This window comes from Streptomyces sp. NPDC037421 (genome assembly GCF_055602105.1).
Map to the genome: position 1 here is coordinate 2437 of NZ_JBVJWV010000010.1, position 55432 is coordinate 57868.

Here is a 55432-nt window from a genome sequence, read left to right on the forward strand (position 1 = left end):
AAACTTTCCCAAAGTCCCCCTGCTTTCTACCAGAGGTGGTTCTTCCTCCCGCCTGCCCCCCCCCCCACCCCCTGCCGGGGGGGGGTCGGGCGTGGGTCACGCCGGTGAGGACGCAGCTGGGGAGGGTGGAGTCACAGGTGCGCACGTCACTGGCTCCGCCTCCCTCGCCGGTTCCGTCAACTGTTCCGCTGCTGCCTCCGCCCGTGGCGACTTTGACGTAGAGGGTGGTGGTACCCGACGGCACGTTGAAGGGCTGTTGGCGCCGGGGTTGAAGGTGACGGTCACGGGCGCCGCCTCGGCGGGCGCGGCCAAAGGCAGCACCACCAACGCCGCCGGCAGCGCCTCGGTGGCGAGCAGGAGCGCGCTGCGCCGGACCGGATGCCGAAGCTGTCCGGCGCCACGTCGTGGGAATACCGCATGGTGCATGGTCAGTCTCACGCTCGGGACTCCTCGACCGGGAATGCCGACTGGGTCGGACGTTGCGGTCCCTGCCCGTGACCGCCCCACGCTCAAGCCACAGCGGACCGGCGCCGGGCATCCGGACACACCGCCGCCCTGTGGCCCGGGCGGCCGCCCGTAGGATCGGCGGATGAGCAGGCGGCTTCCTTCCCCCTCCGTGTGCGTCGACGTACCCGACGGGCACGGCGTCATCGAAGTGACCGGCGACGAGGGCGGCAGCCTGCTCCTGTTCGCCGGCGACCCGGTGTTCCTCGAAGCCAACGACGGCTGCGGCAGCGTGGGCTGGCTGGCGGCCCGGGCGGGCGCGGGCGGTCCTGGGCTCGCCGAGGTCAAGTACCTCACCGAGTGGCTCAGCGCCCCCGGCCTCGTGCCCGATCCGCGTACCGGGCGGGCGGAGCCGCCGGATCCGGAGTGCCTGCGGCCGCTGCTGACGCTGCTCGCCCCCGGGCGGTACGTGATGAGGGCCGAGGTCGCCCCGCACCACCTGCGGGTGATCCACCCGCGCGCCCTCCAGGTCCAGCACTGGTACCCCGACGAGGACCTCGCGCTGGTGACCACCGACGCGTGGCCGCCCCGGGACCACAGGGCGGTGCGCGGCTACCGGGACCGCATCCGCGCCGGGGGCGACCTGCCGGCGCTGGTCGCGCTGTTCCCCACCGCCGACAGCTGGGTGGGCTACCTCCTCGACGGGCACCACAAGCTCGCCGCGTACGAGCAGGCGGGGGTCGCTCCGCTGATCATCAGGCTGACCCCCCAGGTGCCGTGCCCCTTCCGCCGCGACGACCTCGACCGCGCCCGGGCTGCGTTCTCCGACGGGGCGCCCCGGTATCAGGGCGACGCGCTGGGCAGGGTCTTCGCCTACATGCGGGCGGAGTCCGTCTGACGCGCCTGCTCTCTTGGAACGGACGTGCAATGCCGGGCTGTTGGCGCTCCCACGGAGCGCGTCGCGGCTGACGCCAAGGTTGTACGCCCCGGCTGCCGCTCCGACTTTTGTCCGCGGACAAAAGTCGGGGACTCCCCCGCCCTGTCCCCGATCAGGGGTGTGACCGGCGGAACTGGTTCTGATGCCGTAGCGCCCGTCGTCGGGAGAGGACGAGCCGGCGGTGTTGCCGGTCCACTTCTGTGACGACGACCCTGACCTCGTCCCCGACCTGGACGATCTCCTCCGGCGTCTCGGCGGGTGTCCAGGCGAGCTCCAGCAGGTGGATGAGTCCTTCGATGCCTTCGGCGACCTCCACGAAGGCGCCGAAGGGGACCAGCTTGGTGACCCGTCCCGACAGCGTCTGCCCGACCCTGGTGTCGTCGGCGAAGATCTGGAACGGGTCGGGCTGCGTGGCCCGCAAGGACAGCCGGGCTTCGCCGTTCCAGGTGTCGAACTGAAGGAACTGACACGTGACGCGCTGCCCCACCTGGACGATCTCCGTGGCCGCGTCGAAGCGTTGCCAGGCCAGCTCGGCGAACGAGATGAACCCGACGCCGGGGAAGACCGGGTGGGCGGGGCCGTCGTCCAGGGCCACGAACACACCGAAGGATTCGATGGAGGCGACGCTGCCTGACAGCCGTGCGCCGAGTTCGAGGGAGCTGAGGAACTCCCAGAGCCCCGGTGTCTCTGCGATGTCCATGGCCCGCCACCCTATGACCCGTACTGCGAGCCTTGACGGGCGGGGCACTCACCAGGGCATGAGCCGTCTCAGCCGTACACGGCGAGCCGCCGGGCTGCTCTCCCCCGCGTCCTGCGGGTGGACAGCGGCTTCCGGCTGCCCCGTCGCTCCCGGCCCGGTCGCGCGCTCGATGTGCTTCTTCAGCAACCGCACGGCCATGTCGTGGTCGTAGCCGAGGGCGATGTCCATGGGGGTCCGGCCATCGGATCCGGAGAGTTGTGGGTCCGCTCCGTACGCCAGGAGAACCGCGGTCGTCCGGACGGTCAGAGGGCGTCCGCTCTGCAGTGCGCTGTCCCCCTCCACATCGATGGCGTGGGCCAGCAGCGTCATGTCCCCGAAGAACTCGTCGGGATCCGCGCCGCCGTCCAGCAGCCGGGCCAGCGCCTCCACGTCTTCGAGCTCAACGGCCTGGTGAGCGGGGGTCCAGAGGTTCTCCATCAGGTCATTCAATCCCACTGCCCGGCGCTTGGCGTGCGGCGGAGCCGCCGGCGGCGCACCAGATTCCGCCCCGACTTTTGTCCGCGGACAAAAGTCGGGCGGTCAGTGCTCAGTCGGGCCTTGACCGGAACCGGACGGGGGGCTCGGTACGAACTGGCTCAGCCGGTACGTGGTCGGGTGGATCAGGCGCCCGCAGAAGGTGTCCATGCGTACGGCGGTCCAGTCGATCTCCGGGTCTGAGACTCGGAGTCGACGGATGTGCGCGCGAAACGCGGAGGCGTCCTGGGTCTCGAAGAGCACGTCCCATCGGCCCGCGCGGGGTGCGTAGCGAGCGGCGCTCCGCTCCCCCTCCTCCTGGTGCTGTCGTTTCCTCTTCCGCTGTCCCGGCATCGCCCCAGCATCGTCGGTTCCATGCCATCGGAGCAAGATCGCCGCTGGAAGCGGAATTGGCCGGTTCGCGCTCTGTTCGGTCCGGCCACCAGGTGGTGAGCTGGTGACGTGTCGGGGATCATCGCGGCCGCCATCGCCGTCATCGGGACTCTGCTCGGTGCTGTCATCGCGCACCGCTACCAGGAGAAGAGCACGGCCCGGGCCGCGGCTCGTGCCGAGCGCGAGCGGAGCCACCAGCGTCTCCTGGATGCGTGCGCCGACTTCGCCGCCCTGTCCGAGGACTACCGGCGGGCCCAGTACGACCGGTGGACCAGCCAGCGGGCGGCTCTCGACTCCGAGACGCTGCTCGCCGCGCGGGCGGAGTCGTACCGGCTCTACGTTGAGGTCCGCAGCAGTCTCTTCCGGCTCCGCCTCGTCGCCCATGGGGCGCAGGCGCAGCGGCTCGCCGAGCAGGCTGCGGAGATCCAGGTGAAGACTCGGGAGATCTTCTTCGCCTCTGACAGGAGTGACATGCTGGCCCGGGGCGAGGCTGTGGAGCACGCCTGCGAGGCCTTCGTGCTGCGGGCCCGGGAGGTGCTGGCGGCCGGTGAGTGACCCTGCCTGACGACTGCGGCCCGACCCGACTTTTGTCCGCGGACAAAAGTCACCCTCCGCGATAGAGGCAGGGGCCGGCCGGAGAGACGAGAAGGCCACCGCAGACACGCCCTGCCCGCAGGCCGCCCGTTCAGCCGCGGGCGGGTTCGACATCGAGCGTGATCCGCTTCTCAGAAGCCACCGGAACGGTGGCTAGAGTCCGCTGTCATGGACGCTAGAGATCTCGACCACCGTGCCCGGACCCTCTCCGGCATCATTCCTCCGCCCGTGGTCTCCCGGCTCCTTGAGCTCGGCTACGAAGCGGAGGTGGAAGTACAGGCGGGCCGCGCGGAGTGGTTCTGCGCGCTGGAGTGGGCGCGGCTGCTCGGCGGCCGGGGGCGGCAGGAGGAGGCGTTGGAGGTGCTCGCTCCGTACGTGGGCACGGGCTGGTGGCCGGCCGTCCGGGCCCAGGTGCGGCTGCTGGAGGACTGGGGGCGGGTGGAGGAGGCGATCGCGCGGGCCCGGCCGTACGCGAGGGGCGGGGGGTACAAGCTGGAGCTGCTCGCGCGCCTGCTCGCCCGGCACGGGCGCCTGGACGAAGCGGTGCCGCTCCTGACCGCCGGGATCGAGGACCCGGGCCTCGCCGCGGCACTCGTCGAACTCACCGAGGGGGCGGGCCTGGACGAGGAGATCGCCCCGCTGCTGGCCTCCCAGATTCCGGTCGGGCACCGCTGCGACGACCCGTGGTGCTGCCGGGGCCTCGATCCGGATACGGCCATCGGCCTGCTCGCCGCGGTCCGTGAGCGGCAGGGCCGAGTCGACGAGGCGATCGGCCTCCTGCACACCCGGCAGTTCACCTCCGTCAACAACCGGGACCAGCTGGCCGACCTGCTGGCGAGGCAGGACCGGATCGAGGAACTGCGCGCGTACGCGAGGTCGGAGCCCCACGGGCACGCCGCACGGCGCCTCGCCGAGCTGCTGGAGGAGCTCGGCGACGTCGAGGGCGCCATCGCCGTGTACCGGCAGCCTGTGCACCGGTCTCATGCGGCGCCGGACTTGGCCGAGCTCCTGGCCCGGCAGAACCGGGGCGACGAGGCGATCGAGGTGTTGCGTACCCTCGTGGACTCCCCCGGCGGTGCGGACGACTGGGTCGTCGACAGACTGTCCACCCTGTACGTCGACCAGGGCCGCCCCGCCGACGGCCTGGCTCACCTCGACACCCTGACGGCACGCCGGGGTGTCGACGCGGAGGAGGACTGGGCGTTCTTCAGACCGCGGCTGCGGCTCATGGCCGCCTGCGGCCGGCTCGACGAAGCGATCGGGCTGGCGCGTGCACGGCCCGAGGACGGAAGCCGGTACGCGGCAGCCTGGACCGTCTCCGAGCTGCTCGCCGAGTCCGGCCGCATCGAGGAGGCCGTCGTGGTCCTGGAACCCCACGGCGCCGACCACCGCGCCCGCCTGGCCGACCATCTCATCGTTCTCGGCCGGGTCGAGGAAGCCGTGGAACTCTTCCAGCGGCGCGAGCCCGAGCCGTTCGTACCGGTGTGGTCGGGCACCTTCGTGGCCGACCCACCGTTGTGACCTCATGACGACGGCCCGACTTTTGTCCGCGGACAAAAGTCGGGCCGTCGTCATGAGGGGGACCGGCGGTCAGCGGCTGCCGGTCGTCCTGCCGTTGCTGTCGATCAGGAGCATGGTCAGCTCCGCGCGCTGCCTCGGTGGCATGTTCTGGCGGATCGCCTCGAAGACCGCCTGGGGGTCGCCCCACGCGACCGGGACCGTCTCCGTGCTCTTCGCCTGGACCGGGATCGCCATCTCCGGTTCGGGCTCGGGCTCGGGCTCGGGCTCCGGTTCGGTCTCGGCGATGACGGGCTCCGGCGTGCCGTGCGCCTCCAGCGGCGGGGGAGTGGGGCTCACCGCGAGCGGAGCAGCGGCTTCCACCACGGCTGCCGACATCGGCTCAGAGGCCGATTCCGGGGCCGGCTCCGGGGCCCGACTTTTGTCCGCGGACAAAAGTCGGGGCTGCGGGTCGGTGTGCTCCGGGGCGGAGACGAGCGCGGGGCTCGGCTCGACGGGCACCGCCGGGACGGGCGACGGTACGGGTACCGGTACCGGGGCGGACTCACGGGCCTCGCGCAGAATCTCCCGCTGGACCGCCTTGGCCTGGGCCTCCTGCGCCTTGTTCTCCTGGAGCAGGTCCAGCAGGGAAGCCGCGTCCACGCCCGGCCGGTCCTTCGCCGCGCGCGCAAGGAGACGTCCGTCCCGCTCGGGCATGTCACCGGAGCTCAGCATGGTCTGGATCTCCTCCGGGAGTTCCAGGAGGACCAGCTGGTTGGTGATCCACGACGGCGACTTCCCCAGCCGCTCCGCCGCACGCGACTTCGCCCCGTGCTCCCGGCCCTGCTCCGCGCAGGTGTCGACGAGCTGCTGCACACCGCGGGCGCGCTCGATGACGTCGAAGTCCTCGCGTTCGAGGTTCTCCGCGAGGAGGTGGTCGATGAAGTCGGTACGGGAGGCCGCCAGGTCGTCGCGTACGACGAAGTCCAGCGACTCCAGCCCCACGTGCACGGCACTGCGGAAACGGCGCTCGCCGTTGATGAGGACGTACGCGGCCGCCCCGATCCGGGACGCGTGGTCCGGCCACAGGCCGAGGTAGGCCTCGCGTCCGACGACGACACAGGCCGAGAGCTGCGCCTGCCGCAGCTCCTCGCCGAAGCGGGTCTTCTCCTCGTCCGTACCGAAGTTGCGGCGCGGGTTGAGGGGGGTGGGGGAGACCTGGTCGAGGGGGACGCGGATCAGCTCGTACGCCGGTACGTCGCCCTGCGCGATGGCCTTGGCCCGCCCGCGCTCGCTCCGGCCACCGGCGCGGCGGGCATTGCTGAAGGCCGCGCCGGTGCCGAGGAGGTCGCTCTTGCTCATACCGCGATCCTCCGGGCGATCTCACGCATGGCCTCGGACTGCTCGCAGTCGGGTGCGTAGTGCAGCAGGGGCAGCTTGACGCGTACGGCCTCGCGCTGCTCCTTCAGGTCGGAGATGACGGTGATGACCGGCGGGTCCCCGAACTCCTTCCAGCTGTTGAGGGAGGAGGTGACGACGTAGCCCTTGCGGCTGTCGTAGAGGTTGACGACGAAACCGAGCTGCGCGATGTCGATGTCGAGGTCGTCGATGAGGTCTTCGAGCTGCTCGCTGAGCATGTCGTACGCGTCGGCGGAGGTGTCCTCGGCCTGGACGGGAACGACGATGCCGGAGGTCTTCGGCACCTCGCCCTCGCGGGTGCGGGAGTAGTAGAGGGCGGTGTCCATGGTGTAGCCGAGGCTGGGCGGGCAGTCGACGACGATGTAGTCGAACTCCTTCTCCAGCTCCTCCAGCGCCTTCTCCAGCGCCGTCTCCTTGGTGCGCACGTGGCGGGTGGTGGCCAGCCGGGCGTCCAGGAGGAAGGCGTCCTTGCAGGACGGCAGGAGGAAGAGGCGGCCGGCGAAGACGCCGTGCTCGATGGGCACGAGGAGGTCGCGGACGCGGCCCTCGATCTCCCCCAGCATGTGCTTGGCGAGGCTGGGCTCCTTGATGCCGAGCATCTCGGCACCGAGGTGGCGGGTGAGGTGTCCCTGGGGGTCGAAGTCGATGACGCAGACCCGCGCGCCCGTCTCGGCGAGGGCCTGGGAGAGGCCGTTGCTGATGGCGCTCTTGCCGACGCCGCCCTTCTGGTTGCAGACCACGATCCGGCGGGCGCCCTCGTTGGCCGGCCGGCGGCGGCCCATGGGGGAGGGGTGGGTGTCGAGCCAGAGGCGGATCGACTGGGCCACGCCCTGGTTGTACGGGATCTCCCGCGTGCGGCAGTCGTCCTTGAACTCCCCGTACAGGCCGGTGGGGAGGTAGGTGGAGAAGGAGGAGGAGCCGGAGGTGTCCACGGGGCTGGCGGCCGAAGCGTCGGCGCGCCAGGCGTGGATGCCCTCGGTGACGGCGTCCTGGATGTCCACGCCCAACTGGGCTGCGCGGACCTTGAGTTCCTGCCTCAGGGACGCCGGCAGCTTGGCAACTACCTTTTCCCTGACTTCCGGATCGTATGGGGCGGTCATGCGGGTACCTTACTAACCTTCTGGCGGGAAGGCGAAGAGGCACACCGAAATATGTTGCCCTGGTATGGGGCGGATTGCTGTAAAGATCACCGGTTACCTTGGCCCGGGAGCCCGTTGCCCGTGGCCGCCCGGCACCACCGGTGGCCGGGGAAGGGGCGGTCCGGGTGCCGGAGTCGGTGATCGGATCACCGGTGAACACGACCGTGGTTCCCGGTCGGACGGTGAGCGTCGTGTGCGCTCCTCGAAGTCGGGCGGGGAGAGCGCTTCGGTTGGCCCGGAAGGCCAACCGAAGCACCTACACACGCCCGGCCCGGCGGGCTCGCCGTCTTGTTCAGCCGTGCTCGGGCTCCACCGGGAGCCACAGCTCGGCATCGGCCTCGCTCTTGTCCGGCGACAGGCGGGTGCGCAGGATCTCAGGACCGGTGCGGCTGCGGTACGGGTTCGACGGGAACCACTCGGTGAAGACGTCCCGCCACAGCTCCTGGATCGCCTGCGGCGCCGGCCCGGAGGTGGTGAAGACCGCCCAAGCGCCGGCCGGGACGGCCAACGTGGTCGTGCCCTCGGGAGCGGCCACGGAGGTGATCACGCCGTAGTGGTAGTCGAGTTCGGTGCCCTCGGCACGGCTGGGGTCCAGGCCGTCGCAGACCGCGACGATGCCGTGCGGCTCCTGGTCCGACAGCCTCTCCAGGCGCTCCAGCGCCTCCGGGTCGATCCCGCGGACGAAGTCCATGATCGCCTGGTTCGGTCCCGCATGCACCAGTGGCACCCGGGTCTTGAGCCCTACGACGGTGAAGTCCGCCTTGTCCACAACGCGGTATCGCATGCTGCTGCTCCCTTCAACGATGAGGCGGAAGGCCATCCGGGACTGGGAGCTGAGCTCGGCACCGGTACGCCGGGCTTCGCCCGGTCCGATGCCGTGCATGGCACGGAACGCCCGCGCGAACGCCTCGCCGGAGCTGTAGCCGTAGCGCACCGCGATCTCCAGCAGAGTGTCACGCCCCGCGACTACTTCGGCGCCCGCGAGAGTGAGCCGACGGCGCCGGATGTACTCCGACAGCGGTATGCCCGCGAGCGCGGAGAACATCCGGCGCAGGTGGTACTCCGAGGTGGCCGCGATGCGTGCCAGCTCTTCCACCTCGACGTCCTGGTCGAGACGGCGCTCGATGTGCTCCATGGCCTGGTTCAGCCGCTCCAGCATTCCCGGTGTCCTTCCTCTTGACGACCACCACGCTAGGCAGCACCTGCCATGCCGGACCCGACATCCTGTGCCCGATCAAGTCGGGTACGCCCGTCGGTGGGCAGGCCCGCCCAAGCGCTTGGAGACCGGCTGAAGGGCGGTCACACTGCTCCGTCGAGGTGACGCTCAAGGCCCCGCGCGGACACCGCCGTCCACCAAAAAGCCCTGTACGCCCCGCTGGCGGCCCATGACCTCCGGGAAGGTCGCAGGACACCGGGGAAGTCGGGATCGGCCCTCAGAGGGGTCGTTCTGTCGGTCGATTTTTGTCCGTTGCGCCGGAAAACGAGGCGTGTCGCGGCATTGGTGTCCGTGCTCATCCGATCGAGGCGTCCACCGGTCAGACGACGACCTCCTGCCGCTCGGCCGCCTTCCGCGTCTTCACCCCGCCGACGATGAGCGCCAGGCCCAGGGCGACGACGCCGAGGTACGCGGTGGACGGAAGGTCGACGACCTTGTGCATCCAGCCCCACTCCGTGCCGAAGAAGGTCTGTGAAGCAAAGCTGACGAGCCCCTGGGCTCCTACGACGTAGCCGATGCTTTCGAGGGTGTATCCGATGGTTGTTCGCACGGATCAACCCTCTCGCGGCGATGCCGCGGGATCGTCCTCCGCAGGTTCGAAAACGCAGTAGGCCGAAGGATGCAGTCCGATGCAGTCTTTTGCGGTCCGACCAGGATCCGCCGGACACCCCAGCCGCGGTCCTCCGCCTACGCGGTCTCTGCGGTCTGGTCGGCCGTCGGCTGCGGGCCGTCGATCCCAGGGGCCAGCCCCTGGACCCCGCCAGCGCCTGGCCGCGCTGGACCGGCCGCAGCATGGGGGGCTCCTCGCCCCCCAGACCCCCTCGCCAGGCGCTCCGGCGCCCTGGACCCGCTCCCCCTCGCGCCCTGCCCCGGCTCCCTGACGGTCGCCGGTGCACCCCTCGGGCGCTGGGCGCCCTCACTGGGCACGAGGGCCGGGCGAACCGGGGCCGGTGCCGGACGTGGCCGGGGCGGGGGAGGCCCGGGCCGGTATGCCGACTGCGGGTACCAGGTGCTGAGGGTGTGTCGGCTGAGGCATCAGGGGGAGCGGGGAGCGATGCGCAGTCGAGGCGGACCCCGGATGAGGTGCATGAGGTGGATGAGGTACGGGGCCGGGTCATGGCCACAGACGTCGGTGTGGCCAGGTCATCCGGCAGGTTGCTCTTTAGTAAGAGGCGGCGGCGTTTGCGTGGCTCTGACCTGGGATTTTGTCCGAGGCTATGTGTCCCCCAGGACACGTTCGGGGTCGCCGAGTGTGTACCTGGCGAGCACATTCAGCGGAAAACTCAAGCACCGGTTGATTTTTGACGGGCGCTCACCGCCCTGACGGAACCGCAGGTCAGCGCGCCGAGTCGAGGAGCCCGGACCGCCTGCCGGCATTCGTGGCGTCTGCACGTACGTGCCGCCATCGCGACAACCCAAATCAAGCAGGCGTGTACTTCCGGCGCTCGCGGGCTCGGAAACTTCAGCCTCCGTGTACTTTTGGCGCCGCGTTCGAACAGGGCCGGGCCCGCAGGTCCCCTCCGGCGCGTCGCCGCGTCAAAAGACAAGCACACGTTGATTTTCTGGATACTCTCGGACCGCCTGAGTAACGAGGAGGTCCTGTGACATCTGATCCGCCCGCCCGTCGTCGGCGCGGGCCCCGGGCAGTACCCGCACCCACCTCAGCGGGGAACGAAGCCGAGTACGGAGACATCCTGGCGGTCCTGGGCCAGCAGCTCGGGGAGAAGGTCGCCGAGGTCGCCGCGACGGCCGACCCCGGAGGCCGCCGCCGGCTCAAGGGTGTGCACTTCGAGTACGCGGCCGACCCGAAGGCCGTCCACGACATGGCCGGAGGCTCCGGATACAGCCTGGCCAGCAACTGGTTCACCCAGCTGCTCGCACAGCTGGCCGTCGCGAACAGCATCACCAAGTCCCAGCTCTGCGTCTTCCTCTTCGTGGCCGGCGGGCAGGTGCCGGGGACCGGCGTCACCCCGTACACCCAGCAGGAGATCACCGACGGGCTGAACAGGATCGCCGCTCAGAAGGGCGGCAAGATGATCACGCGTTCCACGGTCAACCGCGCCGTGCAGGCACTGTGCGGCTACAACTGGGTGGAGAAGGCGGGCCGGGGGCGGATCCAGCTCAACGTGCGCCTGTGGTTCCACGGCAACAGCACCGCCCAGCACGTCGTACTCGCCGAGATCGCCGACCGGCACGAGCACGACGTCGAGGCGTTCCCCTACGCTGTGGGCCCGCAAGGTGCCCATCAGGAGGAACTCGACCTCGACTTCGGGGCAGCAGCCGACTACCGCGGAAGGAAACGTACGGGGTGATAGTGCTGCCAGGCCCGTCCTCCACCAGGGACCACCGCCACCGCTCACGAGGAAGGCTCTCCCATGGCTAACGTCATGTCTCCGATCGTCTCGGAGCGCATCTGGGCCCTGCCGTTGTCAGGGTCCGCCGTCAAGTTCCTGCAGTACCTGGTCTCCCGCAGCGACTTCGGGGGAGCACTGGCGGTCCGGCAGAAGGACATGGCGGCCGAGTACGGGGTCACGCCGCAGGCCGTCAGCGGGCTCATGGCTCCGCTGTGCGAGCTGAACATCGTGCTCAGGCCGCGCAGCGAGGAGCGCAACGGCAACTCCTACCGGCTCCACCCGCTGGCGGCGAAGTACGAGAGCCCCGAAAGCATGGAGGCGGCGTTCCGCGCCGCCCTCGTGCGCATCCAGTCGGGGGACCTGCCCAACCTGAAGCTGCCGACGTACCACCAGGCGCCGCCCACCCCTACGACGGGCCGCCCGAAGCTCCAAGTGGCCTGAGCCGCCACCACCTCGGCCGTCGCCGGGACAAGACGAGGGGCCCTCCACATGATGGAGGGCCCCTCGCGCCTGAGTAACTTGTGCCCCCACTATATCCGCCAGGCCCCTGCTTGGGACAGCCGAACGGAAACCGCATCGGTGCGGTGTCCACGCCTACGGGGCTATGCGGGCTCCAGCAGGGTCCGCTCCAGTTGTCGCCACGTCGGCCGGGGCTCGGTCATGGGGCGTACGACCGTGAGCAGCCGTCCGTCGAGGCAGGCGTCGAAGCGCCCCTCCGCCCGGACCCGGTGGTTCCTGAAGCCCACGGGTCTCAGGGCATGCTCCGGGAGCACACCGAGCAGGACCTCATGGGTGGCCGGCCCGAGCTGGTCGGCCAGCACCCAGCTGCCCCGTACGGGAACATCTGCGAGGGTCGCTCCGGGGCCGTTCTCCGGGGCGGACTCGTACAGCCTCCGGGCGAGTTCCCCGGCCCGCGAGTCCGGGGTGGCCCCGGCCTCGGCGATGGCCTGCTGTTGCGGCAGGCGCTGCATGCCGAGGAGGTCGACAGCATCCTCGGCATCCTCTGCCCCGTGCGGATCCTGACCCGGTTCCAGGATGTCGTGCTCTGGCTGGGGGAACACCGGCGGGGACTTGGGAAGCGGGAAGCTCCATTCCTCGGGCAGCTCCCCGGGCGCCGTCTCCTCTGATGACGTCGCCTCGCCCTCCTCCACCCATACGTCGCTGAAGTCCACGTCCAGACGGTCGTCCTCGGGCAGGAACACGTCGATGCCCACCCCCGCACGGCCGATGTGGGCCCAGGTCATGAAACATGCGTGACCACCGTGCGACTGTGCCCAGACGGCGAGCTCGCGCAACCGGTCCTTCTGGCCGGCGAGTGCCGTCCGGGGAAAGAGGGTGAGTGCACTGCGGTGCCTGCCCCTCGCCTCCCCGGCCACTGGACCACTGGGCAGGTGGAAGAGCAGGTCCGGGCGTACGCCGCCCGCGTTGTAGTGGCCGTGGAGTTCCTTGGGAAGGGCGTCGAAGCTGTGCAGCGGATTCGCTCCTTGCTGCCATCCGTAGAGCGCCTCGCTCGCCGCGGTCAGCATCCCCAGGCCGGAGCACTCGCTGACGAACCCTCGTATGTGGCGGGAGCTCGCTGTGAAGGCCTGATTGTCCAGGGTCAGGGGCCCTTGGCCGCCGGCCGTGCTGAGGTAGCTGGTCAGGAGGCGGACTTCGAGCTGTTTGGTCCGGTAGTCGAGGACCTTGCGCAGGTCACAGGCCAGCGCGTTGATGTGCAGGATCCGGGCCAGGCTCACGGGCAGCCGTCCCTGGTCCACGGGCCTCACACCGACGCGGGTCCCTCGATTCCGCAGACCGAACCGCCAGACCCTGGCCCGTACGGTGTTCATCCTCCTGCTCCCCTCCCCGGTGATCTGTCGTACTCCCGACGGTAGGGGATGGGTCTGACAAACGTTTCCGGAGCCGTTGAACGCGCTCGGCTGCCAGGGACTGAAGTACCGGAGCTGCCGAGCAGACTCCGGGAGAAGGCCAGTTGGACCCGGGCAGGTCGCCACGGTTCAGTCCCTGAGTCCCTCGGTCCCTCAGTCCCTGGGCATTTCCGCAGGTCAGAGCCTATCCACTTGCAAGGACAGGGACTGAAGGGACTCAGAATCCACTCTTCCAGCCTTTACGTGCGTGTGTGTATGCGCGGGCGTAAGCAGTACTGGTTCCATATTCACGTCATAACTAGAAAATTGAGTCCCTTCGGTCCCTGTTCAGTCCCTGCCGCTTGGGAGGCGAACCGGTTGACCTGCAGGTTTGTCAGTGACCGAAGCGACAGGGACCGAACAGGGACCGAAGGCCGTTCCGCCCCTGTTCCCGGGGAGCTGGGGATGAGGGGGGAGGGGGCCTCCGGACGCCCCTAGGGCTTCAGTCCCTGGGTCCAGAGTCGGTGATAACCGGCAATCCGGAGCAATCCGCCGCGCGGGCCTCCGGCCGACCCCGCGGCCGCCACACCCGTCCGGAGGGACTCAAGGGACTGAAAAATCAAAACAGTCGCAGCAGCCTGCGCTGCTTCGGCGTGTCGCTGCGCTAGGCTCCGGCATTGTGAAAGTTTGGTCCCTTCAGTCCCTGCCGGGACAGGGGTCAACGCCCGGACCAGCCCACACAGTCGAACCAAGCCATGCCGCACCGCCAAGGAAGACACACGTGCCAGCCCACAGCGCAACGCCGTCACCAGCGGCAGCCGTCGGCACGGGGCACGGCCTTGAAGTGGCGCTGTGGCTGGCGGCCAAGGGCATGCCCGTCCACCCCCTCGCCCCAGGGACCAAAACACCGGCCGGGAACTGCGCCGGCTGCCGGGAGCAGCACCACGCCCCCTCCGCCTGCCCCTGCACGGCCGAAGGACGGTGGTGCCACGGCTTCCACGCCGCCACCACGGACGCAGCCGTCATCAGGGACTGGTGGCGCCAGGAGCCGCGGTTCGGCGTCGCCGTCTCCTGCGGCCCGGCAGGCCTCGTCGTCATCGACGTCGACACCCACCCGGCCGAGCTGCCGGACCGCACGCGCCTGCTCCCCGGCATCCCCATCGACGACCGGGTCGACCTGACCGGGCTGAGCTCCGGCTACGACACCCTCGCCCTCCTGGCCGCCATCCGCCGTCGGCCCGATCCCGCCCAGGACAGCGGCACGCTGCGCGTACGCACCCCCAGCGGCGGCCTGCACATCTGGTACCGCGCCCCGCTGGGAAGCCCGGCCGTCCGCTCCTCCACCGGCACCAGCACCCGTACGGCCCTCGCCTGGCAGGTCGACGTCCGGGCCACCGGCGGCTACATCGTCGCGCCCGGTACGCGTACGGCCCACGGCACCTACGAAGCCCTTCCCGGCTCCCGCACCCCCGCGCCCCTGCCGCTGTGGCTGGGCGCCGAACTCGCCCGCACCGGCCACCACCCCGCCCTCCCGAAGCCGGAGGCGGAGGCGAAGACGAAGCGGCGTGCCAAGCCCGGGAGTACGCGGCCCACGCCCGGGGAGGACGACGCCCACCGCATCCTCGGCCCCCTCCTCGCCGAAGTCCGGGACTGCGCCCACGCGCCCTCGGGCACCGCGTTCAGCGAGAAGCTCAACCGGGCGGCCTTCACCGCCGGCGGCCTCGCGGCCGCGGGCCACATCACGCTGCCCGAATGCGCCGGCCTCCTCACCGAAGCCGCGGACGCGGCCCGCCCGGGCCAGCCGCGCCGCAACCAACTCGTCATCGACTCCGGGCTCCGCGCCGGCAGCCACCGCCCTATCCACCCCAAGGGACGTTCATGAGCAGCGCAGGAAGCACCGGCTTCGACGCGCACGCCGCCGCGGAGCAGCTCGCGGTCTTCGCGGCCGAGACGGCCGGGACGGCCGGGGCCACGGCCGGGACCGGGACCGGGGCTGCCGAGACCGCCCAGCTGCCCGCCCAGCAGGTCTCCACGCCCGCGACCACGCCGCACCGCCCCGATGACTTCGTACAGTCCGGCCTGCTCGTCAACCTCACCGACCGCGGCAACGCCAAGCTCTTCGCCCACCTCCACAACCACCGCTTCCGCCACGTCGAGGGCCTCGGCTGGTACGTGTGGGACGAGTACCGGTGGAAGCGCACCGGCGGCGAGAAGGCGGCGATCTGGGCCGCCGGTGACATGGCCGAGGAGATGCCGCTGCACGACCCGCGCGGCCACTTCACCGACCGCGAGCTGGCCCAGCACCGCAAGCGCGCCATGTCCACCTCCGGGGTCAAGGCCATGCTGTCCCAGGCCAAGGCCTCCCCGGAACTGGCCCTGGACCCCGACACCCTCGACGGCGACAAGTACGCCCTGTGCACCCCCGCCGGCGTCGTCGACCTGCGCACCGGCGAGCTCCGCAAGCCCGACCCGCTCAGGGACCTGCACTCACGCGCGACCTACCTCGCGCCCGAGGCCAGCCCCACCCCCCGCTTCGCGCGCTTCCTGACGGAGACCTTCGGCGACGACGACAAGGGCAAGGAGATGATCACCTTCGTCCATCTCCTGCTGGGCTACTCCATCACCGGCGACGTCGGCGGCCAGGTCCTGCCGTTCCTCTACGGCATCGGCGCCAACGGCAAGTCCGCCCTCATGGACATCGTCATCAAGATCCTCGGCGATTACGCGGACGTCGCGCCGCCCGGCTTCCTGATGGAACGCGGCAAGTTCAACGAGCACTCCACCGAGCTCACCGAACTCCACGGCCGTCGCCTGTTCGTGTGCAGCGAGCTCAAGCCCCACGACAAGTTCGACGAGGCCCGCGTCAAACTCCTCACCGGCGGCGACCGCCTCAAGGCCCGCCGCATGCGCCAGGACTACTTCAGCTTCGAGCCCACCCACAAGCTCTGGCTGCTCGGCAACCACCGTCCCGAGGTCGGCACCGGCGGCCACGCCTTCTGGCGCCGCATCCGCCTCATCCCGTTCGACAAGGTCGTCCCCGACCACCGCAAGATCGACAACCTCGCGGAGGAACTCGTCAACCACGAGGGTCCCGGCATCCTCCACTGGATGATCCAGGGCGCGATGTCCTACCTCCGGACCAAGCCGTCCCTGACCGGCCCCACCGTCGTGCGCACCGCCACCCAGGCCTACGCCACCACCGAGGACCACATCGGCCGCTTCCTCGCCGAATGCTGCACCACCGGGGACGGCGCCGACGAGCCGCGCGACTTCAAGGTGGAGCAGGGCGCCCTGTACCGCGCGTACAGCAACTGGTGCCAGGAGGGCGAAGGCCTGCGCCCCGCCACCACCCGCGCCTTCGCCACGCGCATCCGCGCCGAGGTCGGCATCTCCTCGCCCGGCGAGATGCTCCGTTCCAACGGCCAGAAGTTCTATCCCGGCCTCGCCCTGCTCGCCGACGAGGCAGGATGAGCCGGTACGCGGCGTACGTGAGCGCCCGGCGAACGGGGCAGCCCGGGGGTGAACCGCCCGGGCCTACTGTCCGCCACCGCATCCGGCCACCTACCATGGACACGCAACGAATGAGCCACCGACAGGACGCCGCCCCGCACACCGCCATAGCCCGTGCCCGGCGCCCGGTAGCGTGGTCAGTCCGGACCGCGCAGCAGGTACGTCAGACCGAGAAGGGACCAAGGCCATGAGCTCGCTACTTCAAGCAAGCGATCTCACCCACGAGGACAAGGTGGTGTGGCTGGAAGACCCCGCACAGCTCGACTACGTACGCCAGGCCCTCGACAAGACCCCGCGCCGGCGCGGCAAGCCCCGCTACTACCGCGACGGCCGCATGGTCGGCTTCGCCGAGCTCTGCGACAGCGCGGAAGCCGACCCCGACAGCGGGCTCCAGAAGCGCCGGGTGTTCTACCTGCTGCCGCACGACCGCGACGCGGAACCGGACGGCCTGTACCGGGCCGGCGCCCCCGGCGAGGCGGTGGACCCCCGCACGGTCGAGCCGCGGCACGTCGGCATGAAGACGGAGCGCTCCCAGCGCGGAGCCGCGGGCGCCGCCACGCGCACCGTCGCCTGACGCGGGCCCGCCCAGTCGTCCGACCGTACGTACGGATTTCGAAAACTCGGTCCCTTCGGTCCCTGGGCGGCCCCTGCCGGAGCTCTGACCTGCAAGGACCGCCAGGGACTGGAGGGTGAGCGACAGGGTCCCGACGCTGGGACGGCGGTCAGGGCCGCAGGGCGTAGCAGCGGAGCACGTCGACGTCGGCGACCCGTACGGAGGACCACCCCGCAGTGAGCGCCTCCGCCTCGGCGACGGTGATCGCGAGGCCCTTGAGCGGGTCCCCCTCCTCACGGCGGCCGGCGACTTCGGTGACGACCCAGAAGACACCGCCGGGCGCCAGGACGCGGCGTACGCGGTCGAGGAAGGCGCGCTTGTCGTCCACCCACCGGTAGACCAGACGGCAGGTCACGGCCGAGTACGCGGGCTCCGGCAGCCCCCCGAGGTCGTCGGCGCCGAAGTCCATCAGCCGCCACGCCGGCCCCGCCCCCGGGCCCGGTTCGGAGCCCTGGGCTGCGGCGAGGGCACTGGGGGCGCAGTCGATGCCGGTGACGCGGTAGCCGAGCCGGTGGTGAAGGTGGCGGGCGAGCCCACCGTCCCCGCACCCGATGTCGAGAGCGGGCCGCCCCCGACCGGAGCCGAGGCATTCCGTCAGGAAGTCGGCCTCCGGCCCCTCCAACGGCCTGTAGCGGCGGCCATCGGCCCACAAGGGTTCCCAGTAGGCGGCGGATGCGGTGGTGGTCACCGGGCTCCTCGGCAGAGACGGGTCGGGCTGCGCGAACTCCACGCCGATCGTTTCGTCCTCCGCCTGCCGCGCGCAACTGCGGGAGCAGCCGGCCGAACCCACGCGCCCGGCTCGCGTGCGGGCCCTGCGAACGGACTCCGGGTGCGGGCGTACTCCTTGGATGGGACACGGGCCTTCCGGACGAGCCCGCCACCACGGGTCTTCCTTCAGGCGTCGTCGCTGTAGAGGCGTCGGTCGAGGTCGGTGGCCCAGTCCAGCGCCCAGGCGCGGAGGACGGCCGTTTCGGGGGCGGTGAGGCCGTAGGCGGTGAACTCGTCGTCGTCGGTCCATTCCGCGCCGGCGAGGCGGTCGCGGAGGTCGGTGAGGCGGAACTCGTCGCGGCCGTGGCGTTCGCCGAGCCGTTCGAGTTCGCTGCGGGTGCGGTGCCGGGAGGCCGCGTGGACGTCGATGAGATCGCGCGCCGTGCCGCGGTCGGCCAGGGCCCGGACCTTGGTGCCGATGACGGAGTCGAGGGCGAGGACCGGCCCGTACTCGGTCCGGGCCGGCGGGGTCCAGAAGTGCTCCTTGAGGACGTCGACCTCGCAGCGCTCGCCGGTGGCGGGATCGGTGACCACGAGGCGGGCGGAGAGCGGGTCCACCCCGATGATCTCCACACGCCAGCCGCGTGCGGCCAGCCCGCGCTCCAGGCCGGCGGCGATGTCGGCCATGGGGGCGGGGTTCTCGGTGGCGACGTCGAGGTCCTGGCTGACGCGTTCGACCAGGCCGTGGGCCTGGACGGCGTACCCGCCGGCGAGGACGAGGGGGTACGGGGAGCCGATGTCGATCACGGCGTTCAGGAGCCGGCGGTGCAGACCGCTGAGCTTCACGCCGCCGCGGACCCGGACGCCGGTGCCAGCTCGGGGAAGGATTCCTCCCAGACCTGCCGGACGTGCCGGCTGACCAGCGTGCGCAGGACCGGCCACTGGGCGGCGAGCAGGTCGCGGTTGAGGAGCTTGACCAGGTCCTCGTGCTGTCCCTCGGCCAGGACCGTGCGGTACAGGCCCATCCGCAGGCGCGGCCGGTCCAGGTCGTAGGAGCGCAGCCCGGACCAGGCGACGTGCAGTGGCAGCTCGACCACGCCGTGCTCGGGCCCCGCGAGCTCATCGAGGGCGGCGGGCAGCCTGCCCGCGTACCGGGCGCGCAGCACCTCGGCCGCCGACGGGCCGGGGGTGGGGGAGTACGGCGTGACCATGCCCCTGATTATCCCGCGTCCCGCCCGCCCCCGGTACCGCAGACGCGTCATACCGCTCACTGGTGGGCTCGGCGACAAGCGGGAACCGGGTGCCGCCGACTTCCACTACGGCGAGATGATCACGATGACCACCGGCGTACGGCCCGGTCAATCCGGACGGGCCCCTACCGCGAGCGTCTGGCCTCTGACCGGTTCGAGGAGTCCCTGCGCTGAAGCGATTGTCACGGACCTGCTTGCCACTACCGTGTTCGAATGCCGATGCGAGGTGCCGGGGATGCAGGGTACGCCGAGGACGACTGGGCAGAGCTCTTCGTGGGGATCGAGGCCCTGGCCGCCCTGCCGTCGATGCGGCGGGCGTGGCTGCACGGGCTCAGCCACATCGCGCCGGCGGACATGCTGGTCCGGCTGTTGGGCGTGGTGAACGGCCTGGCAGCGACCCGGGAGTTGCCGGCCGAGGTCGTCGACGCCGCCATCGCACACCCCGATCGAAGGGTCCGCTTGCAACTCGCGGAGTTCCAGAGGGGCATGAGCATTGACCAGTGGGTGCGCCTGATCGCCGGCGAGCCCGGTGGCGCCATCCGCCGCCGCTTCCAAGCCCTGGCCGTCTGGCACGCCCCGAAGGTGACCGGGGCCGAGTTCCAACGCTGGGCCCGCGACCCGGATCCGCGGATCCGCCTCCAGTGCCTGTGGTTCCGGGGGCTTCCGGAGCAGCTCGCCGCAGCCCTGGCCGCCGACCCCGATCCGGAGGTGCGCGCGGAGGCCTGCGGATACGCCTGGCGGCATCTGGACGCGGGCCGCCGGTCCGAACTGGTCGACGACCCCTCGCCACAGGTCCGGGACGTCGCCCGTCGGCGGGCCGACTCCGACCGGCCGATGTCGCGGACGGACTTCGACGCCCTGACCACGACGGACCAGTGGCGCGTGGCAGGTTCCCAGCTGCTCGATCGGGACCTCGCCGAACACCTGGTCCGCCACCCGGACCGCGGACTGCGCGGCACGCTGGTCGGGAACGAGCGCCTGGACGCGGACCTGATCACCGTGCTGGCCCAGGACGACGACCCCCAGGTGCGCGTGGCCGTGGCCGTCCGACCCGACACCACCGAAGAGCTGCGCGCCGCGATCGGCGCCGGACTGCCCGCCTACGCCGCCCACTGGCGCGTGGACTGGGTCGAGGAGCTCCACGACGACCCCGGGGCGATGCGCCGCCTGGCTTCCTCCGCGAGCGTGGGCATCCGGCGCACCGTCGCGCGCGCCCGTCACCTGCCCGCCGACGTCCTGGAGCGCCTCGCCCACGACGGCGACCGCCAGGTGCGGTCCAACCTCGCCGGCTTCTGCGAGGACGCCCCCGCCGAGCTGCTGCTGGAGCTCGCGCTGCGGCGGCCGCAGCCCTTTCTCGCGCTCAGCCATCCGAACTTCCCCCGCCACACCCTCCTGCGCTTCGCCGACGATCCCGACCCCATGCGGCGCCGGCTGGCCCTCGACGCCCCGGACTCCAGCAGCGGCCTCGCCGAGCGTTTCGCCGACGACCCGCACGAGCCGGTGAGGGAACGCGCCGCAGCCGACCCCCGGCTCTCGCCCGCCACCGTCCTACGACTGCTCGACTCCACCCCCCGGACCCGCCAAGCAGCCATCAGGAACCCGCGACTCCCCATCCCCGCCCTCGTCCGCCTGCTCCGCGACGCGGACACCGCCGAGGCCGCGGCCGGCAACCCGGCGCTCCCGGCGACGGTCATGGGCCGGCTGATCGACCTGGCCTGCCACACGGAATGACCGGGACCAGGGGAATCTCCCCCGTGCGGGGGAGACAGGCCGGTCCCGGCGGCCGACGTGCCCCGAGGACGGTGCGGGCAGAGTTTTCCCAGGCGGGACGCGGTGGGCGTGCCGGACGAGCACCAGACCTCGGGGGAAGACATGACGACGGCAACGGCAACGGCTGCGACGGCGGTGGGGCGCGGTTGGCGGCACGCCTGGGCGGGCTACGCGGCGGCGGGGGCGGCGGTCGCCTACGCGGCTCCGCACTTCTGGTGGGGTGCCGGAATCGGCGCGACGTTCCCCGGGGACTTCGCCTCCGCGCCGCACGGCACCTGGGAGGCCGCCATCGGGTACTGGGTGATGGGCGCCGTGGCGGTGGCAGGCGCCGTCGTCGCGCTCGCCCTGGTCCGCCCCTGGGGACGCCGGCTCCCGCGCCGTACGCTCTGCGCCCTGTCCCTGACCGCCTCGGTCGGCATGACCCTGTGGGGCTTCACCTACTTCGCCATGCAGGGCCTGCTCGCCGCGGGCAGGGTCGTCTCCGCCCCCGCCTTCGCCGCCAAGGACGCCCACCCCCAGGCCGCCTGGGGCCTCTTCTGGTACGGGTTGTTCGTCCTGTGGGGGCTGATGCTCGGCCTGGCCGCCCGGAAGAGACTGCGCGGGGGCGAGGACCAGGACGTCGTGTCCGGGTGATCTCGCTCGCGGCAACCATGCCTCATGGGCCAGACTGCGACCCATGAGGTCCACAGACATACCGGCCGACACTCAGGGCACCGGAGTCGATGCCGACTCTTCCGTACAACGGCAGGCCCACCCGTGAGCCCCGACCTGCCCGAGTTCCGCTATCACCCCGACCCGGTCACCAGCGGCTCCGTCCGCGAGAGCACCGAGACCTGCGCATGCTGCAACCGCACCACGGGGTGGATCTACACCGCGACCTTCTACACGGCACAGGACGTCAGCGGGAGCTTCTGCCCCTGGTGCATCGCCGACGGCAGTGCCGCTGAGCGGTTCGAAGGTCAATTCACCGACTCGTACGGGCTCGACGGCGTCAGTATGGAGACCCTGGCGCAGGTCACCCACCGTACCCCCGGTTTCCACGCCTGGCAGGATCCGCGCTGGCTCGTCCACTGCAAGGACGCAGCCGCCTTCATCGGCGAGGTCGGCTACGCCGAACTGGCGGACCACCCCGAGGCACTCGACCAGCTCCGGTTCGACCTCCGGATGGGCGGCTGGCACGACGCGGCCCAGCTCGAGGGTTTCCTGACCCGTCTCGGGCAGGGGGCGAGCGCCATGCTCTTCCGCTGTACGGTCTGCGGTACCCATCTCGCCTACGCCGACGGTTCATAGCCACGGCACAGCTCGGCACGTCCCTCCGCTGCAAGGGATCCGTACGACCGGAGCCTACGCGCGCCGTACGCCCCCACGGAGAAGGAGACCCCCGTATGACCGGCACCTGGCTGCCGCCCGAGCAGTACGTCAAGACCGTCGCGAACGCCACCAGCTACGCGGCGCTCTACTTCACCGACACCGCGGGCCGCCCGGTCCAGCTCCGCGCCGCCGTCGACGCGGGCAACTGGCAGTGGCCGGGCGGCAACATGGACCACGGCGAGACACCGTGGGAGTGCGCCGTACGGGAGTGCTTCGAGGAGACGAGGATCTCCTTCGCGGGGCCGCAGAGGCTCCTGGCCGTGCACTTCATCACCCAGGGCGCGGACTGGCCGCTGAACAAGTTCGGCGTGGTCTTCGACGGCGGACACCTCACCGAGGACCAGATCAGCAGCATCACCCTCGACCCGACGGAGCACACCGAACTCCGCGTCCGCACCCTTGAGGAATGGGAGCGGACCATGCGCCCCGACAGCTTCGCCCGCCTCAAGGCGACCGACACCGCCCGCCGAACGGGCACCGTCGCGTATCTGGAGCGGTAGCCCGCCCCCACCGCCGCATGCCGGGGGGAGTCGGTCTTGGCGGGGTTAGAGTTCTCTCCTCAGGCTGTTGGTGTGGGAGGGGTGGGGGGCCGTGGCCGTGGAAGCCCGTGTGCGGACTCGTGTTTCGGCGTACGCCATCGCGGTGGAGGGCGAACGGCTGCTCCTGGCCCGCCTGTCGGACGCGTCACCGATCTTCACTCCGGGGTTGTGGCACCTGCCGGGCGGAGGCGTCGATCCGGGCGAGCAGCCCGTGGAGACGCTGGCCCGTGAGCTCCGGGAGGAGACGGGACTCGAACTCGCCGCCGCTCGGCTGCTCGACGCGCGGACGTACGCGGTCCAGCGGCGAGGCGTGAGCTGGAACCTCACCGCGTTGTTCTACGCCGTCGACCTCAAGGCCGGGGCGCCGACGGTGGTCGAGGCCGACGGTTCGACCGACGCGGTGCGCTGGATCCCCGTGGCGGGCCTGCGGGACCCCATGTTGTCGCCGGCAGCGGCCGACGCCCTTCGCATGCTCGGCCTTCAGCAGGGGGACGTGGACACCGGTCGCGGGCACCGCGACACGTGACCGACGGAGGGGGCGCGGACCGGATCCCATGACCGCGCCCCGACCCCCCCCGTCCCGCCATGTCCGTCCCGGGCGAGCCGTGATCCCGTCAGGCGAGGGCGCGGACCACCGACCACAGAAGGCGTTCGTTCTCCGGGGCCGCGCCGCCCGGGAAGGCGTGCCGGCGGCGGGTGTAGCCGTACGCGAACCCCTGGCGGGGGTCGGCGAGGCCGAGGGAACCCGCGGCCCCGCTGTGGCCGAAGGCACCCGCGCCGAGGGCGGGGAAGCTGGGGCCGTAGCTCTGGAAGCCGAGGCCGAACGCCTTGGCCGTGCCGCTGACGAGGTCCTGGCCCGCGGAGTGGATCCGGGAGAACTCGGCGGCCGTGTCCGGCTTCAGCAGGGGCCCCCGCCCGTCCAGACCGAAGGCGGCGGCCGCGTACAGGCCTGCCAGACCGCGTGCCGAGCCGAGCCCGCCCGCCGACGCCTGGCCCCCGGCGCGCACGGCACGCGAGTTGGGGAAGTCGTACAACTCGACGTTGCCGGGGGCGTGTACGTTGAAGGCGATCCCGCCCAGGCCGTACGGGCTCGCGGCGGCCGCCTCGATCTCGGCCGTCTGCTCCGGCGTCGGCAGCATCGGCAGCGTGCTCAGGAAACGCGGCTCCTCGGACTCCGGCAGACCCAGCCACAGATCGAGCCCGTACGGAGCGCGGACCCGCTCCTCGTACCAGGAGTGGAGCGTGCGCCCGGTGGCCCGGACCACCACCTCGCCGACCAGGGCGCCGATCACGAGGGCGTGGTAGCCGAAGAACCGCCCCGGCTGCCAGAACGGGCGCTGTCCCGCCAGGCGGGCCGCGATCGCCCGGTCGTCGGCCAGCTCCTCCGCGGTGAACCCGGCGTCCAGGCCGATCACCCCGGCCCGGTGGGCCAGCAACTCGCGCAGCGTGACCCCGCCCTTGCCCTCCGCGGCGAAGTCCGGCCAGTACGAGGCGACGGTCCGGTCCAGGTCCAGGAGGCCGTCCTGCACCAGCAGCGCCGCCACCAGGTAGGCCGCGCCCTTGGTGGACGAGAAGACACCGAGCAGGGACTCGGCGCCCACCCCCTCCGACCACAGGTCCACCACCCGCTCGCCACCCCGGTACACCACCAGCTGCGCGCCCGGCGCGTGCTCCTCGGCCGCGAGGAAGGCGTCGAACTCCTCCCGTACCCCTTCGAAACCGGCGACCACCGTGCCGTGGACTGCCATGAACCCCTCCCGGACCACCGTGTTGATCTTGTGGTCCGGGGAACCCGCCGCCCCACGCCGCTATTCCCCGGCTCCCCAAGGGTTGCCCCGGGGCCGCAGCCACGGGCAGGTGGGTACTGCCTCAGGATGTGGCTGTGGATGACAGGTGGGAGGCACGGCCCGACAGCGACCGGCCTCAGCGGACCCCGAACCCGTATCTGGGGGTGGGGCCGCTGTGTTTCGGCATGACCCCGACGAGGTATCGGCCGTACTCGCCGATGTGTTTCGTCTACTGAGGAGCTGCCCCGTAAGTGATCTCCGGGTTGACGGAGACGTCATCGACACCCCTTAGGGGGTGTCCGGCGGATCAGGGCCGGGCCCGGGACGCCGGACACCCCCTAGCCCCCGCAGCTCGCGAAGGCTTCGCCGGAGCCGCCGCCCCGGTCCATCGGCTTCCTCGGCGGGCGGGTCAGCAGGCCGCTCTCCTCGGTGAACCGGGGGAGCTGGGCGCGGAGTGCCGGGGCGCCGAACAGGGCGACGCTCAGCAGCAGATCGTCCGGTAGGCTCCCGGTCGCCCCGCGGACTCCCGCGTGGTCGCGGCGCAGCCGGGCGAGCAGTGCCGACCCGCGCAGGGTGCGGCGGGGCCACACCCACAACGCCACCGCGCCCGCGTCGGCGAGGAGGCCGAGCCCCACCCAACCCGCCGCGGCCCGCCCGCCGCACCCCGCCCACCGCCGCGCAGCAGCCCGGTCCGACGGGGGAGAGCCGCCGGTCCAGCGGTTCGGGACCGGGGCGGCTGCCCGGGCGTAGGCGCAGAACGGCGGCGATGAGCAGCAGCAGCCACGCGACTCCCGTCGGCACGGCGTTGACGACGAGCACGGAACCTCCCCCTCCCAGGGACATCAGCCTGCATCCGAACCGCGTCTTGCGCCAGGGTCACGCCGGAACCCGTGGCCGGTGGACCGCCCGGGTGGCGGCAGGCGGACGGTCCCTCAGATGGCGGTGGAGAGGGCCGTGTCGCGCCACCGGTCGAGTTCACGCCGTACCAGGTCCAGCTTCGCCTCGACGCGTTCGACCGCGTCCGCGCCCAGTTGCAGGCGCAGCGGCGGCTCGGCGGACTCGGTGACGTCGACGATGGCCCTGGCTCCCTTCGCCGGGTCGCCCGGCTGGAGGCCGTCGTTCGCGGCCAGTGCCTCGCGCACCGGTCCCGCGCCGACGGCGTAGTCGGCGATGGCCGCCGGTTCGACGCGGATGCTGGAGCTGCTGAGGAAGTCGGTGCGGAAGCCGCCCGGCTCGATGACCGTGACGTGGATGCCGAGCGGGGCGAGCTCGCCGTGCAGTGCCTCGGAGATGCCCTCCAGGGCGAACTTCGACGCGCCGTACAGGCCGACCGCCGGAGCCGTGGCGAAGCCTCCCACGGAGCCGATGTTCACGACGTGTCCCGACCGCTGGGCGCGCAACGTCGGCAGGGTCGCCCGCAGCGTGTTGAGCACGCCGAACACGTTGACGTCGAAGAGGTTCCGAGCGGCCTCGTCGGAGGTCTCCTCGATCGCGCCCACGAGACCGTACCCGGCGTTGTTGACCACGACGTCGATCCGGCCGAACTCCGCCAGTCCGGCCTCCACCGCGGCAACCAGCTGCTCCGGTTCGGTCACGTCCGCGTTCACCGCCAGCAGCCCGTCCGGCTTCTCCGGGTACGCCTTGAGCAGCGCCGACACGTCCCGCGCCGTGGCGATCACGCGGTGCCCCCGACCCAGCGCCTCACGGGTGATCTCCGCGCCGAGCCCGCGCGATGCCCCGGTGACAAACCAAACGCCCATGTTCTCCCACAATCCGATCGTCCGACTGGCTGATGGTTCGAGGCTAGAAGCTAGAGTCGGGTCTAGATCAACAACTCTGTGACGGGGGTCACTCGTGGACTTGGGCATCGGTGAGGTGGCGCGGCGCAGCGGGCTGAGCGTGCACGCGCTGCGGTTCTACGAGCGGGAGGGCCTGTTCGCCAACCCGGTGCGCCGCCTGTCCAACGGACGTCGCGTCTATCACGAGGAGGACGTGGAGTGGCTGGCGATCTGCACCAGGCTCCGCTCCTCCGGCATGCCGCTGGCGATGATCCGGCAGTACGTCGAACTGGCCCGGCAGGGCCCCGGCAACGAACACGCCCGGCTGGAGCTGCTGCGCCGGCACGAGAGCTGCGTGGAGGCGCAGATCCGGGAGCTGCGGGAGACCCTGGACGTGATGCGGTACAAGGTGCGGATCTACGAGGACCACGTCGCCCGCGGTGAGGCCGACCGGCTCTGGAACCCGTCCCGCCCGGAAGCCGCCGGGGCCGGCGTCAGCCAGGAGCGCCGGCCGTCGGAGGGGCGGGGGTGAGCGGGTCGCCGTTCGGCTCGGTCTCGTTCGGGAAGCTCCACCACGGCTCTCCCTGCGGGGTGAGGCAGGGGGTCTTTCCGTCCGTTCCTCCGCCGTGGTCGAGCGCGTCGGCGACCGCGGTCAGGTAGACGGCCAGGGAGGGCCAGCCGTCGTCGAAGTGGCCGGCGTCGTCGTGTGGCGCACTGCCCAGGCGGCCCCGGCCGGGCCCTTCGCGCATGTCGATGACCTGGGAGTCGCCGTCGCTCTGCGCCCAGGGGATCCACTGCGGGTGCCACCAGGGCTCGTCGTCCTCGCCGTCCCCGTGGGGCTCCGTCAGATCGGGGTCGTCATCGGCGATCTCGACGCACATCCGCCAGTGGGCGAGCATCCCCGCGACGGACATGGGCGGCGGGCCGGGGAGCAGGTTGGCCCACTGGGTGATCCCGTCGTGGCAGGCCAGCGATTCCAGGAGGTCGGCGGGGAAGCGTACCCCCATCGCCTGCTGCGCGGCCTCGACTTCGGCGGGGTCGGCCGGCGGTGCGAGCAGTGCGTACGAGGCGGGGGCGTGCCGGCGCGTCCAGGCGTCGATCCTGGCCCAGGAGCGGGCCACGGGCTGCGGGGCGGGGAAGGTCAGCACCCTGAGCAGGAGCTTCAGGCCGCGGAGCCAGTGCAAGTACTCGTCGGTGTCGGCCCAGAGTTCGCGCAGCTCGGAAGGCTCGGCTTCGACGCGGTGCAGGGCGCGGACGGCGATCTCCCGCAGGCCGGCCGGGAGTCGGGGGAGGGGCAGGTCCGGCCCGTACGGGCTGGTGACGGGCCGCCCTCCGGGGCACTGGGCGGCGACGAGCGCCGCGGCCGCCACCGCTTCGACCGCCAGGTGCTGGTCGAGGGGGTCGTCGGCGTCGAGGACGCGGACGAGCGCGTCCCGCACGAGGCCGGGCCGCTCTGCCTCGGAGGCCTCGTCGAGGGAGCCGCAGAAGTCCGCCGCGGTGTCGCTGTCGAAGGGGCCGACGTCCCAGGTACCCATGGAGCTCCTTGAGGTGGGGTGCTCAGGGATGGTGCCAGACGGTACCGACAACACCGGGGCTGGGAGCAGACGTCGCGGGTGGCATGGCTCTCAACGACCGTTTCCCGTCAGAGGACGGGAACCTCGGGCCTGAAAGTTGGTCACGGCACGTATGGTTCCTACATGTAATTCGGCGATCGAACGTCCGATCCCGGGAGCATGCCGGTGCGGTTACCCCTCCCCGAGACTCTCCGGCGCCTGGTCGCGCTGATCGGAGAGCGGGCCTGTCAAGAGCGGAACTGCCGAGAGTGCAGGAACCGGCGGGCCGGACGGCACCGGAGGAGCGCACGGTCCGCCGTACCGGGGCCACCGCAAGGAAAGGATCCGCCGGCAGGCGGCCACTACAGAAAGCCTCACATGTCACACACAGCCAGCTCGGGTCGGTCCACCGCCATCGTGATCGGTGCCGGCGCCGCCGGGCTCCTCGCCGCCTCCGTCCTCGCCGAGTTCGCCGACGTCACGATCATCGAGCGCGATACGCTGCCCGCCGGCCCTGAGGACCGGAGAGGGGTGCCGCAGGCCCGCCACGCGCACCTCGTCTGGAGCGGCGGTGTCCAGGCCTTCGAGGAACTCCTCCCCGGTTTCGTCGACAGCGTCGTCGCCCAGGGCGGCCGGCTGGTCCACATCATGGGTGACATGGTCTCCCGGGCCCCGAACGAGGTCTGGTTCCGCCGCTTCGACAGCACCCACCACCGCAACCTCGTGTGCTCGCGCAACCTCCTCGACCACGTCCTGCGCGAGCGCGTCCTGGGCGACCGCCGCATCACCGTCCACGAGAACTCCGCCGCCGAGTGCCTCGAAGGCGGAGCGGGACGCGTTACGGGGGTCAGCGCGCGGATCGGCACCGCGACGCGGACCCTGTCCGCCGACCTGGTCGTCGACGCCTCCGGGCGCGGGTCACGTGCCCCGGCCTGGCTCGAGGCCCTCGGCCTGCCCCCCGTCACCGAGCGGCAGGTCGACGCGGGCGTCGCCTACGCCACCCGTGCCTTCCGGTCCCCCGGCACCGCCGGCGAGGGCTTCCCGCTGGTCAACGTACAGGCCAACCCGGCCAAGGCCCCCGGTCAGGGCGGCATCGTCCTCCCCGTCGAGGACGGCCGGTGGATCGTCACCCTCTCCGGCACCCGCGGCGGCGAACCCACGAAGGATCCCGACGCCTTCACCGGCTTCGCCCTGGGCCTGGGCGACCCCGTCATCGGCGAGCTCATCAAGGACGCCGAGCCCCTGGGCGAGGTGGTGACCACGCGCAGCACCGCCAACCGGCGCCGGTACTACGAGAAGATGAAGGACTGGCCCGACGGGTTCGTCGTCCTGGGCGACGCCGTCGCCGGCTACAACCCCGTGTACGGGCACGGCCTCACCGTGGCCGCGCAGTGCGCCCTCGCCCTCAGGGACGTGCTGGCCGCCGCTTCCACCGGCCTCACCGCCCCCGGCACGGCCCGCCGCGTGCAACGCGCGGCAGCCCGGCCCGTCTCCGGCGCGTGGGACCTGGCCGTGGGCCAGGACGCCGGCTACCCCGGCGCCAGCGCCACACCGCCCAAGGCCGTCGAACGGTTCCTCACCCGGTTCGTCGACCGCGCGGTCGAGACCGCCGCCCGCAGCCCCCGGGCGCTCGGAGCCCTGCTGGACGTCATGAGCCTGGAGAAGCCCGCCACACGGCTGTTCTCCCGCGACATGCTGGTGCCCATGCTCTTCGGCGCGAAGGAACCGCACTTGCAGGGGCCTCCGCTGAGCGATGCCGACCGGAAGGCCGCCGCCGTCCCCGGCCAGGACCCTTCCTGCCGCGTCGCGTGAGGGCCGGGCCACCGCGGAACACCCGGACAGGAGCCGCCGGCTCACTGCCACTGCTGTGGCAGTTCGGCCGGAGATCTATGAGCACCTGCCACGACTGTGGCAGCATCGGCATCGCAGCTGCCGCACCAGCGGCTCTGCCTCCCCGGGCGGCGCCGGGGTGATTCGTCCTGCGCGGATTCGGGAGACCAGCCGGTGACAGCAGACTTCTCCGTACCTGCGGCGACCGCCTCGCAGTTGGCCGAGGCGGTGGAGCGGGTCGTCGACCTGGGGGCCAAGCTCGGCCGGAGCCGCGACGAGGTGCTGGTCCCGGAGGAACTGCACTTCGCCTCCGGGGTTCCCCTCGACGTCGTACGGGCGCTCCTCCAGGGGCGTTCGGCCGGCGAGCCGGACATCCACGAGCGGTTCCGGCAGCGGCTGGACCTCCTCCACGGCACGTGCCTCAAGGAGAACGGCCGGAAGTTCTCGCACGGCGAGATCGCCCGGCAGAGCGGCATCTCCCGGCAGCAGGTACAGGCACTGCTCGGCGGAGACCGCCGACCGACGATGGACCACTGCGCCAGGCTGGAGCGGTTCTTCGGGCGGCCGGCGGGCTTCCTCCAGTCGGAGGACACCGAGGCACTGAACTGTGCGCTGGCCGTCGTGGAGAAGTCGCTGCTCCAGCAGTACCAGGAGCACAGCGAGCGCGGCCTGACGAAGGCCCTGGCCGGCGCCGGGCGGCCGAGTCTGTACGAGCGGCACGGCGTCGACGGCATCGCCCTGCGCGCGGCCCTGCTGCCCGATCAAGGGCGCACCAGGCTGCTCGAGTGGCTCGACAACTACATGGACGAGCGTGCGGCCGAAGGGGAGCAGGGTCAGGCCGGCGACACGCGCTGAGGCGTGCTGCCGGCCGGCACGTGCCGGGCAGCTCGGAGGGCCCGCCCTTCGCCGGCCGCGGCGCGGAGTGTGTGAAGCGGTCGGCTGAGTGCGGGGGGCAGGGCAGACCGGTCGTGCGGAATCCGCCGGGGCGCGAACGCCCGCCCGGCGGACAAGGGCATTGGGGAGAAGCGTGTTCAAGCAGCGGGATGTCCGGCAGGCCGTCGGCGCCCTCGTGGAACAGAGGAACTTACAACACGTGGTCGCGTCGGTCCCACTGATCGCGAAGGTCGACTCGCCGTCCTCGATGGCTCCTCGGGAACCGGCGGGTGGGGCGAGATGAGCAACGTCTACTACTACCTTCCCGCCGCCCTCCTGCTCGTCTCCTTCGCGATGAGGGTGCCGGGCCTCGTACGCCACTGGCGCGACCCCCTGGTCCGCTCGGTGGGCGTCGTGATTCCCGTGGGCGCCGTGGTCTTCTTCTTCGCCGCACCGCTGACGGTCTCCCGGGTGAACCAGCTCACCGGCGTCGCCAACTTCTCCGCTCCGCTGGTCTTCGCGCTGGTCACGGCCGGAAGCGCCAGCGTGATCGTCCTGATGCTGACGTGGCGGGGAGGACCGGACGAAGAGCGCCGCAGGGCCACCCGCTGGTGCGCCGGCGTCTACGGGGCGGTCATCGCGGCGCTGCTCGCGCTGTTCGCCCTGGGAGACGCGCCCGACGAACGCCTGCGGGACTTCGACACGTACTACGCCACCGCGCCGTTCCTCCGGGAGATGATCGTCCTCTACGTCCTGGCGCACGCGGTGGCGACCGTCGTGCTGTCGGTCCTGTGCCGGCGCTGGGCACGCGAGGTCGTCGGCCTGCTGCGTGCCGGACTCGTCCTCATCGTCGCCGGAGGAGTCCTGAACCTGGGATACGCCGTGCTCAAGCTCCTCGCTGTCGGCGCCCGATGGGCAGGCCGCGACTGGGACGCCGTCAGTACGACCGTGGCTCCCTCCCTGGCCGCCCTGGCCTCTCTGCTCCAGTGCGTCGGGTTCGCCCTGCCCGCGGTCGGTCAGGGCCTGGTGGCGTGGTGGCGGCGGCGGTCGCGCTACAGGAGGCTCGGTCCGCTGTGGGAGATCATGCGCGCCGTGATTCCGCACGAGCTGGTGCGCATTCCCTGGTGGTCGTCACTGAGCAGGCGCCACCTGCGGCGGACCTGCGACATCCGGGACGGCCTGCGGCTCCTGGCCCCCTACCTCGAACTCGGCGCGGGGCCGGACGAGCGGGCGCTCGAAAGGGGCCCCGGCGCGCTGACGCCGGAAGCGGCGGGCCGCGCGGCGCTGGTCATCGCCGCGTTCGATTCCCTGCGCACCCAGCCCGGCGACGGTGACGGCAGCCTCAAGTCCCTGACCGAGAGCGACGACGGACTCGTACGGTTCTCCGACGCGGTACGGGCCGTGTCGCTGCTCGGCGGAGCCGTGCGGCAGCCGGTGCCCTCGGTCCCGCCTGGGATCCCCGCCTCCAGGGACGTTCCGCCGGCCCGCTCCGGCCGGGCCGAGTGACCCGCCGCCACGGCCCGCCAGGGGACGCGGGCCGGTGCGTCCCACCCCCGCCGGCGAAAGCGCCGCCTGCCGGCGGCTCGTAGAGACCGCAGAGACCGTAGAGAGCAGTCACATGCCCGAGCCGACCACCACCCGGATCCGCGCCGATGTCCGAACGGTACGCCGGCGCGCCGTCGTCATCGGCGGAGGCCTGGCCGGGATGCTTGCCGCCGCCGCCCTGCGCGGTGCGGTCGACGAAGTCCTCGTCGTCGAGAACGACCGGTTGCCGAACGGGCCGTTTCCCCGCAAGGGACTTCCCCAGGCACGCCACGCGCACATGCTCTGGAGCGGGGGAGCCCGCGCCGCCGAAGCCCTCCTGCCCGGGATCACCGACCGCTGGCTGGCCGCCGGAGCGAACCGCATCCCGGTCCCCACGGGCATGGTCGCGCTCAGCGGTCAGGGCTGGTTCAGGCGCTGGGACCGCGAGACCCACTTCGTGATCGGGTGCAGCCGCGATCTCCTGGACTCCGTCGTGCGCGACCTCGTCCTGTCGGGAGGGGGAGTGACCGTCCTTCAGCGCGTCCGGGCCGAGGGCCTGACCGGCAGCGCCTCCCGGGTCACCGGGGTAAGGGTCCGCGACGCGGACGGCCGCCACCGGACCCTGGAGGCCGACTTCGTCGTCGACGCGAGCGGGCGGGGCTCGCGGGCCCCCCGGTACCTGGCGGACCTGGGGGTGCGCCCCGCACCCGAGCGCTGCGTGGACCTGGGCCTGGTGTACGCGACCCGTGTCTTCCGCGCCCCGGCGGGAAGCGCCGGTTTCCCCATCGTCAGCGTGCACGCGGATCCCCGCGGCGGGTGCCCCGGGCAGAGCGCCAGCATCCTGCCGGTCGAGGACGGCCAGTGGATCGTCACGGAGACGGGTACCAGGGCGGGCGAGCCGGCCGGTGACGCCGAGGACTTCGAGGCCTTCGCCCGCAGGCTCCGTCATCCCGTCGTCGGGGAGATCATCTCTCGGCTGGAGCCCCTCACCGGCGTGACGGTCAGCAGGAGCACGCACAACACACGCCGGTACTTCGAACAGGTGCGGGACTGGCCCGAGCGGTTCGTCGTCCTGGGCGACGCCCTTGCCGCGTTCAACCCCGTGTACGGGCACGGCATGTCCGTCGCCGCGCAGTCGGCCGCCGTCCTCCGGGAGAAGGCCCGGGCCCGCGGCGTGGACGCCCCCCATCTCGCGCGACAGGTCCAGAGGGCCATGGCGAAGCGGGTCGACGCGGCCTGGGACCTGGCCACGGGACAGGACGTCTTCTACCCCGAAGTGCGGGGCGGCAGCCCGAACCGCAGGGACAGGATCCTGGCCCGCTACGTGGAGCGCCTGGTGCGGACGAGCTGCGGCAGCTTCGCCATGGTGAAGGACCTCACCGACGTCACCTCCCTCCAGACCCCGCTCGCCACGCTGGCCAGGCCGAGCGTCCTGCTGGGAGCCGTACGAGGCCCCCGCCGCCCGCCCCTGACCGGCCCGCCCCTCACGGCTCGCGAGCTCGCCCTCGTCCACGCCCCGGCGCCCTGGTCGTAGGCGAGGCCGCTACGCGTGGTGGGGAGGCAGACCGGACCGGCGGATCGGAGCACCCAGGACGTCATCGATCTCCGTTGACACGACATCGAGGAGACCCTGCCCGAACAGACACAGCGACTCCTCCCAGGGATGACCGAAGCTGCCGGTCAGGAAGTCCCCTGAAAGGTAGATGTAGTAGTCGCCGTCGGGAAACGGGCTCAGGGGCCACCGCGCCTGGTCGGAGCCGCGGACGAGATGGGGCGAGAACCGGAACGAAGTGTGTTGCCAGTCCAGCGCGAACAGCGTGCCCTGGGGAGGAACGCAGACCGTCAGTCCCTGCTTGACCACCTCAACGAGCCGGTCGAGACGCTCATGGCCAGGGTCGTCGTCCAAGGAGGCCAAGCTCCAGGTGACGGAGTCGAGGGGCTCCTTGATCGCCGGCCATGTGGTCGGGCTCATGCCGGGCCGAAAGGCGAACTCCGAGTAGAAGCGGTCCCATGCGTCGCGGTACTCCGCTTCCGAAAGCCGGACCACAGGTTCATTCATCACCCGCAGAGCCTACCGATCAGCCCCTCGGCCGACGAGCGAGCAGCCGTTCGGAACTCCGGGCGGAGAAGGGCCCGCACCGTGTCGACGAGGGCGGCCATGGCCAGTGCCGGGTCGAGCGCACGTCTGATCGCGGCGGCCCGGGCCGGCGGCGGCTTCTAGGATCTGCGGCATGGCAACACGACTTGTACAGATCAATATGAAGGCCCAGGACGACTCCGCGCTCGGCCGGTTCTGGGCGGAGGCACTCGGCTGGGGTGTCGACAGCGAGGGGCCCGGCGTGACCAACCTCGAACCGGTGGGATTCGCCTACCCCGACCCCGTGGCCGTCTGCATCGACATCATCGCCCGCCCGGAACCCAAAACGGTCAAGAACCGGGTGCACGTTGATCTGGCAACCACCTCGACCGCCCATCAGGCGGAGTTGGTCGAGCGTTTGAAGGAGCTCGGCGCGACGCTCGCCGACGTGGGTCAGGGCGACGTCCCCTGGACGGTCATGGCCGACCCGGAGGGCAACGAGTTCTGCGTCCTGGAGCCCCGCCCGGTCTACCGGGACACCGGGCCGATCGCCGCGGTGGTGGTCGACTGCACCGACCCGCGGGAGATGGCCCGGTTCTGGGGCGAGGCGATGGACTGGACGGTGCACGAGGTCACCGACGACCACGCGACCATGCGTTCCGCCAAGGGTGTCGGCCCCTACCTGGAGTTCCTCCGCACCCCGGACACCAAGACCGTGTGGAACCGCGTCCACCTCGACGTCTGCCCCTACCCCGGTGACGACCTGGCAGCGGAGGAAGCCCGGCTGCGCGCCCTGGGCGCCGCCGACCCCGGTATCGACCAGTCCGCCATCTCCTGGACGGTTCTGGCCGACCCGGAGGGCAACGAGTTCTGCCTCCTCTCCCCTCGCTGACCGCTGACCGCTGACCGCTGGCTGACCGCTGACCCGGCTCCGGCCGTTGCCGGGTCAGCGGTGCCCGCAAGACCCCGGCGCCCGCGGAGGCGCCGGGGGAGCCTTGAGGGCCCTGCACCGCCGCCGGGTTGGTGAGCCTGTTGCGGGTCGGCGACGGACAGTGTTGGCTTTGGATCATGACCGGCGACCGTGCCGGGCATGGTGACCAGGGGGGAATCACTTACATGCGTGCTCACCGAGTCCGTGGAACCGCGGCTGCGGTTGCCGTGTCCGGCGCGGCAATCGCCGGCATCGCGCTCGCGACCGGCATGGCCCAGGCCGACTCCACGACGCCGGCTCCGATATCGAGCCCCACGTGCGCGTCGCCGGTGCCGACGTACACGCCGAGTCCGACTGCGGTGCCGACGCACACGTCGGTTCCGACGTACAAGCCGAGTCCGACGCGGGTTCCGACGTACACGCCGAGTCCGACGCGGGTTCCGACGTACACGCCGAGTCCGACGTACACGCCGGCTCCCACGTACACGCCGAGTCCGACTGCGGTTCCGACGTACACGCCGAGTCCGACGTACACGCCGGCTCCCACGTACACGCCGAGTCCGACGGCGGTGCCGACGTACACGCCGGCTCCCACGTACAAGCCGACTCCGACGGCGGTGCCGACGTACACGCCGGCTCCCACGTACAAGCCGACTCCGACGGCGGTGCCGACGTACACGCCGGCTCCGACGCCGAGCCCCACGTGCACGCCCGCTCCGACCTCCACGCCGGCTCCGACGCCGAGCCCCACGTACACCCCGGCGCCGACCCGTGTGCCGGTTCCGACGGCGACCCCCACGGGTGTTCCGCCGACTTCCGCGTACCCGATGGTGAAGTAGAGCGGGGCCGAGGAGACCCCGGCCGAGCGGGCCCGGGGTCTTCCTCGCACGGAGGAGGTGTGCGGGGGCCCTCGGGACCGTGAGGTCGTGGTCCCAGGGCGGGTCCGCGGCAGGTCGCGCAAGCCCCTGATCGGGTGCGGCGCGGTGGCGACCACTCGAACGTGTGGGTTCAAGAGCGGGCAGGCAGGCGGCTACTGCCCCGCACGCCGAGTCCGTATTCGCGTTCGAGGGATTCGCCCTTCCGGGGCCGTTACGGGCGTAGAACCGGGGCGTTCTTGGAGCACCAGTGCCAACCGGCCGCCCAGATGGAGGACACCGTGCATCCCGAACCCGTTCCCGCCCCTTGCCGCCTCGGATTCGAACAGCGGCGGCGGACCTCCCCCGCCGCCCGCCCCGCCGAACCGCAGCGGTCCGGCGTCCGCGCGCACCGCTCCGTACGACCGGATACGAGGTGGGCGGCATGAGCGAGCCCACCGAAGCGGCAGCGGCCCGCACCGTGCCGGGGCCGCGCTCCGCCCCGCCGCCCGCGCCCCTGCCCCTGCCTCCGGCGGCGGTGCCCGCCGGGCCGGAGGCCGGCGACATGACCGACGGGCTGGAAGAGGCGTACTGGTCCGTCCACGACGGCGCCGCCGCGAGCGCCACCGTACGCCAGGTGCTCGTCCGCCTCCCCAGGATCACCGCCCTCATCGGCCGGCTCGCCTGGCAGGCGGACCGCCGGGCCACCCTCGTGGCCGTCGTCTGCCAGCTGGCCTCCGCGGCCATGACGGCCTTCGGCCTGATCGCCTCCGTCAGGGTCCTCCAGCACCTGTTCGCGGAGGGCCCGACCCCCGACCGGGTTCGCGCCGCCGTCCCCGAGATCGTCCTCGTGGCCGGCTTCCTCGCCGCCCGGGCCGTGCTGGAAGCAGCCGTGGCGGTGGCCCAGGCACGCGTCACACCCAAGATCCGCACCGCGCTGGAATGCGAGTTCCTCCGCCTCACCGCGCACGTGCGCCTCGAAGCGGTCGAGGACGCCGACTGGCACGACGAGGTCCACCGCGCCAACGACCGCGGGCTCTTCTACGCCCGCATGATCGTCGGGCAGGTCGTCTCCCTCGCCGCCGCGGCACTCGGACTCGTCGGCACCGCCGGCGTGCTCGGCGTCCTCCACCCGGTCCTCCTCCCGCTGCTGTTGCTGTCCGTCCTGCCGGTGGGCGTGGCCGCCGTGAACAGCGCGCGGGCCCGGTTCCGTTCCTTCAAGCGCTGGAACGCCCTGCAACGCCGCATCCGGGTCTTCTCGTGGCTGCTGCTCGACGTGGACGCGGCCGCGGAGCTGCGCTCCGACACCGCCCAGGGCGCCCTGCTCGACGAGCACCGCCGCCTGACCACCAAGATCGCCGAGGAGGACACCCGCCTCGGCGTGAGCTCAGCCCTGCTCAACCTCGCCGGGCGAGCGGTGGGCGGGACCGGCACCGGCATCACCTACGCGGCACTCGCGGCCATGCTGATCGCCGGCTGGCTGCCCCTGGCCGCGGGCGCCGGCGCCGTCCTGGCCATCCAGGCCGGGCAGTCCTCCCTCACGCGGCTCATCGAGGTCGCCCACCTCGTCTACGAGCACGCCCTCTGGGTCGACGACCTCCTCGCCGTCCAGGAACGCAGCCGCCGCCTCCTGCCCCGCACCTCCGACGTGCGGGCGCCGGACCAGGTGGAGGAAATCACCGTCCACGACGTCCACTTCACCTACCCGGGCAAGGACACACCGGCCCTGAACGGTGTCTCCTTCACCCTCCGCGCCGGGGAGACGGTGGCGTTCGTCGGCCTGAACGGGTCGGGGAAGTCGACGTGCGCCAAGCTCCTGGCCGGCCTGTACGAGGCCCAGCGGGGCAGCGTGAGCTGGGACGGCGTCGACGTACGCGAGATGGACGCCCAGTCGGTGCACCAGCGGGTCGCCTGCGTGCTGCAGGACCCCGTCCGGTTCCCCTTCAGCGCCCTGTCGAACATCACCGCCGGCGCCGGCACGCTCACCGAGGCCGACCCCCGGCGCGCCATGGCCGCCGTACGGGCCGCCGGCGCCGACGCGGTCATCGCCGCGCTGCCCGGCCAGTGGAAGGCGCTGCTGTCGAAGCGGTTCAAGGGCGGCCAGCAGCTCTCCGGCGGGCAGTGGGCGAAGATCGCCGTGGGCCGGGGGCTGTACCAGGAGGCGGTGCTGCTGCTCCTGGACGAGCCGACGGCGAGCATGGACCCCCCGTCCGAGCACGCCGTGTACGAGGCGGTGCTGCGCGGCCGGCTGCGCCAGGACCAGATCACGGTGCTGATCTCCCACCGGCTCGCCAGCGTCGTCGACTGCGACCGGATCCTCGTCTTCGACGGCGGCCGTATCGTCGAGTCCGGGTCCCACGACGAACTCATGGCCCTGGACGGCGACTACGCCGCCATGTTCACCCTGCAGGCCAGCGGCTACCGGTCCGGCTCGGCCGGCAGCCGCCGCACGGAAGCGGGGCGGTGACGAGCGGAGCCGTGCGGGCCCACGGCCGCCGACGTCGATGAGACCGGGGCCGGCCGCCCCCAGCGCCGCTGGCGGGCGGGCGGCCGGCCGGCCGGTGCGAGCGTACGAACGTGCCGCTGTCGGCGGCGGCTGGATACTCTGGCCAGTGCCCTACCGGGAGGACACCGTGATCACACGAGACTGGCCGCAGATGAGCCGCGAGGCCTTCGAAGCCATCGCGGAAGCCGCCGCGCAGCACGACGTCAAGCTCGAACTCATCAACGGAGAACTGGGAGTCAAGCCCGTGCCCGACGGCGACCACGGCGAGATCATCATGTGGCTGCTGGAGCACTGCATGCGGCAGCGCCCCGACCTGCGCCTGTACCCGGAACAGGGCCTGCGCGTCGAGACGTACGGGAACGGCAACGCCCGCCCGGACGGCGTCCTCGCCCCCAAGGGGTACTTCGCGGGCCGGGGGGAGTGGGCGGGCGCGGAGGGCGTCGTCATGGTCCTCGAAGTCACCTCCTACGACGCGAAGACCGACCAGCGGGACCGCCAGGACAAGCCGCGGGCGTACGCGGAGCAGGAGATCCCGGTCTACCTCCTCATCGACCGCGACAACGGCTCGCTGGTCCTGCACGCCGACCCGGTGAACGGCAGGTACCACACCCAGACGTTCTTCTTCGGCGACACGGTACGGATCCCGGAGCCGGTGAACATCACCCTGGACGACACCGACGTCCTCAAGAACCACGTCCGCTGACCCCACGCCGGAACGTCGGGAACACCGCCCCGCGCACGGTCGCCCCTCCGGTGTTCCCTAACCTCCTCCCATGAGCATCGGCGTACACATCCCGGAGTACCTGCAGGACTGCGAACCGGTCGCGAGTGAGGACCTCGCGCGAGACCCCGCGTTCTGGCTCGCCCATGTCCTGTTGACGATGGGCGATCCCGGCGATCCGTCCGAGCCGTACGGTGTGGACGCGTCGGCCTTCGACGCGATGGTGGATCGCCTCGGTGACCCCGAGCAGCCCTGGCCTGTCCTGCGGGTCTGCTTCGACGGTGGGCACATCGTCTATGCCGTCTACGCCAACTGGGAGGACGAGAACAGCGTCGACTTCTTCATCCGCCATCCCGGGTGGGGGCGCCTCGGCCATCTCGGCCAGTGCGGCGCCGACGAGGCCGGCCCCGGCCTGTCCTGGACGGAGCTCCTCGCTGTCGCCGCGAGCACGCAGGAAGGCGGCGAGGGCTTGACCGATCCGTCCGAGCGCCTTCTGCTCCTGCTGCCCATGCTCGGCGACGCCGACATGCCCGGCGATGCGCGTGACACCGTCGCCCGCGCGCTGTCCCACTGCGGGATCCGCGCGGAAGCCGCCGGCGGTCTGGCCGCGATCCTGCTGGGGGAACAAGACCCGGCCACCGGACCCCGGTGGGCCCCGACCGGCGACAACCCGATCGCCGTGTGCTCATCCCCGTACAGCCCCCGCCAGGTACCACTCGCCCTCGGGATCACACCCGGCCAGGCCCAGGCTCTGGCCACCGCCCTCAGCGGTCCGGCGCCCCGGTAAGGGGAGGCTCAGGCTCAGCACGTACGCGCTGTCCTGGGCTGCGGGGTGCGGACGATGCCTCGTGGGCGGCCTGCTCGCCGGTGGAGGCCCTTCGGTACCGCAGCCGTGTTCATGCCCGGTCCGGCGGTTGTTCCGCGTCGCCGAGGAGCCGGGTCGCGGCGGCTTCGAGTTCAGCGCGAACCACCCGCCGGCATTCCAGCGGTGCGCACACCTCGAAGGGAAGGCCGCGGATCTCGCCGGACAGGAGCACCTGGAGGTACTCGGGGCCGCCGGCTTCCTCACGGCCCAGCAGGATTTCGACGGTGAGCCGGGTCCCGTCAGCGATCCGCGGCGATCCGCTCTGAGGTTCACCGTCGACCAGTACGAACTCCTCCTCGTACCGGCCTTCGGGCGCGGAGGCCAGCAGCCACCGGGCGAACTCGGCGGCCCGTGGTGCGCCACCGAGCAGGGTCGTGCGTCCGATGAAGTACGCGCCGGAGCACCAGGTGCCGTCCGGATCCCTGCCGACCGCCAACCACAGGTCGTCGACGGGCGTGCCGGGGTAGTGGCTGCCGCGCCACCCGAACCGAAACCCGGCCTCCTCGTGCCTGCCGGACACCATCACCCCGCCCCCTCTCCCTCTCCCTCTCCCGAGCCGCGGTTGGCGGCTCGCCTCCGGACGCTCCGGCACCGTCTATTCGGCGGTGGCGGCGGTCCTCGCGTCGACCTCGGCGAAGAAGGCGTCGGCGATCGACCGGTTGCGCCCGGCGTCCGTGAGCGGCTCGCCGAGGATGCGGCCGGCGAGGTCAGTGGCCAGCCCGAGGACGTCCTCGCGAAGCTCGGCTTCGGCGATGACCCGGTCCGCCGCGAGCCGTACGGAAGAGGCCGCGACCAGTTCGTCGCGCGCCCGCTGCCCCTCCGCGCGTACCGCGGCGAGCAGCGCCGCACCCTCTTCGATGGCGGTCTGGCGGATCCGCGAAGCCTCATGACGGGCGGCGGTCAACTCGGCCTGGTACACGGCCAGAACGTGCCGCGCCTCCAGCTGCGTCTCCTCGGCCAGTCCCAACGCGCCCTCGGTGGCGGCCTCACGCGCCGCGAGCGTCTTCCCGATCCGTGGAAGCAGGACCTTCGCCACGATGGCGAAGACCGCCAGGAAACAGAGCAGGGCGAATATGAGGTCCAAGAGATTCGGCTTCAAAGGTCCCATGATCTGATCATATGTGTGCGCCTTGCTCCGCCTGGGTCGTGGCGTTGCCGGAGCCGCGCGTCGGCACCGGGACCCTGATCTCTTCGAATTCGCCGCAACGGGCCCCGCGTCGGGGTCCGCGGTCGTAGGCTTTATTCGCTGATCCACCCTCAGTCCCTCCGCGGCCCGCCGGGACCACCGAATTCGAGGCCCCGGAGCACCGGGTCCGCGACACAGGAGGGGACTCCCATGAGGGCAGGACAGCAGGCGTCGGCGACGGCGAAGGCCAGGAAACGGAAGGCGTGGCGGAGGATCATCGCCGCCCGTGTCCGCGAGTGGGCCGGACCGGTGTCGACGGTCTCGTACAACGCGTGGCGGACCGTCCGTGACGTGATCGGCGGGGGACTGTGACCCCGGCCCTGCTGCTAACCAGTCAGCAGGCCCGGGGCCACCGCCGATAGCGCTGAGACAGGGCCCTTGGTGCGGGAACACCGGGGGCCCTCCCCAGCCCTATCCCTCGACAGCACGTGAAAGTGACTGACGAGTGCTTCGACGGTACCGGAGGCCGGCACTTGATGTCAGAGCCTCAGCCGAAACCGGTCCACGGAAGTCCATTGCGGTCTTCGCCTGCTTCGTACTCGTCTGACCTGCGGCGACAGGGGCTGTTGGTCGGTGGCGTCGGGGAGGCTGGGGCACGGAGGGCGCCGACCGTGGGACGGCGCCCGCCGGCACCGTCTCCGAGTGGAACACCCGGCCGCAGGCCGACGCGCTCGCCTCACCCGAGGGACGATTCCGGCGGAGACGGGGCGCCGACATCCCGTCGGGGTTTGCAAAGCACCGGCCGCCGAGCCGCGTCCCCGCCTGGAGCGTGTAGTTGCTCGAATGGCCACAGCCCGATCCGGGCCCGTTCCTGAGCCGGATGGGGTCCTTCACGCTGGTGCCCCCGGGGCCGTTCACGACGTTGTTGTCGTAACACGCCATGGCGCCCGTGAGGATGCGTCGGATGTTCACAGTTCTCCCTGGTCTCGTTCCGGACCGTCGCCTCGTCGGCGACAGGACTGTGCTCGGATCCGCGGGGCCGCGGCGAGGGGCCGGGCGCCGCGCGGGGTGTGTCCAGATTGCTGCCGAGCCCGGGCGGCCGGCTTGTACGAAGGCGCACTCCTTCCCGAGAGTCGACCGAGGCGCACACCGGTACGAGTCCCAGGCGGAGGTTGGAACGTCCATGCAGCCGAGGATCAGGAGCGAGTGCGTGGAGCACCGCGCTTCCGGGCGATTACGGGCCCAGGTGGTGCTGTACCGGGGCCATCGTGTGGCCCGGCCAGGGCCCGCAGAGCAGGCTGCGCGCGTGCCACGGGCGGTTGTCCGCGAAGGAACTGGCCGCCGCCACGGGGTGCGGCAGCCGGCGGTTGCAGGTGCTCTTCCGCGACCTCGCCGGACTCACCCCCACCGTGCGCCCTCGCCGAGCGCGCCGCTTCCCGGGGCAGGGCTCCCGTCGACGGACGGCTGCTCGATGTCTTCGACCACCGAAGCCGCGCGGTCAGGACCAGATCGTTCGCCGATGCCGCTGACGGATCAGGGACGTTCCGCGGCTTCGACGAGGTCTGGCCTCCTCGCGGGTGCGCCACCCCGAAGCTCAGCCCCGTACGGCGCCGGTCAGCGGGGCCAGCACCTGCCATCCCATCGTCTCGTACAGGGCCCGGCCCTCCGGGGTCGCGACCAGCACCCCTTCCGTGGCGCCCCGGCCGGCGGAGATGTCGGCGAGCGCGTGCATCACCAGGCGTCCCAGACCGCGGCGTTGATGAGCGGGGTCGGTCTCCACCTGGTCGACGACGAAGGCGGGGCCGGCGAGGCCGGCCTGGCCTCGCGCGGCGAAGGCGCCGCCGGCGGTGCGGACCAGGACGCGGACGACGCCGCCCCGGGTCCAGGTGTCCAGGCGGTAGCCGTCGGCGATCTCCGGCGGAGCCCCGGGCGGGGTGGTGCGCGGCGGGGCGGACATCAGGAAGCCGGGTCCGCCGGCCAGGGACCAGCCGGGCCCGAGCCAGGGTTCGACCACCTCCGGCGGCACGGGGGCCTTCAGCCACACGCCCGGTGCGGCCGGGTTCTCGGTGATTTCACGGACGGCCGTCTCGTCGGCGGTCGGCAGCACGTGGCGCACGACATGCCCGGGGAGGCCGACGTCGATGGTGAAGCCCCAAGGCGTGGGCACGGGGTCGGCCGCGCCGCGCGACACGGTCCAGCCGTGGATCCACGCGTGTACGGCTCCGGCCGTGTCGTAGGCGTGCGGGAGGGCGGGAGGCGCGTAGGTGCCCATCAGGCACGTCCCCTTTCCGGGTGAGTGATCGTCCTGGCGCAGCACAGCCTGCCCTTATTGCGAGCTACTCGCAATAAGGAATCCTAGGCATCACTGCGGGAGAGCGTGCCTACGGTTCCCGCCCGCCGCGCCACCTCGACAGGCGAGCCCGCCGGTTGCAGCACGGGCGGACGCGCTGTCGCGTCAGGCCACCTCGATGCCGTCCAGTTCGGCGAAGTACTCGCCCTTGGACAGGCGGATCGTGTTCCATCCCTCCCTCAGGGCGACGGCGGTCCCCGTCGTCGCCCAGCTGTCCCAGCCGGTGTGCCGGTAGCGGACGGTGCCCGCGGCCGTGCCGTTGACCGTGAGGCCGTGCGTGGCCTCTGCCGGGGCCCCCGCGCCGTCCCGGGAGCCGTTGCCGAACCACACCGACAGCAGGTGCTCGCCCGACGAGGCGGCGAAGACCGTGAACTCCACGTGGCTGTCGGCATGGTCGATGCCTCCGACCGCCCTGCCGTCGGAGGCGGCCGCGGCGTCGCGGACGGCCGCGTGGTGCACGAGGGCGTTCTCCGCCTGGTAGAGGACCTTGCTGCCGCGCACGACGGGGTAGCCGTTCGCGAAGCCCAGGTCGGCCGCGTACATCACCCGCCGGCGCGGGTCGGCACGCCAGCCGTGGAAGACGATGCGGTCACGGCCGTCGGGGCCCGTCACCACGTCCTGCCCGCCGGGGCCGCGCACCGTGCCGGAGAGGGTCTCCGTCGTCATCAGCGGCTTGGCCGCCTTGGTGTACGGGCCGGTCAGGGTCTGCGCCACCGCGTAGCCGGTCCGGTAGTGGTCGCCGCTGTAGTCGTCGGCCGAGTAGAACAGCACGTACTGCCCCGCGCGCTTGACGAGGGTGGGGGCCTCCACCACGGCGCCTTCCCGGAGGGGGTCCTGCTTGATCAGCCTGACCGGGTCCCCGGTGGTACGGGTGCCGTCCCACGAGACGGGCTGAAGGTGCAGCCAGGTGTCCATGCCGCAGCAGTTGCCGTCGTTCTTCCACAGCAGGTAGCGCTGCCCGCCCTCGGTGTGGCTCGAGGGGTCGATCGCGCCGCCCTGCCCGGCCGGGCACACCAGAGGCCCGTCCCCGACCGGCCGGAACGGTCCGTCCGGCGACGATGACCGCGCGACGCCGATGCACTGCTTGTCGCTCGCCTGGTCACGGGCCGTGTAGTGCATGGTGAAGCCGTCGCCGTTGTCGTACACCTCAGGCGCCCACACCAGGTCGCGCCGGGGCTTCGCCCATGCGCCGAGCACGGGCAGGACGTCACCGCTGTCGGCCTTCCACCGCTTCAGGTCGTGGGAGGTGGCGTGCTGGATGTTCTTGCCGTCGCCGTTGGTGGCGTACGCGTGGTACGTACCGCCCGCCTTCATGATGTCCGGGTCGGCGAAGTCCCGGTCGAGTACAGGAGCGGCCACGGCCTGGCCCAGGGCCAGGGCGGCGGCGACCGCGCCGAGCGCGAGGCAGCGCACGACCCGGCGCTTGAGGTGATGAGGCGGCACGGGGCTCCGATCCCGCGCGTCCCCGCCCCGTACGGTCCGGTGTCACCGGCCGACGGCCGGCCGGTCGCGCGTCTTCGACGTCTGGGCAGTCAGAACTGACAAACGCGTCACCGCCCTCCGGGTTGCACACGGCCCGGGACGGACGGCTGTCGCCGGCCGGGCGGGGGTCACGCCGGTCCGTCGCCGGGGGCCGCGCGGGGCCTTGGCGAGCGGGGCCGGGGGCCTGCCTGCGGACCGTCCGCGAGCTCGCCCCCGCCCTCATCGACCTGCCGCGGGACCCTGGCGGGGCGGCAGACCCAGGAACTTCTGCGGAGCCAGCTCGAGGAACTTCGAGATCCCGGTGGCGAGACGGGCCGCCTCGGGCCCGTCGGGTTCGCCCGCCAGGCTGCGGAACGTCAGTTCCAGGGCCCGGTCACCGTGGCGCACCAGAAGGGTGGTGATCCGGGCCTGCTGCCCGGCCGGACCGGCGAGCATCGTGCGCATCAGGGCCTCGTCGCCGAACCTCTGCTCCACCTTGAGCGGCTCGCTCGGATCCCCGGCCGGGTCCACCACCTGGACGGTGATCTCCTCGTCGCCGATGTTCATCGTCCAGGCGGCGCACTGGGCGTACACCTGCCGCATGTCGGCCATCCAGGCCGCGGCCGCCCCCGCCACCCGCTCCGAGACCCCCTCGTCGACGACGATGGAGGAGTCGGCGTTCATGAACGAGGTCCTGACCTCCCTCGCGGCCTTGTCGCTGAACGCCCTGTTCAGCAGGGCCGTGAGTTCCGGGGTCGGAGCGGTCATCGGCGGCGGGTCTTCGTCGGACGAGGGCGATGCCAGCTCGGTGAAGTCGTCGAGGCCTGCGTCGGCCAGTTCCGCTGCCGTGACCAGCAGCCGCTCAAGGTCGTCACGCGTGTTCACAAGTTGCCTTTCGCCAATGGGTGTTGGTGCGCGGTGACGGCACCGTAGCCCGCTGCGACGCCTGGGCGATCACGGATCCGCGGAATGTTTGAAGTCGCGGTGGCGCCCGGCCCCGGCAGGTGACCCGGCCGGGGGCGGACGCCGCTGTCGTGCCGTCAGGAGACGGTGATGAACCGGGCGGTGCTCGGCACCCCCTGGGCGTCCAGGGCGAAGAGCATGTAGGTGCCCGGCAGGACCACGCCCTTGTCGGCCGGGATGGACACCGTGTACGTGCCGGTCCCCGCGGCCGTGGACACCAGCGGGACCCGCCGCTGGTCGTTGTCCGTGGAGTGGGTCGCGGCCGCGGCCCGCATCAGGACGAAGGAGGTCACCGGCCCCTCGGCGGCGACGGTGAGCGAGGCGCCGGCGGCGGTCCGGGGCGGCACGCCGCCGGTGATGACGGGACGCGGCTTGGGCGAGCCGTCCGCGTTGAGCAGGTACGGCGGTGTGAACACGGCCCCGTCGGCGTGGTTGGTGGCGCAGTCGCCGCACAGGCCGCCGCCGCCGGAGAAGATCCGCCCGTCGGGCAGCAGGTTCGCCACGCTGTGGTAGTTGCGCGGGACGGCCATGGTGGCGAGCGGGGCGAAGCTTCCGGTCGCCGGGTCCCACAGCTCGGGGGTCAGTACGGACGTGGCGTCGCTGAAGGGCACGGGGTACGCCTGCCCGCCGAACACGGCGACCTTGCCGTCGGGCAGGACGACGCTGTTGCCGAAGGCGCGGGCGTGGCCCATGTCGCCCGTGCGCGCGGCCTGGGCCTGGTCGCCGTCGATGCTCACGGTGTACGCGCGCCGGGTGGCGGGCGTCTTCTCGTACGCGGGCGAGCCGCCCAGGGTGAGCAGCTTGCCGATGTCGTACGCGACGGCGTTGCCGGTCATGGCGTCCTGGCTGTCGGCCCGGGTGCCGGCGGAGGTGATGCTCCCGTTCCCGCCGGTCGTGATCCAGTTCATCTGCTTGCTCGGGCCCAGCTGGAGCACCTTGCCGCCCGAGGTGGCGTGCAGCCACATGTGGTTGTCGGCGCGGTAGGCGCCGGCCGGGTCGGCCGTCAGCGCCTGGGCGGCGGGGACGCCGGGGAGCCTGCGCCAGGTGCGGGTGTCCGGGGACCAGACCTCTCCGGCCTTGTCGCCCGTGGCTCCGCTCCAGGATCCGCCGAGTACGAAGGCCTCACCGGTGGAGAGCAGGGTCATGGCCTGGTAGCCGCGGGCGATGTTCATGCTGGTGGTCGACGACCAGGCATCGGTGGCCGGGTCGTAGATGCTCGCCTTCTCCGCGTTGCTGCCGCCGGTGACCAGGACCCGGCCGTCGGCGAGCATCGCTATGCCCGGGCAGAACATGTCGTGGCCGGTGTTGTCGATGCGGCGCTGGGTGACCTTGCCCGTCTTCAGGTCCAGGATCGCCGTCTGGGTGTAGCCGTTGCTGCCGCCGAAGCGGTCGACCGCGTACGCCGACCAGGCCAGGAGTTTGTCGCCCGGCAGGACGGCGGTGGCCACCGGCACCAGGGGGAAGCCGGTGATCCGGTCCCAGGAGCCGTGGGCGGCCGGGTCGGCCGGTCCGCTCAGGCGTATCTCGGCGGCGGAGGTCCAGGGCCCGCGGTTGCCGGCCTCGCCGGTCACGGTCAGGCGTACGTAGCGGGCGTTCTCGGTGCGGGTGAAGGTGGCGGTCTTGACGGTGTCGTCGTCGCGCCAGGTGCCCGCGGAGACCGGTGCGCCGAAGGTGGTGCCGTCGGTGCTGGTGGTGATGGTGTAGGCGCCCGCGCGGCCGTTGGGGCCGTCGTTGCGGGGCTGGTAGACCAGGGCGGAGACGGCCGTCGTGCGGTGCATGTCGACGGTGATGCTGTGCGGCAGCGGGGCCGGGGTCCCGGACCACTTGCTGTGCCAGATGGTGGCGGCGTCGCCGTCGAGGACGTTGGCCGCGCGGGCGTTCTCCCCGGTGGCCTCCTCGTCGCTCGCCGTGGCCGTCCATCCGGTCCGGGGCAGGTCGACGGTGGCGGCCGGGGTTCCGGGGTCGCCGAGCAGGTTGAGTTCAGCGGCGGAGGTCCACGGGCCGCGGTTGCCGGCCTCGGTGAGGGCGGTGAGCCGGACGAACCGGGCGCCCTGCGGGGCGAATCCGAGGGTCTTGGCGCCCGCGTCGTCCGCGAGGGTGCCGGTGGCGACCGGGCTGCCCCAGTTCTGGCCGTCGGCGCTCACGCTGATGCTGTACTCGCCGACGCGCCCGTTGGCCCCGTTGGTGCGGGGCTGGTAGACGAGCGCCGAGACCACCGCCGTGCGGTGCATGTCGACGGTGATGGTGTGCGGCAGCGGGGCGGGGGTGCCCGTCCACTTGCTGTGCCAGATGGTGGCCGTGTCGCCGTCGAGGACGTTGGCCGCGCGGCCGTTCTCGCCGGCGGTCTCCTCGTCGCTCGCCGTGGCGGTCCATCCGGTCCGGTCGAGGACGGGTGCCGTCGGCTCCATGGCGTTCGCCGGGGCCACGCCGTGGTGCGGCGACTGCTTCGCCGTCTGCTGGTCGAGGGCCCCCGGCCCGCGGCCGCCGGGCCCCGTGCTCGCAACCCCCAGCCAGGGGGTGAGCCCGACGAGCAGCGAGCCGAGGGCGAAGGCGATGAGGAGGGGGGAACGGCGTAACGCTCGGGCGAGGGCGCTGATGCGACTGGGCTGCAATCGGACCTCCTGGGCGACTGGTGAGCCGTGAACCGTGAGCCGTGAACCGCTGAGGGCACCTCGAACATAGGTCAGGGCAGATCAACTCGACCGTCGAACAGGGGAGTTGGCGTGAACCCGCGCCGCAGCAGGCGGAGCCGCCTCCTCCGCCGGTCCCGGCGGCGGCGCGGCCCGCCACCTTCGAGTGGTGTCGCCCACACCCGGCATGCGGGGATTCCAAGGCGCGGCCGGTGGGGGCGCTTCGATCCCCAGGACGAAACGGGATGCCTGCTTGAGGCCTCAAGGAGAAACGTCTCAGTACGACTTGCCCGGCACGGAATTCAGGGAGCCGTTGTCGGAGGCGGGTGGCACCATCTGGGCCGGTGGTCCCATCAGCTACAGGGGGTAGGCATGGAGAGCACGACCACGTACGCATGGCCGCGCTGGGCGGAGGCGGCGGACGGCGAGGCGCTGGAGCGCTGGCTGGCCGGACACGGCTGGGAGGTCGACCCGATGGTGTTCATGGCCGGCGGACTGGGCCAGGCGGTCCAGGTCCGGCGGATCGGGTCCGGGCCGGACGGCGAGGCCGGGCTGCTGATCCTGCCGGGCGAGACGGTGGAGTTCGCCGGGGCCCGGATGCGGATCGCACGTCCCACCCCGGCGGATACCGCCGCCTGAGGCGTGTCCGCGAAGCCCCGCCCGCCCGGACGCCGCCGGGCGGGCGGGGCTCCCGTCAGCCCGCGACGCGGGCCATCCACGCCTCGACCTCGTCCGCCGAGCGCGGCAGACCCGCCGAGAGGTTCTCGCTGCCGTCGGCGGTCACCAGCAGGTCGTCCTCGATCCGGACCCCGATGCCGCGCCACTCCTCGGGCACCGTGAGGTCGTCCGGCTGGAAGTACAGGCCCGGCTCCACCGTGAGCACCATGCCCGGCTCCAGCACGCCGTCCACGTACTCCTCGTTACGGGCCTCCGCGCAGTCGTGGACGTCCAGTCCGAGCATGTGGCCGGTGCCGGCCATGGTGAAGCGGCGCTGCAGGCCGAGCTCGTGGGCGCGGTCCGCCGGGCCCTCGATGAAGCCCCACTCGACGAGCTTCTCCGCCAGGTACCGCTGGGCCGCCACGTGGAAGTCGCGGTACGCGGCCCCCGGCTTCACGGCGGCGATGCCCGCCTCCTGGGCCTCGTACACGGCGTCGTACACCTTGCGCTGCACGGGCGTGAACGTGCCGCTGATCGGCAGGGTGCGGGTGACGTCGGCGGTGTAGAGGGTGTGCGTCTCCACGCCGGCGTCGAGCAGGAGCAGGTCGCCGGGGCGTACCGGACCGTCGTTGTCGGTCCAGTGCATGATCGTGGCGTGCTCGCCCGCGGCGCAGATCGAGCCGTAGCCCACGGAGTTGCCCTCCAGCCGCGCCCGGCGGAAGAAGGTGCCCTCGATCCACCGCTCGGAGGACGCGACCGCCCGCGAGAGCTCGCCGACGCAGTCGGTGAAACCGCGCACGGTGGAGTCCACCGCCTTGCGCATCTCGCCGATCTCCCAGGCGTCCTTGACGAGGCGGAGCCCGCTCAGCGCCTCCTCCAGCTCGGCGTCGCGCCCGGCGTCGGTGGCGACCGCGGCCTCCAGCGCCGGATCGACGCCGCGGACGATGCGGGTGGGCACGCCGGGCGTGGCGGCCAGGTCCTGCGCCGCGGTGCGGACGTCGCGGCAGGACAGCCCGAGCACGCCCTCCGACTCGGAGAGGGAGCGGCGACGGCCCATCCACAGCTCGGCGGTGTAGCCCAGCCAGAACTCGTCGGTGTCCCGGCCGTCACGCGGCAGCTGGTAGCAGTACGCGTCGTGGCCGCCGTCCGGGCGCGGTTCGAGGACGAGCGCGCCGTCGCGGGCCTGGTCCCCTGTCATGTGGACGTAGCCGGAGTACGGGCGGAACGGGTAGGTGTCGTCGTTCGAGCGGGCCTTGAGGTTGCCGGACGGGATCACCAGCCGCTCGCCGGGGAAGCGCGCGGAGAGCGCGGCTCGGCGGCGGGCCGCGTACGGGGCCTGCTCGTCGAGCGGGAGGCCGTGCCGTTCGGAGTCCGCCCAGCCCGTCCTCATCAGAGCGGACAGTTCCTCGGAGACTCCCGAGTAGAGGCCGTTCTTGCGACCCTTCGCCACGTCGTTCTCCTTCTTCGTTCTTCCGGATGGGGTCCGCCTGCCCGGAGGCCGGCGGCTCCCGGACGGTACTGCGGGACGGCACGCGCAGGAGGGCCGGTCGTGCCAGTGGCACTGATCGGCCACTCCTGCCCCGTGGTCGTCGATAATGCGGTGCATGGCGAACGCGAAACTGGGCGAGGCCCTGCGGATGCTGGGGATCGGCCCCGCGGCGGGCCGCGTGTACCTGGCCCTCCTCGAACTGGCCCCCGCTCCGCTCGCCGAGATCGGGGAGGCGGCCGGGCTGGACGGCCCCGAGTTCGCCGCGGCGTACGGCGAGCTGGTGGACGCGGGGCTGGCCAGCGCCGCCGCGGAGGGTGCGGACGTGGTGGCGCCGGTGCCTCCCGCGGCGGGCCTGGAGATCCTCGCCCGGCACCGGGCGGCGGAGCTGGAGGGGTCGCGCATCGCCGTGGGCGGCGCGTTCGAAGCGTTCCGCCGCCAGCGGCTCGCGGCGTACAACGACAACCTGGTCGAGGTGGTGACCGGCGACGCCATCGGCCCGAGGATGCGCCAGGCCTGGACCAGCGCCCGCGCGCAGATCCGGCAGCTCGACTCGCCGCCCTACTTCCCGCTGGTGGGCGCCCTCGACGACGCGCTGGCGACCCTCGCCCGCGGCGTGACGCAGCGGGTCGTCTACTCGAAGGCGTCACTGGAGGTGCCCGGGCAGCTGGAGACGGCCATCGAGCCGTGCATCGAGGCAGGCGAGCAGGCCCGGGTGGCGCCGACGGTGCCGGTCAAGCTGGTGATCATCGACGAGGCGTACGCGCTGGTGTCCCTGTCGATCAGGGAGGCGGACGTGCACAACACGATGCTGGTGGTGCAGCCGTGCGGCCTGCTCTCCGCACTCCTCGCGCTCTTCGAGCAGACCTGGCAGCAAGCCCTCCCCTTCCACGGCCGCGCCACCCGCCCGGCCGGCCTGCCGCCGGCCGACCGCCGCCTGCTCCGCCTCCTCGCCGGCGGTGCGAGCGACGAGGTCATCGCCCGCGAACTGGGCATCAGCCGCCGCACCTTCTTCCGCCGGCTCCAGATCCTGATGGCCCGCCTGGGCGCCGAGAACCGCTTCCAGATGGCCCTCCAGGCACAGCGCAGCGGCTGGCTGTGAGGGTGTTCGCAGTAGAAGAGCGCGTGGTTCAGGCGTCCGGGCGCGCGGCACGGAAGGTGCGGCGGTATGCGTGGGGGGTGACGCCGATGGCGGCGTGAAGGTGCTGGCGCAGGGAGACGCCGGTGCCGAATCCGGCTCGGTCGGCGACCAGGTCGACGGGCCAGTCGGTGGACTCCAGCAGGTGCCGGGCCAGGTCGACGCGCTGGCGGATGAGCCACTGGCCGGGGCTGGTGCCGACCTCGTCGCGGAAGCGACGGGTGAAGGTACGCACGCTGACGCCTGCGTGGGCGGCCATGTCGGCCAGGGCGACGGGTTCTGCGAGGCGTTCCATGACCCATGCCCGGGTGGGCGCGGTACCGGAGGCGGCGGGGTCGGGGACGGGGCGCTGGATGTACTGGGCCTGCCCGCCGTCCCGCCAGGGCGGTACGACGCAGGAGCGGGCGACGTCGTTGGCGATGTCGCTGCCGTGGTCGCGGCGCACGATGTGCAGGCACAGGTCGATGCCGGCGGCGACACCGGCGGAGGTCAGGACGTCGCCGTCGTCGACGAAGAGGACGTCGGGGTCGATGCGCGCGGTGGTGAACATGCGCTGCAGGCGGTCGGCTTCGCGCCAGTGCGTGGTGGCGGGGCGGCCGTCGAGCAGTCCCGCGGCGGCCAGCACGTAGGCGCCGGTGCAGATCGCCACGAGCCTGGTTCCGGGGCGGACGGCGCCCAGGGCCCTGCTCAGGGTGCCGGGCAGGCGGCCCTCCTCGCGGATGGGGCCCAGGGCGTGGGAGGGCGGGATGACGACGGTGTCGACGGTGGCCAGCAGGGAGGCGTCGTGGGAGACGGTGAGCTGGTAGTCGGCCTCGGCGCGGACGGGGCGGCCGTCCAGGCTGCACGTGGCCACGGAGTAGAGCCGGCCGCCCGCGCCGTCGCGGGCGGCACCGAAGATCCGTGCGGGGATGCCGAGTTCGAAGGGGACGACGCCGTCCAGGGCCAGAACGCCAACGTGGTGCATGGCCCGATCCTTTCAGTCCTTGACCATCGGGCCACTACTGGGGGTCGGTCCGCCCGGACAGTCTGGAGACGCGCCCGGGACGACCGGCGCGGACCCACAACGGACGTACAGCTGAAACGAGCACTTCACCATGGACCAGGCCACCCCACCCACGACCATGCGCGCCGTCTCCCAGGACACCGCGGGACCCCCGGACGTCCTCGAGGTCGTCGAGGTGGAGCGCCCCGAGCCGGGCCGCGGCGAGATCCTGGTCCGGGTGCACGCGGCAGGCGTGAACCCGGCGGACTGGAAGACCCGCGAGCGGGGCGAGTTCGCCACCGGCGCCAGGCCGCCGTTCACGCTCGGCTACGACGTCGCCGGGGTGGTCGAAGCGGTCGGCGCGGGGGTGACGCTCTTCCGGGCGGGCGACGAGGTATTCGGGATGCCGCGCTTCCCGCACCCGGCGGGCGCCTACGCCGAGTACGTCACCGCCCCGGCCCGGCACTTCGCCCCACGCCCGGGCGGACTCACCCACATCCAGGCCGGCGCCCTGCCGCTGGCCTCGCTGACCGCCTGGCAGGCCCTGGTGGACACCGCGGACGTCCGGCCCGGCCAGCGTGTCCTGATCCACGCGGCCGCCGGAGGCGTCGGCCACCTGGCCGTGCAGATCGCCAAGGCCCGCGGCGCGTACGTCATCGGCACCGCCAGCGCCGCCAAGCACGAACTGCTCCGCTCGCTGGGCGCCGACGAGCTGATCGACCACCGCACCCAGGACTTCACCGAGACCGTCCGCGACGTCGATGTCGTCCTGGACGCCCTCGGCGGCCCCAACTGGGCCCGGTCCCTGCGAACGCTGCGGCCGGGAGGCACGCTGGTCTCGATCCTGCCGCCGGACGACACCTTTCCCGCCAAGGAGGCCGGGGAGGCCGGAGTGCGGGCGGTGTTCATGCTCGTCGAGCCCGACCATGCGGGACTGCGCGAGATCACCTCCCTGGTCGAGGCAGGCCGCCTGAACGTGATCGTCGACGAGGTCTTCCCCCTCGAAGAAGCCGCCCGGGCCCACACGCTGGGTGAGACCGGCCGCACCACCGGCAAGATCGTCCTTTCCGTCGCCCCCTGACCCGTCAGCGGTGCCTCATGGAAGACGGCGGCACGCCGAAGGCGCGGGCGAACGCGTAGGAGAAGGCCGCCGGTGAGGCGTATCCGAGCAGGGTCGCGACTTCGGTGACGGTCTTGTGGCGCAGGAGGGGGATCGAGGCGAGCAGCCTGGCCCGCGAGCGCCAGGCCGCGGGGCTCGTCCCCGTCAGGTGCCGGAAGCGCCGGGTGAACACGCGCTCGCTCATGGCCGCGGCGTGCGCCCATTCGGTGTTGCCCACCGCCACGTCGGGGTGGGCCAGGTAGGCGCGGCACAACGCGGAGAACGGCTGCTCGTGGGGGAGGGCGACGTGCAGGGGGACTTCCGAGAGCCCCGCCGTCTCCAGGAGGATCAGCGAGACCACCGCACTGTCCCGCGGGTCCGCGGCGTAGTCCGTGTCCAGTTCGGCCGCGGCGAGCAGCAGTTGCCGCAGCAGCGGCGGGACCTCCACGACCCGGCAGGCGGTGGGCCACCACGGTACGGCGGCCGGCTCGACGTAGAGGCTGGAGGTCTGGGTGTCCAGCATCCGCACCTGGTGCCGGGTCCGCGGCGGGATCAGCACCGCCCGCTCGCCCGGGACGGTCCACGCCCCGTCGTCGGTCTCGACGAGCATCGTGCCGGTCGCGGCGTACAGCAACTGCGCCCGGCGGTGCTCGTGCCAGGCGAGGAGGGTGTCCGGCGGGTAGTCGGTCGCGATCGGCAGCACCTCGGCGGGGAGGTGGTCGACGCGCGCCAGGGGCACGTTGCGCATGGCGGGAGCCTATGGCCGGAACTCGAAAGAAGTAGACCGTCAGTCGATCGTCGGCACACGGAGTCTCGACTGGACTGGACCCATGAGTGCTGTCGTTCTTGTCGTCATCGGGGTCCTGACCGGGCTGACCACGGTGCTGTTCGGTTTCGGAGGGGGCTTCGTCACCGTCCCCGTCATCATCTGGGTGGACGCCGCCGCGGGTCCGGCCGCGGCGACGGCCGCGGTGGCGACCTCGTCGCTGGTGATGGTCACGGGCGCGGTGGTGGCCACCGCGGCCACGCCCCGGCCGGTCCTGCGCCGCCTCCGGGGTACTGCCCCGCTGCTGCTCCTGCTCGGAGCCGGGGGGCTCGTCGGCGCGTCCGCCGCGAGCTTCGCGCCGGCCGCGCTGATCCACTGGGGGTTCGTGGCCTATCTGGCGGTCACCGTCGCCGACGTGCTCGCGCGCCCGGGGTTCCTGCGCCCGGAGAGCGCCGCCGCCGGGTACCGGACCTTCGCTGTACCCGCCGCGCTCGGGATGCCCATCGGCGCGGTCGCCTCGTTCCTCGGCGTCGGCGGGAGCGTCATGACCCTGCCCCTGCTGCGGCGTTCGGGACTCCCGATGGGCACCGCGGCGGCACTGGCCAACCCCCTCACCGCCGCCATCAGCGCCCCGGCGTGCGCGGTCTTCCTCACCACCGCC

52 protein-coding genes (1 of these 52 cut by a window edge) are annotated in these 55432 nt (G+C 72.0%); 27 read left to right on the forward strand and 25 right to left on the reverse strand.

Annotated features, from left to right (window positions below; all coding sequences use genetic code 11):
- Window positions 1-589: 589 nt before the first annotated feature.
- The gene (locus tag ACZ7IF_RS16710; RefSeq protein ID WP_470971532.1) at window positions 590-1342 is read left to right on the forward strand and encodes a hypothetical protein; all 753 of its coding nucleotides are present in this window, start codon (window positions 590-592) and stop codon (window positions 1340-1342) included.
- 151 nt (window positions 1343-1493) lie between these two features.
- Here ACZ7IF_RS16710 and ACZ7IF_RS16715 read toward each other — a convergent pair whose 3' ends face one another.
- Both ACZ7IF_RS16715 and ACZ7IF_RS16720 read right to left on the reverse strand, forming a co-directional pair.
- Entirely contained in the window at window positions 1494-2081 is a 588-nt protein-coding gene (locus tag ACZ7IF_RS16715; RefSeq protein ID WP_470971537.1) for a S1 RNA-binding domain-containing protein, read from the reverse strand.
- Window positions 2082-2129: 48 nt separating this feature from the next.
- Complete coding sequence (locus tag ACZ7IF_RS16720) at window positions 2130-2558, reverse strand: ankyrin repeat domain-containing protein (protein ID WP_470971542.1); 429 nt, start codon at window positions 2556-2558, stop codon at window positions 2130-2132.
- A 498-nt stretch (window positions 2559-3056) separates the two neighbouring features.
- On the opposite strand from ACZ7IF_RS16720, the gene ACZ7IF_RS16725 reads away from it, so the two are divergent.
- Both ACZ7IF_RS16725 and ACZ7IF_RS16730 read left to right on the forward strand, forming a co-directional pair.
- Entirely contained in the window at window positions 3057-3542 is a 486-nt protein-coding gene (locus ACZ7IF_RS16725) for a hypothetical protein (RefSeq protein ID WP_470971547.1), read from the forward strand.
- Between the two features lie 207 nt (window positions 3543-3749).
- The gene (locus ACZ7IF_RS16730; protein WP_470971552.1) at window positions 3750-5102 is read left to right on the forward strand and encodes a tetratricopeptide repeat protein; all 1353 of its coding nucleotides are present in this window, start codon (window positions 3750-3752) and stop codon (window positions 5100-5102) included.
- Between the two features lie 69 nt (window positions 5103-5171).
- On the opposite strand, the gene ACZ7IF_RS16735 is transcribed toward ACZ7IF_RS16730, so the two are convergent.
- The 4 genes from ACZ7IF_RS16735 to ACZ7IF_RS16750 form a co-directional block, all read right to left on the reverse strand.
- Window positions 5172-6440 (reverse strand): ParB/RepB/Spo0J family partition protein, encoded by a 1269-nt coding sequence (locus tag ACZ7IF_RS16735; protein ID WP_470971557.1) that lies wholly within the window; start codon window positions 6438-6440, stop codon window positions 5172-5174.
- Window positions 6437-7597, reverse strand: coding sequence for a ParA family protein (locus tag ACZ7IF_RS16740; RefSeq protein ID WP_470971563.1), 1161 nt, complete (start codon window positions 7595-7597; stop codon window positions 6437-6439). Before ACZ7IF_RS16740 ends, ACZ7IF_RS16735 begins: the two co-directional genes overlap by 4 nt.
- Window positions 7598-7928: 331 nt before the next feature.
- Entirely contained in the window at window positions 7929-8795 is an 867-nt protein-coding gene (locus tag ACZ7IF_RS16745) for an AraC family transcriptional regulator (RefSeq protein ID WP_470971566.1), read from the reverse strand.
- Between the two features lie 376 nt (window positions 8796-9171).
- The gene (locus tag ACZ7IF_RS16750) at window positions 9172-9402 is read right to left on the reverse strand and encodes a hypothetical protein (RefSeq protein WP_470971570.1); all 231 of its coding nucleotides are present in this window, start codon (window positions 9400-9402) and stop codon (window positions 9172-9174) included.
- A 1051-nt stretch (window positions 9403-10453) separates the two neighbouring features.
- On the opposite strand from ACZ7IF_RS16750, the gene ACZ7IF_RS16755 reads away from it, so the two are divergent.
- Together ACZ7IF_RS16755 and ACZ7IF_RS16760 are read left to right on the forward strand one after the other, a co-directional pair.
- Window positions 10454-11164 carry a hypothetical protein gene (locus tag ACZ7IF_RS16755; protein ID WP_470971573.1) on the forward strand — a complete coding sequence of 237 codons (711 nt, stop codon included), beginning with the start codon at window positions 10454-10456 and terminating at the stop codon, window positions 11162-11164.
- Between the two features lie 63 nt (window positions 11165-11227).
- On the forward strand, window positions 11228-11647 hold the full coding sequence (locus tag ACZ7IF_RS16760; protein ID WP_470971578.1) for a hypothetical protein: 420 nt from the start codon (window positions 11228-11230) through the stop codon (window positions 11645-11647).
- A gap of 161 nt (window positions 11648-11808) precedes the next feature.
- Here ACZ7IF_RS16760 and ACZ7IF_RS16765 read toward each other — a convergent pair whose 3' ends face one another.
- The gene (locus ACZ7IF_RS16765; RefSeq protein ID WP_470971582.1) at window positions 11809-13035 is read right to left on the reverse strand and encodes a hypothetical protein; all 1227 of its coding nucleotides are present in this window, start codon (window positions 13033-13035) and stop codon (window positions 11809-11811) included.
- A gap of 862 nt (window positions 13036-13897) precedes the next feature.
- Between ACZ7IF_RS16765 and ACZ7IF_RS16770 the strand changes: the two genes are divergently transcribed.
- The 3 genes from ACZ7IF_RS16770 to ACZ7IF_RS16780 all read left to right on the forward strand — a co-directional run bounded on the left by ACZ7IF_RS16770 (window position 13898) and on the right by ACZ7IF_RS16780 (window position 17137).
- Window positions 13898-14935: a bifunctional DNA primase/polymerase gene (locus ACZ7IF_RS16770; protein ID WP_470972139.1), complete on the forward strand. Its 1038-nt coding sequence runs from the start codon at window positions 13898-13900 to the stop codon at window positions 14933-14935.
- A complete protein-coding gene (locus tag ACZ7IF_RS16775; protein WP_470971586.1) occupies window positions 14932-16524 on the forward strand; it encodes a DNA primase family protein in 1593 nt (530 codons plus the stop codon). The genes ACZ7IF_RS16770 and ACZ7IF_RS16775 overlap by 4 nt, the downstream gene beginning before the upstream one ends.
- A gap of 226 nt (window positions 16525-16750) precedes the next feature.
- Window positions 16751-17137 (forward strand): DUF6009 family protein, encoded by a 387-nt coding sequence (locus ACZ7IF_RS16780; RefSeq protein WP_042804613.1) that lies wholly within the window; start codon window positions 16751-16753, stop codon window positions 17135-17137.
- Between the two features lie 148 nt (window positions 17138-17285).
- Here the strand turns inward: ACZ7IF_RS16780 and ACZ7IF_RS16785 are convergent, their stop codons facing one another.
- The 3 genes from ACZ7IF_RS16785 to ACZ7IF_RS16795 all read right to left on the reverse strand — a co-directional run bounded on the left by ACZ7IF_RS16785 (window position 17286) and on the right by ACZ7IF_RS16795 (window position 19095).
- A complete protein-coding gene (locus tag ACZ7IF_RS16785) occupies window positions 17286-17864 on the reverse strand; it encodes a class I SAM-dependent methyltransferase (RefSeq protein WP_470971594.1) in 579 nt (192 codons plus the stop codon).
- Between the two features lie 206 nt (window positions 17865-18070).
- On the reverse strand, window positions 18071-18730 hold the full coding sequence (locus ACZ7IF_RS16790) for a nucleotidyl transferase AbiEii/AbiGii toxin family protein (protein WP_470971598.1): 660 nt from the start codon (window positions 18728-18730) through the stop codon (window positions 18071-18073).
- Entirely contained in the window at window positions 18727-19095 is a 369-nt protein-coding gene (locus ACZ7IF_RS16795; RefSeq protein WP_470971605.1) for a hypothetical protein, read from the reverse strand. Before ACZ7IF_RS16795 ends, ACZ7IF_RS16790 begins: the two co-directional genes overlap by 4 nt.
- A 252-nt stretch (window positions 19096-19347) precedes the next feature.
- Here ACZ7IF_RS16795 and ACZ7IF_RS16800 point away from each other — a divergent pair, with 252 nt between their 5' ends.
- The 5 genes from ACZ7IF_RS16800 (at window position 19348) to ACZ7IF_RS16820 (ending at window position 23340) form a co-directional block, all read left to right on the forward strand.
- Window positions 19348-20865 carry a PE-PGRS family protein gene (locus ACZ7IF_RS16800; protein ID WP_470971610.1) on the forward strand — a complete coding sequence of 506 codons (1518 nt, stop codon included), beginning with the start codon at window positions 19348-19350 and terminating at the stop codon, window positions 20863-20865.
- Window positions 20866-21006: 141 nt separating this feature from the next.
- On the forward strand, window positions 21007-21537 hold the full coding sequence (locus ACZ7IF_RS16805) for a DUF3995 domain-containing protein (protein WP_470971615.1): 531 nt from the start codon (window positions 21007-21009) through the stop codon (window positions 21535-21537).
- Window positions 21538-21660: 123 nt separating this feature from the next.
- Window positions 21661-22194, forward strand: coding sequence for a CbrC family protein (locus tag ACZ7IF_RS16810; RefSeq protein WP_470971620.1), 534 nt, complete (start codon window positions 21661-21663; stop codon window positions 22192-22194).
- Between the two features lie 95 nt (window positions 22195-22289).
- A complete protein-coding gene (locus tag ACZ7IF_RS16815; RefSeq protein ID WP_470971624.1) occupies window positions 22290-22775 on the forward strand; it encodes an NUDIX domain-containing protein in 486 nt (161 codons plus the stop codon).
- Window positions 22776-22884: 109 nt separating this feature from the next.
- On the forward strand, window positions 22885-23340 hold the full coding sequence (locus tag ACZ7IF_RS16820; protein ID WP_470971631.1) for an NUDIX hydrolase: 456 nt from the start codon (window positions 22885-22887) through the stop codon (window positions 23338-23340).
- A gap of 88 nt (window positions 23341-23428) precedes the next feature.
- Here ACZ7IF_RS16820 and ACZ7IF_RS16825 read toward each other — a convergent pair whose 3' ends face one another.
- The 3 genes from ACZ7IF_RS16825 to ACZ7IF_RS16835 all read right to left on the reverse strand — a co-directional run bounded on the left by ACZ7IF_RS16825 (window position 23429) and on the right by ACZ7IF_RS16835 (window position 26361).
- Entirely contained in the window at window positions 23429-24562 is a 1134-nt protein-coding gene (locus ACZ7IF_RS16825; protein ID WP_470971637.1) for a serine hydrolase domain-containing protein, read from the reverse strand.
- Between the two features lie 377 nt (window positions 24563-24939).
- Entirely contained in the window at window positions 24940-25236 is a 297-nt protein-coding gene (locus ACZ7IF_RS16830; RefSeq protein ID WP_470971643.1) for a hypothetical protein, read from the reverse strand.
- Between the two features lie 297 nt (window positions 25237-25533).
- Entirely contained in the window at window positions 25534-26361 is an 828-nt protein-coding gene (locus ACZ7IF_RS16835; RefSeq protein WP_470971648.1) for an oxidoreductase, read from the reverse strand.
- A gap of 94 nt (window positions 26362-26455) precedes the next feature.
- Between ACZ7IF_RS16835 and ACZ7IF_RS16840 the strand changes: the two genes are divergently transcribed.
- On the forward strand, window positions 26456-26911 hold the full coding sequence (locus tag ACZ7IF_RS16840) for a MerR family transcriptional regulator (protein ID WP_470971653.1): 456 nt from the start codon (window positions 26456-26458) through the stop codon (window positions 26909-26911).
- Here the strand turns inward: ACZ7IF_RS16840 and ACZ7IF_RS16845 are convergent.
- Entirely contained in the window at window positions 26874-27914 is a 1041-nt protein-coding gene (locus ACZ7IF_RS16845; RefSeq protein WP_470971659.1) for a DUF4259 domain-containing protein, read from the reverse strand. The two genes, ACZ7IF_RS16840 and ACZ7IF_RS16845, sit on opposite strands and share 38 nt — an antisense overlap.
- A gap of 396 nt (window positions 27915-28310) precedes the next feature.
- On the opposite strand from ACZ7IF_RS16845, the gene ACZ7IF_RS16850 reads away from it, so the two are divergent.
- The 4 genes from ACZ7IF_RS16850 (at window position 28311) to ACZ7IF_RS16865 (ending at window position 33693) form a co-directional block, all read left to right on the forward strand.
- Window positions 28311-29744: an NAD(P)/FAD-dependent oxidoreductase gene (locus tag ACZ7IF_RS16850; protein WP_470971666.1), complete on the forward strand. Its 1434-nt coding sequence runs from the start codon at window positions 28311-28313 to the stop codon at window positions 29742-29744.
- A 192-nt stretch (window positions 29745-29936) separates the two neighbouring features.
- Window positions 29937-30617, forward strand: coding sequence for a helix-turn-helix transcriptional regulator (locus ACZ7IF_RS16855; protein ID WP_470971670.1), 681 nt, complete (start codon window positions 29937-29939; stop codon window positions 30615-30617).
- Between the two features lie 318 nt (window positions 30618-30935).
- Window positions 30936-32141 carry an MAB_1171c family putative transporter gene (locus ACZ7IF_RS16860; RefSeq protein WP_470971674.1) on the forward strand — a complete coding sequence of 402 codons (1206 nt, stop codon included), beginning with the start codon at window positions 30936-30938 and terminating at the stop codon, window positions 32139-32141.
- 112 nt (window positions 32142-32253) lie between these two features.
- Complete coding sequence (locus tag ACZ7IF_RS16865; RefSeq protein ID WP_470971677.1) at window positions 32254-33693, forward strand: FAD-dependent oxidoreductase; 1440 nt, start codon at window positions 32254-32256, stop codon at window positions 33691-33693.
- A 9-nt stretch (window positions 33694-33702) separates the two neighbouring features.
- Here ACZ7IF_RS16865 and ACZ7IF_RS16870 read toward each other — a convergent pair whose 3' ends face one another.
- The gene (locus ACZ7IF_RS16870) at window positions 33703-34218 is read right to left on the reverse strand and encodes a DUF2716 domain-containing protein (RefSeq protein WP_470972142.1); all 516 of its coding nucleotides are present in this window, start codon (window positions 34216-34218) and stop codon (window positions 33703-33705) included.
- A gap of 172 nt (window positions 34219-34390) precedes the next feature.
- Here ACZ7IF_RS16870 and ACZ7IF_RS16875 point away from each other — a divergent pair, with 172 nt between their 5' ends.
- Window positions 34391-35128, forward strand: coding sequence for a VOC family protein (locus ACZ7IF_RS16875; protein WP_470971680.1), 738 nt, complete (start codon window positions 34391-34393; stop codon window positions 35126-35128).
- 232 nt (window positions 35129-35360) lie between these two features.
- On the opposite strand, the gene ACZ7IF_RS16880 is transcribed toward ACZ7IF_RS16875, so the two are convergent.
- Complete coding sequence (locus ACZ7IF_RS16880) at window positions 35361-36056, reverse strand: hypothetical protein (protein ID WP_470971683.1); 696 nt, start codon at window positions 36054-36056, stop codon at window positions 35361-35363.
- Between the two features lie 410 nt (window positions 36057-36466).
- On the opposite strand from ACZ7IF_RS16880, the gene ACZ7IF_RS16885 reads away from it, so the two are divergent.
- The 3 genes from ACZ7IF_RS16885 (at window position 36467) to ACZ7IF_RS16895 (ending at window position 40035) form a co-directional block, all read left to right on the forward strand.
- Window positions 36467-38488: an ATP-binding cassette domain-containing protein gene (locus tag ACZ7IF_RS16885; RefSeq protein ID WP_470971687.1), complete on the forward strand. Its 2022-nt coding sequence runs from the start codon at window positions 36467-36469 to the stop codon at window positions 38486-38488.
- Window positions 38489-38654: 166 nt separating this feature from the next.
- Window positions 38655-39230, forward strand: a complete 576-nt coding sequence (locus ACZ7IF_RS16890; RefSeq protein WP_470971691.1) for a Uma2 family endonuclease — start codon at window positions 38655-38657, stop codon at window positions 39228-39230.
- A 70-nt stretch (window positions 39231-39300) separates the two neighbouring features.
- Complete coding sequence (locus ACZ7IF_RS16895) at window positions 39301-40035, forward strand: hypothetical protein (RefSeq protein ID WP_470971693.1); 735 nt, start codon at window positions 39301-39303, stop codon at window positions 40033-40035.
- A 109-nt stretch (window positions 40036-40144) separates the two neighbouring features.
- Here ACZ7IF_RS16895 and ACZ7IF_RS16900 read toward each other — a convergent pair whose 3' ends face one another.
- Both ACZ7IF_RS16900 and ACZ7IF_RS16905 read right to left on the reverse strand, forming a co-directional pair.
- Window positions 40145-40636 carry a hypothetical protein gene (locus ACZ7IF_RS16900; RefSeq protein ID WP_470971696.1) on the reverse strand — a complete coding sequence of 164 codons (492 nt, stop codon included), beginning with the start codon at window positions 40634-40636 and terminating at the stop codon, window positions 40145-40147.
- 72 nt (window positions 40637-40708) lie between these two features.
- Window positions 40709-41221: a F0F1 ATP synthase subunit B family protein gene (locus ACZ7IF_RS16905; RefSeq protein ID WP_470971698.1), complete on the reverse strand. Its 513-nt coding sequence runs from the start codon at window positions 41219-41221 to the stop codon at window positions 40709-40711.
- 228 nt (window positions 41222-41449) lie between these two features.
- Here ACZ7IF_RS16905 and ACZ7IF_RS16910 point away from each other — a divergent pair, with 228 nt between their 5' ends.
- Window positions 41450-41611, forward strand: coding sequence for a hypothetical protein (locus ACZ7IF_RS16910; protein ID WP_470971701.1), 162 nt, complete (start codon window positions 41450-41452; stop codon window positions 41609-41611).
- Between the two features lie 1222 nt (window positions 41612-42833).
- Here ACZ7IF_RS16910 and ACZ7IF_RS16915 read toward each other — a convergent pair.
- The 4 genes from ACZ7IF_RS16915 to ACZ7IF_RS16930 all read right to left on the reverse strand — a co-directional run bounded on the left by ACZ7IF_RS16915 (window position 42834) and on the right by ACZ7IF_RS16930 (window position 48625).
- On the reverse strand, window positions 42834-43511 hold the full coding sequence (locus ACZ7IF_RS16915) for a GNAT family N-acetyltransferase (RefSeq protein ID WP_470971705.1): 678 nt from the start codon (window positions 43509-43511) through the stop codon (window positions 42834-42836).
- A 183-nt stretch (window positions 43512-43694) separates the two neighbouring features.
- A complete protein-coding gene (locus ACZ7IF_RS16920) occupies window positions 43695-45032 on the reverse strand; it encodes a family 43 glycosylhydrolase (protein WP_470971709.1) in 1338 nt (445 codons plus the stop codon).
- Window positions 45033-45290: 258 nt separating this feature from the next.
- A complete protein-coding gene (locus ACZ7IF_RS16925) occupies window positions 45291-45935 on the reverse strand; it encodes a hypothetical protein (protein WP_470971713.1) in 645 nt (214 codons plus the stop codon).
- A 155-nt stretch (window positions 45936-46090) separates the two neighbouring features.
- Complete coding sequence (locus ACZ7IF_RS16930; RefSeq protein WP_470971716.1) at window positions 46091-48625, reverse strand: discoidin domain-containing protein; 2535 nt, start codon at window positions 48623-48625, stop codon at window positions 46091-46093.
- Window positions 48626-49015: 390 nt separating this feature from the next.
- Here ACZ7IF_RS16930 and ACZ7IF_RS16935 point away from each other — a divergent pair, with 390 nt between their 5' ends.
- Window positions 49016-49282, forward strand: a complete 267-nt coding sequence (locus tag ACZ7IF_RS16935) for a hypothetical protein (protein ID WP_470971719.1) — start codon at window positions 49016-49018, stop codon at window positions 49280-49282.
- Window positions 49283-49337: 55 nt separating this feature from the next.
- Here ACZ7IF_RS16935 and ACZ7IF_RS16940 read toward each other — a convergent pair whose 3' ends face one another.
- Window positions 49338-50750: an aminopeptidase P family protein gene (locus ACZ7IF_RS16940; protein ID WP_470971722.1), complete on the reverse strand. Its 1413-nt coding sequence runs from the start codon at window positions 50748-50750 to the stop codon at window positions 49338-49340.
- Between the two features lie 154 nt (window positions 50751-50904).
- Between ACZ7IF_RS16940 and ACZ7IF_RS16945 the strand changes: the two genes are divergently transcribed.
- On the forward strand, window positions 50905-51888 hold the full coding sequence (locus tag ACZ7IF_RS16945; RefSeq protein WP_470971724.1) for a LuxR family transcriptional regulator: 984 nt from the start codon (window positions 50905-50907) through the stop codon (window positions 51886-51888).
- A 28-nt stretch (window positions 51889-51916) separates the two neighbouring features.
- Here the strand turns inward: ACZ7IF_RS16945 and ACZ7IF_RS16950 are convergent, their stop codons facing one another.
- Window positions 51917-52888, reverse strand: a complete 972-nt coding sequence (locus tag ACZ7IF_RS16950) for a GlxA family transcriptional regulator (protein WP_470971728.1) — start codon at window positions 52886-52888, stop codon at window positions 51917-51919.
- A 130-nt stretch (window positions 52889-53018) separates the two neighbouring features.
- Here ACZ7IF_RS16950 and ACZ7IF_RS16955 point away from each other — a divergent pair, with 130 nt between their 5' ends.
- On the forward strand, window positions 53019-53987 hold the full coding sequence (locus ACZ7IF_RS16955) for an NADP-dependent oxidoreductase (protein WP_470971731.1): 969 nt from the start codon (window positions 53019-53021) through the stop codon (window positions 53985-53987).
- 4 nt (window positions 53988-53991) lie between these two features.
- Here the strand turns inward: ACZ7IF_RS16955 and ACZ7IF_RS16960 are convergent, their stop codons facing one another.
- Window positions 53992-54753 (reverse strand): AraC family transcriptional regulator, encoded by a 762-nt coding sequence (locus ACZ7IF_RS16960; RefSeq protein ID WP_470971734.1) that lies wholly within the window; start codon window positions 54751-54753, stop codon window positions 53992-53994.
- An 82-nt stretch (window positions 54754-54835) separates the two neighbouring features.
- Between ACZ7IF_RS16960 and ACZ7IF_RS16965 the strand changes: the two genes are divergently transcribed.
- Window positions 54836-55432 carry the 5' portion of a TSUP family transporter gene (locus tag ACZ7IF_RS16965; RefSeq protein WP_470971736.1) on the forward strand. 201 nt of this gene lie beyond the right edge of the window, so 597 of the gene's 798 nt are visible here — the first part of the coding sequence; the start codon lies at window positions 54836-54838; its stop codon lies beyond the right edge, outside the window.

Excerpts from the sequence above, each read along its gene's own strand:
- ACZ7IF_RS16710 (WP_470971532.1), top strand. The coding sequence starts at position 590 with ATGAGCAGGCGGCTTCCTTCCCCCTCCGTGTGCGTCGACGTACCCGAC.
- ACZ7IF_RS16715 (WP_470971537.1), bottom strand. The coding sequence starts at position 2,081 with ATGGACATCGCAGAGACACCGGGGCTCTGGGAGTTCCTCAGCTCCCTC.
- ACZ7IF_RS16720 (WP_470971542.1), bottom strand. The coding sequence starts at position 2,558 with ATGGAGAACCTCTGGACCCCCGCTCACCAGGCCGTTGAGCTCGAAGAC.
- ACZ7IF_RS16730 (WP_470971552.1), top strand. The coding sequence starts at position 3,750 with ATGGACGCTAGAGATCTCGACCACCGTGCCCGGACCCTCTCCGGCATC.
- ACZ7IF_RS16735 (WP_470971557.1), bottom strand. The coding sequence starts at position 6,440 with ATGAGCAAGAGCGACCTCCTCGGCACCGGCGCGGCCTTCAGCAATGCC.
- ACZ7IF_RS16740 (WP_470971563.1), bottom strand. The coding sequence starts at position 7,597 with ATGACCGCCCCATACGATCCGGAAGTCAGGGAAAAGGTAGTTGCCAAG.
- ACZ7IF_RS16745 (WP_470971566.1), bottom strand. The coding sequence starts at position 8,795 with ATGCTGGAGCGGCTGAACCAGGCCATGGAGCACATCGAGCGCCGTCTC.
- ACZ7IF_RS16760 (WP_470971578.1), top strand. The coding sequence starts at position 11,228 with ATGGCTAACGTCATGTCTCCGATCGTCTCGGAGCGCATCTGGGCCCTG.
- ACZ7IF_RS16765 (WP_470971582.1), bottom strand. The coding sequence starts at position 13,035 with ATGAACACCGTACGGGCCAGGGTCTGGCGGTTCGGTCTGCGGAATCGA.
- ACZ7IF_RS16775 (WP_470971586.1), top strand. The coding sequence starts at position 14,932 with ATGAGCAGCGCAGGAAGCACCGGCTTCGACGCGCACGCCGCCGCGGAG.
- ACZ7IF_RS16780 (WP_042804613.1), top strand. The coding sequence starts at position 16,751 with ATGAGCTCGCTACTTCAAGCAAGCGATCTCACCCACGAGGACAAGGTG.
- ACZ7IF_RS16795 (WP_470971605.1), bottom strand. The coding sequence starts at position 19,095 with ATGGTCACGCCGTACTCCCCCACCCCCGGCCCGTCGGCGGCCGAGGTG.
- ACZ7IF_RS16800 (WP_470971610.1), top strand. The coding sequence starts at position 19,348 with ATGCCGATGCGAGGTGCCGGGGATGCAGGGTACGCCGAGGACGACTGG.
- ACZ7IF_RS16805 (WP_470971615.1), top strand. The coding sequence starts at position 21,007 with ATGACGACGGCAACGGCAACGGCTGCGACGGCGGTGGGGCGCGGTTGG.
- ACZ7IF_RS16815 (WP_470971624.1), top strand. The coding sequence starts at position 22,290 with ATGACCGGCACCTGGCTGCCGCCCGAGCAGTACGTCAAGACCGTCGCG.
- ACZ7IF_RS16825 (WP_470971637.1), bottom strand. The coding sequence starts at position 24,562 with ATGGCAGTCCACGGCACGGTGGTCGCCGGTTTCGAAGGGGTACGGGAG.
- ACZ7IF_RS16835 (WP_470971648.1), bottom strand. The coding sequence starts at position 26,361 with ATGGGCGTTTGGTTTGTCACCGGGGCATCGCGCGGGCTCGGCGCGGAG.
- ACZ7IF_RS16845 (WP_470971659.1), bottom strand. The coding sequence starts at position 27,914 with ATGGGTACCTGGGACGTCGGCCCCTTCGACAGCGACACCGCGGCGGAC.
- ACZ7IF_RS16850 (WP_470971666.1), top strand. The coding sequence starts at position 28,311 with ATGTCACACACAGCCAGCTCGGGTCGGTCCACCGCCATCGTGATCGGT.
- ACZ7IF_RS16860 (WP_470971674.1), top strand. The coding sequence starts at position 30,936 with ATGAGCAACGTCTACTACTACCTTCCCGCCGCCCTCCTGCTCGTCTCC.
- ACZ7IF_RS16865 (WP_470971677.1), top strand. The coding sequence starts at position 32,254 with ATGCCCGAGCCGACCACCACCCGGATCCGCGCCGATGTCCGAACGGTA.
- ACZ7IF_RS16870 (WP_470972142.1), bottom strand. The coding sequence starts at position 34,218 with ATGAATGAACCTGTGGTCCGGCTTTCGGAAGCGGAGTACCGCGACGCA.
- ACZ7IF_RS16875 (WP_470971680.1), top strand. The coding sequence starts at position 34,391 with ATGGCAACACGACTTGTACAGATCAATATGAAGGCCCAGGACGACTCC.
- ACZ7IF_RS16885 (WP_470971687.1), top strand. The coding sequence starts at position 36,467 with ATGAGCGAGCCCACCGAAGCGGCAGCGGCCCGCACCGTGCCGGGGCCG.
- ACZ7IF_RS16895 (WP_470971693.1), top strand. The coding sequence starts at position 39,301 with ATGAGCATCGGCGTACACATCCCGGAGTACCTGCAGGACTGCGAACCG.
- ACZ7IF_RS16900 (WP_470971696.1), bottom strand. The coding sequence starts at position 40,636 with ATGGTGTCCGGCAGGCACGAGGAGGCCGGGTTTCGGTTCGGGTGGCGC.
- ACZ7IF_RS16905 (WP_470971698.1), bottom strand. The coding sequence starts at position 41,221 with ATGGGACCTTTGAAGCCGAATCTCTTGGACCTCATATTCGCCCTGCTC.
- ACZ7IF_RS16910 (WP_470971701.1), top strand. The coding sequence starts at position 41,450 with ATGAGGGCAGGACAGCAGGCGTCGGCGACGGCGAAGGCCAGGAAACGG.
- ACZ7IF_RS16915 (WP_470971705.1), bottom strand. The coding sequence starts at position 43,511 with ATGGGCACCTACGCGCCTCCCGCCCTCCCGCACGCCTACGACACGGCC.
- ACZ7IF_RS16935 (WP_470971719.1), top strand. The coding sequence starts at position 49,016 with ATGGAGAGCACGACCACGTACGCATGGCCGCGCTGGGCGGAGGCGGCG.
- ACZ7IF_RS16945 (WP_470971724.1), top strand. The coding sequence starts at position 50,905 with ATGGCGAACGCGAAACTGGGCGAGGCCCTGCGGATGCTGGGGATCGGC.
- ACZ7IF_RS16950 (WP_470971728.1), bottom strand. The coding sequence starts at position 52,888 with ATGCACCACGTTGGCGTTCTGGCCCTGGACGGCGTCGTCCCCTTCGAA.
- ACZ7IF_RS16955 (WP_470971731.1), top strand. The coding sequence starts at position 53,019 with ATGGACCAGGCCACCCCACCCACGACCATGCGCGCCGTCTCCCAGGAC.
- ACZ7IF_RS16960 (WP_470971734.1), bottom strand. The coding sequence starts at position 54,753 with ATGCGCAACGTGCCCCTGGCGCGCGTCGACCACCTCCCCGCCGAGGTG.